This is a genomic window from Rhodobacteraceae bacterium Araon29 (assembly GCA_039640505.1).
Lineage (GTDB): Bacteria > Pseudomonadota > Alphaproteobacteria > Rhodobacterales > Rhodobacteraceae > CABZJG01.
Window position 1 is genome coordinate 1,763,528 of sequence record CP046865.1, and the last position, 57,671, is coordinate 1,821,198.

Genomic DNA, 57,671 nt, shown 5'->3' on the forward strand with positions numbered 1-57,671 from the left:
CTGCGGGTTTTTTGTTTGACGGTCAGCGCCACATGAATGCTATCGCCCGCGACTACGGGTTTTGCGAATTTCAGCCGATCCAATCCGGTATTGGCCAAAACCGGCCCTTCGTCTGGATCAACAAACAATCCCGCTGCAAACGATAATAGTAAATATCCATGAGCGACTTTACCGGGGAAAAACGGGTTTCGCTTGGCGGCCGCATCATCCATATGGGCATAAAATGTATCGCCCGTGAAATTGGCAAAATGTTCGATATCTTCAGCGCTGATCTGACGTCCCTCTGTGTGCAGCGTATCACCGGGGGTTAAATCATCGAACCGGCGCCGGAACGGATGCGGCGGCCTGCTATTTTGCGCTGTGCCTTTTATCCAATTACCTGTTATGGCGCTTAGCATATCAGGTGTGCCTTGTACGGCGGTCCTTTGCATATACTGCATCACGCCCCGTAACCCGCCCATTTCTTCACCGCCGCCGGCTCGGCCGGGACCGCCGTGAATTAGATGCGGAAGCGGCGCACCATGTCCGGTGGCCTCATGCGCGCTGTGCCGATTATTTATATAAATGCGGCCATGATAGGCGCCCACACCAAGAGCTATGTGTGCTGCATGATCAGGTTGGTTGGTAAAGAGTGAAACCACCAAGCTGCCGCCCCCGTGATTGGCCAGCGCAACTGCGTGATCCAGATCCTTGTAGGGTATAATAGTGGATACTGGACCAAAAGCCTCATGCTGATGCACCAACTTTGCGTCATCCGGCGCGCGTGCGCAGAGCAATTTGGGCCCAACAAAGGCGCCTTTGGCCAAATCCATGGGTGCCTGCATATCCAACAGGACATCACATTCGGTTTTAAACTGTTCATATTTAATCAAGACATCTTTTTTCTGCGGCTGAGAAATTAAAGCGCCCATCTGTGTGTTTTGATCGCGGGGGTCGCCAATTCGGATCGTTTCAAGTTTCTGCTTGAGCGCAGTGCCAACCTCTTCTGCCCGCGCTTGCGGCACCAGTATCCGGCGGATCGCTGTGCATTTTTGACCTGCCTTGACGGTCATTTCTTGACATACTTCTTTGATGAAAAGGTCAAATTCCAGACTGCCTTGATGCGCATCTGGGGCTAGAATGGATGCGTTTAAACTGTCTTGTTCGGCAATAAAGCGCACTGAGTTTTTGATCAGTGCGGGCGTTTTTCGCAGGGTATGCGCAGTTTGCTCTGACCCTGTGAAACTTAGCACATCCTGGCAGTCCAGATGATCAAGTAAGTTACCGATTGGCCCAGTGATAAGTTGAATACTGCCTGGCGGCAAAATATTGCTTGCCTCAATGATGCGCACTGCCGCCTCAGTGACATAGCAGCTGGCAGTTGCTGGTTTTACGATTACTGGCATGCCCGCCAATATTGCCGGCGCCAATTTTTCCAACATGCCCCAAACTGGAAAATTAAAAGCATTAATCTGAACCGCAACTCCGCGGCACGGTGCTGCTATATGTTGGCCAAGAAAAGAGCCCGAGCGCGACAATTGCTCAACCTTGCCGTCACAGTAAACTTGGCTGTCCGGCAATTCGCGGCGCCCAATCGAGGCGTAGCCAAAAACCGTTGCAATCCCGCCATCGATATCAACCAAGTGATCTTTCGCCGTTGCGCCTGTCAAAAAAGAAAGTTGATATAGCTCTTCTTTGTGCTCGTTTAGTTTCGTTGCCAGCGCTTTTAGAAGCTTTGCCCGATCATGAAACCCCATTTTCCTTAGCGCAGTCCCGCCTTTGCCTTTGGCAAATTCCAATAGGGCCGACGTATGGTTTTTGCTGCTTCCAGCCCGCGCAATAACTGATCCATCAATCGCCGAATAGATTTCATGCGCATTTTGATCCGCTGCGATCCATTGCCCTGCTACAAAACTTTCTACCTGTTGAATAACCATTTTGCTGTCCTTTAAATCCAATTAATAATTTATTGACCAACCGTTCGGTTTATGCAAGCTTTGACTTGAATATTTGTCAAACAATACCTTTGGAAAGGATGTGCTGTGACCCCCAAAGAACGCGCTGAAAAATCTGCTTATGCCATGTGGGCAAGCGATCGGGCTTCGCAGTGGGTTGGAATTGAGCTTCAAGATATTGATGAGGGGTTTGCTCGTTTGACCCTTTGTCTCAAAGCGCATCATTGCAATGGCCATGGGATTGGGCATGGCGGCATAACTTTTTTGCTGGCAGACAGTGCATTTGCTTTTGCCTGCAATAGCCGTAATCAAATTACTGTTGCCATGCATAATATGATCAGCTTTCTAAACCCTACGCATGAGGGCGATATTTTGATTGCCGAGGCCAGAGAGACCAGCCTAAACGGCAAAAACGGTATTTATGATGTGCGGGTCATGAACCAGCACAATAAGGTAGTGGCCGAGATGCGCGGCATGTCGCGGGCGATCAAAGGCCAAGTTTTTCAAGACTAAGAAAGGCAAGAGGATGAAAGACCTAACACCTGACAGGGCAGAGCTTGATCAAATTGAAATAGCGCCAATAGATGAAATCCGCGACTTGCAATTAAAGCGGCTTAAATGGTCATTGGCCCACGCCTATGCCAACGTTGGCTTTTATCGCGATAGTTTTGACCAACTTGGGGTGCATCCCGATGATTTAAAATCTCTAGATGATTTGGCAAAGTTTCCTTTTACAACAAAAGCCAACCTGCGTGACCATTACCCATTTGGGCTTTTCGCAGTTGATAAGTCGCAAATTGTCCGGGTGCATGCCTCATCGGGCACCACGGGCAAGCCGACCGTTGTTGGATATACTCAAAACGATATCTCAATCTGGGCAGATTTGGTGGCGCGCTCGCTGCGCGCATCGGGTGTGCGGGCAGGGGATATGGTCCACAATGCCTATGGTTATGGTCTTTTCACTGGCGGTTTGGGCGCGCATTACGGAATTGAAAAACTGGGTGCAATGGTGGTGCCAGTTTCGGGTGGCCAGACCGCACGTCAGGTCATGTTGATCGAGGATTTCAAACCCAAGGCCATCATGGTGACACCGTCCTATATGCTTAATATCTTAGAAGAGTACCACCGACAGGGCTTAGACCCGCGCCAAAGTTCGCTTGAAACAGCAATTTTTGGGGCAGAGCCGTGGACCAACGCAATGCGGGAAGAAATTGAACAGGCTTTTGATATGCATGCTGTTGATATTTATGGTTTATCAGAAATTATGGGCCCTGGCGTTGCCAATGAATGCGTTGAAACTAAAGATGGGCTTCATATTTGGGAAGATCATTTTTATCCAGAGATTATTGACCCGCAAACAGGTCAAGTCGTCAAAGACGGCACCAAAGGCGAGTTGGTTTTTACCACATTGACCAAAGAGGGCATGCCGCTCATCCGCTATCGTACGCGGGATTTAACGCAGCTGCTTCCTGGAACGGCCCGCAGCATGCGGCGGATGGAAAAAGTCACGGGCCGCAGTGATGATATGATTATCCTGCGCGGTGTGAATGTGTTTCCTACTCAGATCGAAGAGCAGGTGATCGCAACACAAAATCTGTCGCCATATTTTCAAATAGAACTAGTGCAAAAGGGGCGGATGGATGGCATGCGGGTGCATGTCGAGGTGTTGCCGGATGCAAACAGCCAAAACCAAAGAACTACCGCAACCCAAGAGCTTACCCAACGTATTAAAGATGTTGTTGGCGTGTCTTGCGAGGTTGAGGTCGCCGAACCCGGCAGTGTTCAACGCTCAGAGGGTAAAGCCAAACGCGTGGTGGATAACCGGCAAGGGAGCTAAGACCATGGCGCGGCCAATCGCTAAAGACTATGAGTTCAAACGGGATCATATTTTAAATTCAGCTGCCCGGCTTTTTGCAAAAGAAGGTTTCGCAGGAGCATCAATGTCGGCGCTTGCCCAAGAATGCAAGATTTCTAAAGCCAATATCTATCATTATTATTCAGGCAAGGACGCGTTATTATTTGATCTTTTAGATAGCTACCTTAAGACCCTTCACCAAAAGCTGACATCTTTAAAGTTAGAAGGGGCCCCGCCTAAGCAAAAATTCTTTCTTTTGGTTCGCGAAATTTTGCTCGCCTACCAAGGTATGGATTACCAGCATCAGGTGCAATTAAACGAAATGCAGCATTTGCCAAAAGCACAGCAAGATATTCTTCGCAGTTATCAACGCGATATGATTTCCATTTTGCGCAATGTAATTTCAGAAATAGCACCTGTTGTTGCAGCGCAGGATAAGTCCAAATTGCACGCGGTGACCATGTCGGTGTTCGCGATGCTGAACTGGTTTTATATGTGGAACCGCCAAGAGGGTACAGAGGCCCGTGAAAATTACGCAAAAGTCGTGACTGATCTCACTTTAGGCGGTATAATATCCGATCATTGATCGTATTGGATCACCAGATGATCCGAGACAGGATAGGACTGACACGACAAAGCATAGCCTTTGGTGATTTCATCATCTTCTAGCGCATGATTGGCAATCATCTCGATATCGCCTTCAATTACTTTGCAGCGACAGGTCGAACAAACCCCAGCCTGACAGGAAAATGGCGCATCAAGATTGTTTTCAAGGGCGGCCTCTAAAATACTTTGATCGCGGCGCATTTCGAACGAAGAAGATGCACCATCGATGGTGACAGTAACGGATGTTGTCGCTTGATTTTGATCATGGGCATTTGTCTTTGTTTTTAGCTCCAAGCGGCCTGGTTGATTGGATTTAAATAGCTCATACTTTATTTTTTCTTGGGGCAGCCCATGATGCGAAAGGCTCGCCGCAATTAATGTCATCATCGGTTCAGGGCCACAAATAAAGGCACAGGAGATCTGGGGTAGTGAAATCCAGCTTGCAAATACTGCATCTAATTTATCGGTGGTAATACGCCCGGAAAATAGGTCGATTTCCTGCGGGTCATCTTCCAAAATATGCAAAACACTCAAGCGGTTCATGTAGGTGTTTTTTAAATCTTCCAGCTCTTCACGAAACATAATCGAGCTTATACGGCGATTGGCGTAGAGCAGCGTAAAGCGGCTGTGCGGCTCACGTGCAAGCGTGGTTCTTATAATCGATAACAAAGGTGTAATGCCTGAGCCGCCGGCAAATCCGAGATAGTGGTTTTCTGCTTCGGCATCGAGCGGTGCGAAAAATCGACCTTGTGGTGGCATGGCGTGTAAAACATCACCCACAGCCAATTCACTGTTGGCCCAACTGGAAAAGGCCCCATTGGCAACATGTTTAATCCCCACTTGCAGTACCGTCTCATCAAGACCGCTGCATATCGAATAGGATCTACGGATTTCTTGTCCATCGAAGTCCTTTTTAAACGTTAGGTATTGGCCTTGGATAAAATCAAAATTTGTTTTGGGATCGGGGCTTAGGCTAACAACAACCGCATCGCGAATTGTCTTTTGAATATCAGTGACGGTCAGAGGGTAAAAACGGGCCATATCAGACTTTCTAAAGACACTTGAAGTAATCAAAAGGTTCAAGGCACTCTTGGCAGCGCCATTGCGCTTTACAGGGGGTAGAGCCGAATTGACTGATCCTTTCTACATCCACCGCGCCGCATTGTGGGCAACATTTCGGACCACCAGAGGGGTTTGGCGGTGCAATGCCATAGGACTGCAGTCTTTTTTTGCCGCGCTCTGAAATCCAATCAGTTGTCCACGCCGGATTAATCTGCTGCTTTATATCAATGTTCTCAATACCGTTCGAGTGCGCTGCTTTTTCAATTTCAAATCTAATGACTGTGGTGGCTGGGCATCCCGAATAGGTCGGGGTGATCGTGATCTGTAGGCGGTCATTTTGCCAAGCTACATCTCGAATAATGCCCAAGTCCACAATTGAAATTGCTGGTATTTCCGGGTCAGGAACTTGATCCAAAAAGCTCCAAATATGCTTTGTACAAGTTGCCATACTACCAACGCGCATCTGGATAGGCACGCTGCAAATATTGCATCTGTGCTAATAAATGGCCGAGATGTTCACTGTGCATCTTGCCGCTTTTACCGCCTTTCTGGGCAAAGCTGCCTTCCGGGGTGCTTAGCGTAGCCTGCCTAAGAACAGGCTCAATTGTTTGAAGGTAGTCATTTTTCAATTGGCTGGGCAACGGGCCAATATTGGCATCGGCTATGGCGTGATCGACCTCATCATCGCTCAACATCTCGCCAACAAATGGCCACAACCGCTCAAGAGCACTTTGCATGCGAAATCGGCTTTCCTCGGTGCCATCGCCTAAAGTGATAACTGTCTCGCCAGACCGTTCCAGATGGTAAGTCACTTCTTTTATCGCCTTGGTGGCAATGTCGCCAACACGTTGATCACCTGATGTTTGCAATGCCTTAAGGTGCAGAAAATGAAAGGCGTCAAACAGATATTGCCGCATCATGGTGTGGCCAAAATCTCTGTTCGGTTGTTCGACCAAAAGCAGGTTATGAAAGTCATAAACCTCGCGATGAAATGCCAATTCATCCGCCGTTTGTTTGCAACCTTCTAGCTGTCCGGCCAATCCCAGCCAAAGTTGCGTCTGACCGATTAGATCAAGTGCGATGTTGGCCAAGGCGATATCTTCTTCCAACGCTGGTGCATGTCCACACCATTCTGAAAGCCGTTGACCTAAGATCAAGGCATTGTCCCCCAGTCTTAAAGCGCAGTGTTTTAAGGGGCTTCCCATCACATCGCTCCGGCGTCGTCTGGAATATCATAAAAGCTGGGATGCCGGTATACTTTAGAGTTGCTTGGATCATAAAGTGGCCCCTTATTGGCAGGGCTGCTGGCACTGATATCCGCGGCTTTAACCACCCAGATGCTCACGCCTTCATTGCGCCGAGTATAAACATCTCGTGCGTTTCGAATGGCGGCTTCGGCGTCGGCAGCGTGCAGGCTACCCACATGGCGATGGCTTACCCCATGCTGACCGCGGATGAAAATTTCCCAAAGAGGCCATTCGTTTGACATTTGATCGCTCCTATTCTGCGGCCATTTTTGCAGTGGCTTTTTTACGGGCGTGGGCCAGCATTGCATCACGAACCCACGCGCCGTCATCCCAAGCCTTGCGGCGTGCTTCAAGGCGCTCTGTGTTGCATGGACCGTTGCCCTTGAGCACATTAAAAAACTCTTCCCAATCAGGTTGAGAGAAATCATAATGGCCGCGCTCTTCATTCCAAGACAGTTCTGTATCAGGGACTTTAAGTCCAAGAAGGTTGGCTTGCGGCACGGTTTGGTCGACGAATTTTTGCCGTAGTTCATCGTTTGAATTCATTTTAATCTTCCAAGCCATGGATTGCTCTGAATGGACGCTTTCTTTGTCAGAGGGGCCGAACATCATCAAAGAGGGAAACCAGAACCTGTTTAGAGCATCTTGTGCCATTCGCTTTTGCGCGGCAGTGCCTTCTGACATTTTCATCATAATGTCGTAGCCCTGACGCTGATGAAAGCTTTCTTCTTTGCAAATGCGCACCATAGCGCGTGCATATGGTCCAAATGATGTGCGCTGCAGGGGCACTTGGTTCATAATTGCAGCCCCATCAACGAGCCAACCGATCGCCCCCATATCTGCCCAGGTTAAGGTCGGGTAATTAAAGATCGAGCTGTATTTCATTTTGCCCGAAAGCAGATCTTTAGTCAGTTGATCACGGCTAATCCCCAAAGTTTCAGCCGCGCAGTAAAGATAAAGACCATGCCCTGCTTCATCCTGTACCTTGGCCAAAAGAATGGCTTTGCGCTCAAGGGTAGGGGCGCGTGTTATCCAGTTTCCTTCGGGCAATTGTCCAACAATTTCCGAATGCGCGTGTTGGCCAATTTGGCGGATGAGCGTTTTGCGATAACTCTCTGGCATCCAATCTTTGGGTTCAATCTTTTCACCTTGATCAATCCGCTCTTGAAAGTGGCGTTCTTCTAGGCTCATCTCAGAAAGTGGCTTTACATTTTTACCCGTGCTTTTGACCATTTGTGCATACATTAGAATTTCCCCGCTTAAATGCGCTCTATTATCATCGCAACGCCCTGACCCACGCCAACACACATTGTGCAAAGCGCATAGCGTCCTTTGGTGCGCTCAAGTTGATTGACAGCGCTGACAACCATACGCGCGCCCGACATCCCTAGTGGGTGGCCCATGGCAATGGCCCCACCATTTGGATTAACGAAATCTGCATCATCTGGAACACCCAAAGCCCGCAGTGTGGCCAGCGCCTGCGCGGCAAAGGCTTCGTTCAACTCAATCACATCCATATCCGTGATCTTCAGACCGGTTTTGGCAAGAACCTTTTGCGTTGCAGGAACAGGCCCAATTCCCATAATGCGCGGTGCAACGCCGGCAGATTGCATGGCGATAACCCGCCCCTTTGGCGATAGCCCTTGTTTTATGGCGGTGGCTTCTGAGGCCATTAATATTGCAGCTGCGCCATCGTTGACCCCCGAGGCATTGCCCGCGGTCACGGATAGGTCGGTCCCGTTTATGCCGCGCAACTTGGCCAGTTTTTCACGTGCGGTGCCCGGGCGAGGATGTTCATCACAGTCAACAATGATTGGATCGCCCTTACGCTGGGGCAAAGTGACTGGTGTGATTTCTGCAGAGAATAGGCCGCGTTCCTGCGCAGACGCCCAGCGCTCTTGCGAGCGTTCGGCAAAGGCATCTTGATCTTCGCGGCTGATCGAAAACTCTTCGGCCACATTATCTGCTGTTTGGGGCATGCTATCGGTGCCATACGACTGTTGCATTTTAGGGTTGATAAAACGCCAACCGATTGTGGTGTCATAAATCTCTGCCGCGCGGTCAAAGGCAGCTTTCGCCTTGGGCATGACAAAGGGTGCGCGGCTCATGCTTTCAACACCGCCAGCGATTGCAAGATCATACTCACCAAGCTTTATCGCCCGCGCGGCTTGGCCAACGGCTTCTAGCCCAGAGGCACAAAGTCTATTGACTGTTACGCCCGATACAGTCTCTGGCAAGCCCGCTAGCAGCGCCGCCATGCGGGCCACATTTCGGTTATCTTCGCCGGCTTGATTGACGCAGCCGTAAACCACATCATCCAAGTTCGACCAATCAACGGTTGGATTGCGCTCTATTAAAGCGGAAACTGGAAGGGCCGCGAGATCATCGCAACGCACGTTTGAAAGCGCGCCAGCAAATTTTCCAATCGGTGTGCGTTGGGCATCGCAAATATAGGCTGAAGTCATGTCTACCGCTCCCTGCATTCTAAACACCATATACAGGGAGCATTCTTATCCGTCAATAATTACGTTACAAAAAATTAATTTATTAGCAAAAATAAGTAACGGTTGGGGCTCATTCATTAACGAAGCCTTTGTTCCGTGTTTTTATCAAAGAACAATGCAGCGCCGTGGTCAAACTCGAGCCCAACATCCTGTCCAGTTGACAATTCGTTATCATCGTCAATTTCGACAATAATCCGCTCGCCTGTCAGGCTGTCAAGATAAGCATAACTGACGCCGCCTAAACGTTCGTGAATACCAATTTTCAAACCATTTTTTGACATATCCAAGCGCAAAGCCTTTGGTCTAACCCCAACAGTTACCTTGGTACCGTCAGCTGGCAATTGGATGGATGTTTCAATGGGGTGCTCATCGAGTGCAGGTACAATAATTTGGTTTGAACGCACAATACCGTCGAGAAAGTTCATTGCAGGCGAGCCAATAAACCCAGCCACAAATTTATTCTCGGGATTATGGTAAAGCTCCATTGGGGCTCCGACTTGCTCCACATGACCATCCCGCAATACGACAATTTTATCAGCCAAGGTCATCGCCTCAACTTGATCGTGGGTGACATAGATCATCGTGGCACCAATTTCTTTATGCAGCCGAGCGATTTCCACCCGCATGTCAACACGAAGCTCCGCATCAAGGTTTGACAGTGGCTCATCAAACAAAAATACTTCAGGGCCACGAACAATCGCGCGTCCAATTGCAACCCGTTGCCGTTGACCGCCAGACAAGGCTTTTGGTTTGCGGTCTAAGTAGTCTTCAAGTTTCAATATGCGGCTTGCTTCTGCAACTTTTGACTGAATTTCTGACTTTGGGTGTCCAGTCATCTTTAACCCAAATCCCATATTTTCAGCGACGGACATATGTGGATAAAGTGCATATGTCTGAAAGACCATCGCTACGCCGCGGTCAGCTGGATCTGCTGCAGTAACATCTCGACTACCGATTTGTATCATGCCTTCGGTGGTTTCTTCCAAGCCTGCGATCATACGAAGAAGTGTTGATTTCCCACATCCAGAAGGTCCAACAAAAACACAAAACTCACCATCTTTTATATCAAGGTCAACCCCGTGAATGACCTGTACCTCACCATATTTTTTGAATGTATTTCTGAGTTGTACGCCGGACATTGTTAGCCTCTTTAGGTTGGGAATTGCCAATTTTCTGCTGCTTGCGATATTTCAGATGCAGCTATTTGAAGTCTGGTGGCCTGCGCCTCTAAGCTATCCAAAGAATGTCTTTTGGTGCTAGAAGTGAGCGAGATCGCTCCAAGTGCATTGCGTTTTGAATTTAGGATTGGCACAGCGATACAAATGATCCCAGGCTCATGTTCCTCGCGGTCAAAGGCCATGCCGGTTTCTGCAATCTTATCCAATTCAGCACGCAGAGCATCTGCAGATGTTATGGTCGTCGATGTGTATCCATAATATGACTGTTCTGCCATGGCCCGCTCTTGTAACTTGGCAGGTAAAAAGGCCATGATTGCTTTTCCAACACCTGTGCAATAGCCGGGGCCGGATTTACCAGCCGAGCTGAACATTTCGATTGGTTGCGCAGCATTTCTTTTATCCACATACAGAACTTGGCCTTCGTCCATTTGGGCCAGATGGAGTGTTTCGCCCAGCTCTTTGGCCAGTCTGTCCAATATTGGGCGTGCCACAGGAGCCAATGCACTTTGCCGCCATGCAGCATGTGCAAGTCGGACCAAACGTATGCCCGGCTGGTAGGTTGCACGATCGCCATCAAAGCTGAGCATACCTTGGTTGGTTAGAGTTTGAACCAAACGATACAATGTTGCTTTGGGATGAGGGCTATCTGCCAAGATTTCTGAAAAACGAACAGGACGGTCAAAACTGGCAATTAAGTCCAGAATTTCCAGAGCTTTACCAACCGTACCATCCACAGTGGTCTGTTTGCTCATTTTCTTGCCTTTCCTAGGACCGTTTTTAGGTGGCACGAAGTTGTTGACAACCTCTGGGATTCGTCTCATTGTTTCAATAGTTGGAAAAAGGTTTCATTATTTGAGACTAATGTCAACTGGATAAATGGGAGGAACTCATGACAAACACACTTACGACCAAGCTGAGCACGATTGCAGCAACAACAGTTTTTGCTACATCTGCCTTTGCCGGAGATCTAGTTATCACATTTGATGACTTGAACCCCGGTCCAAAACAAGCGTTTGAAGAAGCGGTTGCGGCATTTGAGGCCGCCAACCCAGACATCAATGTAACAATCAACAACAATGACCGCGAAGCGCATAAATCTGCGATCCGTAACTTCCTGTCAGCAAACCCACCGGATGTAACATCTTGGTATCCGGGCAACCGCATGGGCCCTTTTGTTGATGCAGGGCTGTTTGAACCCATTGATGACCTATGGGCTGAAAACAACCTAAATGAGGATATGGCTGCGGTAAAACCAACCATGTCCCGCAACGGAAAAACCTGGGGCGTGCCGTATTCATACTACCAGTGGGGCGTTTATTACCGCAAAGACATCTATGACAAGCTGGGTTTGTCAGAGCCAAAAACATGGAGCGAGTTACTTTCAAACTGTGACGCTCTGAAAGGCGTAGGTGTTACACCCTTTACCATCGGAACCAAATACCTTTGGACAGCAGCGGGCGTGTTTGATTACTTGAACCTGCGGACCAACGGTTATGATGTTCACAACGCTCTGACAGACGGTAAGATCAAGTATACCGATGACCGGATCCGTGCAACATTTGCCAATTGGGAAGAAATGCTGGATCGTTGTTCATTCGTTGACAACCATGCATCTATGGATTGGCAAGGCGGTGTTGCTGCCTTCGCAAATGGTGACGCAGGGATGTATGTAATGGGTAACTTCGCAGTAGGTGCGATGCGAGATGCTGGTTTGACAAATGATCAAATCGATTACTTCCAGTTCCCTGAAATCACACCAGGTCTTCCAATGGCAGAAGAAGCGCCAGCGGATGCTTTCTTTATCCCATCGGGTGCTAAGAACAAAGAGGATGCTAAAAAATTCCTCGCATTTGTTGCGCAGGCTGACACGCAATCCAAGTGGAACGCAATCCTTGGTCAGTTGCCACCTAACTCAAAAGCAACCGTCGGGGATGACAAGTTCATCCAAGAAGGATTTGCTGTAGTGTCTGGTGCTGCTGGTCTTGCTCAGTTCTATGACCGCGATGCGCCGGCCGCTATGGCGTCTGAAGGCATGAAGGGTTTCCAAGAGTTCATGCTAGACCCAAGCAAACTGGATGCAATCCTAGAGCGTTTGGATCAAGTCCAAGCAGAGGTTTATAAGTAATACTAAACCAATTGGCGGGCGCGAGCTGTCGCGCCCGTTTCACCAACTTTGAGGGGCGCAATGCAAACCGGCATCTCACATACACAAGCAACTTGGATGTCGCGCCACAAGTTGGATATAGCGCCCTTTATTTTCTTAATCCCAGCATTATTTTTCTTTTTAATTTACGTTGTAATACCAATTTTCCAATCATTGCAGCTGTCGCTTTATGCATGGAATGGCCTTTATGATGGCAATGGCCAATCCACTGCGACTTTCATAGGTTTGGAAAATTACCGTAATCTTTGGGTTGACCCAAATTTCTGGATTTCAATTAAAAACAACCTTTTATGGCTGTTTCTTTACATGCTGGCTGTTCCAGTCGGATTGATGATCGCTATCTTTTTAAATCAAACTGTCACGGGTATTCGGATTTATAAGTCGCTTTTTTTCTTTCCGTTTGTGATCAGCCAAGTGGTCGTCGGTTTGATATTTGGTTGGTTTTACAATCCTGATTTTGGCATTGTCGCAAAAGTCTGGCAATTTTTCTTTTGTGAAGAAACCATCAATTTTATTGGTAATAAAACAGTCACATGCGCGCGCCCTGTGCCGGATATATTATCCAGTGCTGACTATGCCACTTACGGCATTATCTTTGCTGGTCTGTGGCCTCAGGTTGCCTATTGCGTCATCTTGTATCTTACAGGTCTTAATAATGTTGCCGCGGATCAAATAGAAGCCGGCCGGCTTGATGGCGCCAAAGGCTGGCGGATGTTGTGGTATGTAGTGCTTCCGCAATTGCGCCCAGCAACCTTTATTGCGGTTGCGGTTACGGTTATCGGGGCTTTGCGATCCTTTGATATGATCGCAATTATGACCCAAGGCGGCCCTTATGGAATGACCAATGTGCTTTCTCACTATATGTATGAGGTTGCGATCAGCGAATACGGCGAGCGCTATGGATACGGCTCATCTGTCGCAACCGTTTTGTTTGCCATAATGATGGTTTTCATCAGCTATTTTTTGTGGCGCATGTACCAAGACGAACGGCGAGGTGCCTAGATGTTTCCGCGTCCTATAGAACGGGCAAGTACAACAACTCGTGTTGCCTATCAGTCATTTCTTCCTTTAGCTATATTTTTATGGCTGTTGCCGCTTCTTGCGATTTTTCTTACGTCCATGCGCGGGTCTAAAGATATCAATACTGGGAATGTTTTTGGCTGGCCAACTGAGTTCAAGCTGATCGAAAACTATTACACTGTTTTTGCTCAGACAGAGGCCGTCAAATATTTGATCAACAGTTTTATGATAACCTTGCCCACGGTTGCTATTTCTGTATCTTTGGCGTGCTTGGCGGGTTACGCGCTTGCCGTTTATCGGTTTCGCTTGGCCCTGCCATTATTTTTCCTATTTGTTGCTGGTAATTTTGTACCGTTCCAAATCCTGATGGTACCGGTGCGAGATTTATCCGTTCAAACTGGCCTTTATGACACTATTGCCGGTCAGTTTCTGTTTCATGCAGCGTTTCAAACAGGGTTTTGCACGTTGTTTATGCGGAATTTTATAAAAGCCTTGCCGTTTGATTTAATCGAGAGTGCTCGCGTGGAAGGCGTCGCAGAGTGGCGTATATTTTGGTATATTATCGTGCCGCTTGTGCGGCCTGCAATTGCCGCGTTGGCGGTGTTGATTTTTACATTTGTCTGGAATGATTTCTTCTGGGCCAACGTTTTGACCCAAGGTGAACAGGTTAAACCGATCACGGCAGGTGTACGCGCCCTAAATGGCCAATTTATTAGCAATTGGCATCTGGTTTCAGCAGCCTCGCTACTTGCCGCTGTCCCTCCGGTTGTTATGTTTTTCCTGATGCAACGACATTTCATCGCCGGGCTTACGCTTGGTGCAGTAAAATAGTTGGAGTGCCCTTGGTGGAACAGAAAATTACATTTATTGGAGCTGGCTCTACCATATTTATGAAAAATATCCTCGGGGATGTTTTGCAGTACCCAGCGCTTCAAAACTCAAAAATTGCCTTGATGGATATAGATCAAACGCGGCTCAATGAAAGTGAACTCGTTGCGCATAAGTTGGTGGAAACACTAGGCGCAGACGCAAAGATTAAAACATATTCCCAACAACATGAGGCGCTTTCTGGCGCAGACTTTGTTGTCGTTTGCTTTCAAATCGGTGGTTATGATCCCTGTACAATCATCGATTTTGAAGTGCCGAAAAAATACGGATTACGCCAAACCATTGCCGATACTTTGGGTGTGGGCGGTATTATGCGCGGCCTTCGAACAGTTCCGCATTTGTGGTCTCTCTGCGAGGACATGCGTGCTGTATGTCCTAATGCGCTTATGCTGCAATATGTTAATCCGATGGCCATTAATACCTGGGCCATTGGGGCGCGTTACCCCGATATACGGCAGGTTGGTTTATGCCATTCTGTGCAAGGCACAGCCGAAGAGTTGGCGCGTGATTTAGCGATTGATGTGTCGGATATGCGCTACCGTGCTGGCGGCATTAATCATATGGCGTTTTATCTTGAATTAGAGGGCCGCGATACCTCGGGCAAATGGCGTGATCTTTATCCTTTGCTGCAACAAGGCTATGCACAAAAGCGGATACCTGTTGCGACAGGTGCAAACCCGAGATGTCCTAATTTAGTTCGCTATGAGGTGATGAAGCATTTCGGGCTTTTCGTCACCGAAAGCTCAGAGCATTTTGCCGAATACGTTCCGTGGTTCATCAAGTCCCATCGTCCCGATTTAATCGACCGTTTTAAAGTTCCTCTTGATGAATATCCAAAACGTTGCGAAGAGCAACTGGCCGATTGGAACGACCAAGTGGTACAGTTCCGCTCAGCCAAAGAAATAGACATTCACCAAAGCCATGAATATGCCGCCCAGATTATGAATGCGGTTGTGACAGGCTCTCCGGCTGTAATTTATGGCAATATTCCAAATCAGGGATACATTCCCCAATTGCCAGAAGGATGCGCTGTTGAGGTGCCCTGTTTGGTTGATGCCTCGGGCATTCAACCCACTTTTATAGGGGATATTCCGCCACAACTAATTGCGCTTATGCGTACCAATATTAATGTGCAAGAACTAACAGTTCAGGCCTTGCTGACGGAAAATCGGGATTTTATTTATCACGCGGCAATGTTGGACCCGCATACTGCGGCTGAATTAGACCTTGATCAAATCCGCAGTCTTGTAGATGAGCTGCTTATAGAACATTCAAATTGGTTGCCAAAATGGCTAGAGGACACGAGGGCGGCATGAGTGGATTTGCGACATTTCACGATCTAAAGGATGCATCGGTTTTCATCACGGGTGGCGGTGCCGGGATTGGCGCTGCATTAACCGAAGGGTTTCTTGCGCAAGGATGCCGGGTGGCTTTTGTCCAACGGTCCGATGCAAGCCAGTTTGCGGAAAAAATGGGTGAAAAATATGGCCATGCCCCTATATTTTTACCTTGTGATATTTCTGATGTTGCGGCTTTGCAAAAGGCGATGGAAATGGGGGCTGAGGCCAATGGTCCCTTTTCTGTTTTAGTAAACAATGCTGCAAATGATACTCGGCATGAGTTACATGGGTTTTCAGTTGAGGCTTTCGATCAATCTATGGCGGTTAATCTAAGGCCGCATTTTTTCACCGCGCAAGCAGCCGCACCGGCAATGAAACAAATGGGCGGTGGATCAATAATTAATTTTTCCTCTATTTCCTATATGATGGGCAATGCAGGCTATCCCGCCTATGCAGCTTCAAAATCAGCCATCACGGGTCTCACCCGCTCGTTGGCGCGTGAATTGGGACCTGACAATATTCGTGTCAATGCGCTAATGCCGGGCTGGGTAATGACACAGCGGCAAAAGGATCTTTGGGTGACAGAAGAGGGTCTTGAACAACATTTGTCCCGTCAGTGTTTGAAAAGCCTCTTGTCGCCCTCGGATATCGTGGATGCAACATTGTTTTTGGCATCAAAAGCCAGCCAGATGATGACCGGGCAGGCAATGGTTGTTGATGGCGGCGTTGTGGTGACAGGTTGATGAAGGATATGCGTGTATCTCAGCCAAACTGGCTTGCAGCCGATTGGGGAACATCCCGTCTTAGGATATGGGCTATGCGCGCCAATGGGGATGTGATCGGTCGGCAATTCAGTGACTGCGGCATGTCCCGACTTGGGAAAAGCGAGTTTGAGGCTGAATTTATTAAGCTTGCAGACCCATTTCTGTCCAATGATACAACTTTGGATGTCATTTGTTGTGGCATGGCTGGTTCGCGGCAGGGGTGGGCAGAAGCCTCTTATGTTGATGTTCCTTGCTATCCCCCCGGGATTGCGAATTCCGTGCAGGTTGAAACAGCTGACCCTCGGATAAACGTGTTTATTTTGCCTGGAATAAAGCAAAACTCACCAGCAGATGTGATGCGCGGCGAAGAAACCCAAATCAGAGGCTTCTTGGCCACAAACCCAGACTTTGATGGGGTGATATGCCTGCCAGGCACCCATACGAAATGGGTACATGTAAGCGCTGGCGAAATTGTGAGCTTTCAAACGTTTATGACTGGCGAGTTGTTTTCTTTACTCAGCAACGCCTCTGTTTTACGCCACACAGTTCAATCAGACGGTTGGGATAAACACGCGTTTCTGCAAGCTGTTGATAGGTCTTTTAGCCGCCCTAGCGCAGCTGCTGCACATCTCTTTACCCTGCGCGCCGAAGCCTTGCTGAATGACCCATATGAAAATGTGGCGCGCTCGCAGTTATCTGGCATTTTGATTGGAATTGAACTGGCCGCCGCCCGACCGTATTGGCTGGGTCAAAATCTAGCAGTTTTAGGATCGCATCAGATTGCAAATGCCTACCAACTGGCGCTTAAAGCTCAAGGGCTTGAGGTGATTATGGCGCAGCCAGAAGAAATGACGCTTGCAGGCTTGAAGCATGCGCATTTCGCACTTCGGAGTATGCCAAGCGATGCGTGAAATTATTGCAATTCTTCGCGGAATAACACCGCCTGAGTGTCTTGCCATAACCGAGGCGTTGATCGCAGCAGGCATTCATAAAATTGAAGTGCCTCTTAATTCACCTGATCCATTTCAAAGTATATTGCGGATGTCGAAAACATTTGGTGATGATGCGGTCATTGGGGCAGGGACTGTACTTTCAGCCGAGGATGTGACTAGGCTGGCTGATATTGGAGCCAAAATGGTGGTGTCTCCAGACTGCAATCCCGAGGTTATCTCGGCATCTAAATCAGCAGGCCTGCTGTCCTATCCGGGATGCTTCACTGCCACAGAATGTTTCACAGCTTTGCGCTTTGGCGCGGATGGTCTAAAGATTTTTCCTGCCTCTCTAATGGGACCGAAAGGCTTGTCAGCTCTGCGTGCCGTTTTGCCTCCAAAATCTGCTCTTTATGCTGTTGGTGGCGTCGGCCCAGATAATTTTGCCGACTGGCGCCGCGCAGGCGTTACGGGGTTTGGGCTTGGAACAAATCTTTACCGACCCGGAATTGATAGCCAAATTCTTAAACAGCGTGCTGAGATGATAGTGAAAGCCTATGATGAGGGTGAGCAAGAATGACCGTTTTTGATCCTACCCCCTGCCAGTTGGGTGAGGGGCCGTTGTGGCATCCAACTCTGAACAGGCTTTTTTGGTTTGATATTCTGTCTAAGCAATTGCGTATGGCGCATGAAGATGAAGTCACCGTTTGGGACTTTCCCGGACATGTTTCAGCGGCAGGCTGGATCGATCAAAACAGCCTACTGATAGCCAGTGAAACTGCGCTTGAAGTATTCGATATATCGACCGGGCGAACGGACCGTATTGTTGCGCTTGAAGCGGACAATCCCAAAACACGCTCTAACGATGGGCGAGCTGATCCCTGGGGCGGATTTTGGATCGGTACCATGGCGAAGGATCATGAAAAACACGCTGGTGCCATCTATCGCTATTTTCGCGGCGAGTTGCGCCAAATTCTGCCGAATATTTCGATTTCTAACGCCATTTGCTTTGCGCCAGATGGTAGTTTTGCCTATTTTGCAGATACCCGCTGTCAAGCCATCCAAAAATGGCAATTGAGCGAGGTGGATGGGTGGCCAGTGGGTGAACCAGAGCAATTTATTGATCTGAGGCAAGAGAACCTTAACCCAGATGGGGCCGTTGTAGATGCAGTCGGAAATATTTGGAATGCCCAGTGGGGTGCCCATCGGGTGGCGGTTTATGACCCAGAGGGAAACTTCCTTAACCAAATCACTTTTCCAGCCAGCCAAATATCCTGCCCGGCCTTTGGTGGTGCGGACTTATCAACATTATTTGTCACCTCTGCGGCCGTTGGTGTTCGTGAACCATTGGCAGGGCAGACATTTTTTCAAGCAACCAAAGCCTTAGGTCAGGCAGAACATCAGGTTATTTTATGAGTTTTTCATGCAGCGTAGTTTAGGGACCTGTTATTATCCGGAACATTGGCCAAAAGAGATTTGGGCGGATGATGCAAAGCGTATGGCCGACGCAGGGCTGACTTGGATCCGTATTGGCGAATTTGCATGGAAAAGGTTAGAGCCCAGCGAGGGTGAGTTTGAGTTTGAATGGCTTGATGAGGCCATCGATATATTGGGCAGAGCCGGTCTAAAGGTTGTTTTGGGCACGCCAACAGCCACGCCGCCAAAGTGGGTTTTGGATAAATATCCCGATATGCTGGCGGTAGATATCGAGGGCCGTCTAAGGCGATTTGGGTCCCGCCGGCATTATTGTTTTAGCCATCAAGGCTATATCGAGCAGTGCCGTGATATTGTTACTAGATTAGCTCAACGATATGGCGGTAATCCTTATGTGCAAGCATGGCAAATTGATAATGAATATGGCTGTCATAACACCTCGCTGTCATATTCCGACGCAGCGCGTAAGGGATTCCAAGAATGGTTGAGAGCAAAGTTTCCAAGTCAGAATAATAATGGCGATATTGAAGCGTTAAATAAGGCGTGGGGAAATGTTTTCTGGTCAATGGACTATGCCTATTTTGAAGATATTGATCTTCCTAATCTAACCGTGACCGAGCCAAATCCAGCGCATGTATTGGCGTTTCGGCACTATACCTCAGACCAAATTGTCCGCTTCAACCATGCCCAGCTTGAGATTATTAAACGCCATTCGCAGGCACCTGTAACCCATAACTACATGGGCCGCATTACTGATTTTGACCACTTTAAAGTTGGTTCTGAGATGGATTTTGCAAGTTGGGACAGCTACCCGCTTGGCTTTTTAGAGGACCGTGTTGGCGCCACTGTTGAAGATCAAAAACATTATGCACGCCAAGGCCACCCTGATTTTCAGGCTTTTCATCATGATCTTTACCGGGCTGTTGGCAAGGGCCGCTGGTGGGTGATGGAGCAACAGCCGGGCCCGGTAAACTGGGCGCCATACAACCCCGCACCGCTGGATGGCATGGTGCGGCTTTGGACATGGGAAGCTTTCGCCCATGGCGCAGAAGCGATTTGTTATTTTCGCTGGCGTCAGGCGCCCTTCGCACAGGAACAATTGCATTCAGGTTTACTGCGCCCCGACAGTGTCGCAGCCACTGGATTGAAAGAGGCACAAAAGGTCGCCCAAGAGTTGGCCTCGGCCCCAACGGTTGCGCCGTGTCAGGCTTCGGTTGCTATTGTCTTTGATTATGCCGCTGATGCCGCATGGGATATTCAGCCGCATGGTCAAGGGCTAAGTTACTTTGGACTGGTGTTTGATTGCTATTGTGCTTTGCGCAAGCTGGGTCTTTCGATTGATTTTCTTTCGGCAGAAACACTTGATTTTAGTGCCTATAAACTCGTGCTGGCACCGGGTATGATGCATATGCCAAATGACTTGAAGCAAGCGCTTGCTGAGAGCGAAAGCCAAGTTATTCTTGGGCCACGTAGCAGTGCACGTGATATACATATGACAATCCCTACACCGCTTCCTCCTGATTTTCCGGGTCTTGATGTCACAGTAACTGCGGTGCAAAGCTTACGGCCTGATTTACCCATGCCTCTTTCGACGGGTGGGGCAATCATTTGCTATCATGAGAATTTGGAAAGCAGTGCAGAGGTTGTGCTATCATCTACAGAAGGACACAAGGTTGCGGTTCAAAAAAATAACCTGCTTTATCTTGGAGCATGGCTGGATCAGGAGGGCTTTTTAAACTTCTTTGAACATTGCTGCATTACAGCAGGGATTACGACCATTAAAATGCCCAAAGGCGTGCGTCGCCGATTAACTGGCTGTGAAGAGTTTTGGTTTAACTATAACCCACAGGCTGTTGAAACTAATGTAGGAAATATAATGCCTGCAGATTTTATAAAGAAAGAAATTTCAGAAAAATCTTAGCTTTGTTACGCCGTTCTCTTTGGCCAAAAGATATACTTAAAAATACCCAAATAGCTGTTCGCTTGTGGTTAAATTGGATTCTTTCGCAGTAAGTAACTGTCCATGATCCAACCATGTTCGGTGCGGGCATTCGCCCTAAGCACCTTTATGTCTTCGCAACATTGATGCAAAGGGCCTGATGCTAAAATTTGCTCTGGCATGCCCAAAAATGCGCCCCACCAAATGGTATAATCTTTGCCGTCTAATTGATCAAAAGAGCAATCCCCATCCAGCATTACAACCGCTGTTTTCACCGTGTTTGGCCATCCGCCATCACGTAGGTTTCGGCCAGTCATAATCATAACGGGCTCTGCCAATGTGTTCAGCGGTATCTTATGTGCAGCCGTCAAAAGCTGCACCGAGGTCAGACCGGGCACCACATTGATACTCACTTTCTGCTCCTCGGCAATCAAACGGTTCGCAATTCTTAGACTGCTATCATAAAGGGATGGATCACCCCAAATCATCAATGCGACGCGCCCCCCGTTTGGGCAGTGTTTGAAAATCTCATCTCGCCATAGCAGGGCAATTTTCTCATGCCAGTCTGTTACCCGTTTTAAATAGGAACTTTCCTTAGGGTCACGAACCGGAAGCCTAAATCGTGCAATTTGTGGAATTGGAGAGAGCAATTTTTCGCAAATAACTGCTCTAAGATCAGCAAGATCAGATTTTTCATTTCCCTTTTCTGGGATGAGTATGAGATCGGCATTTTGCAACGCTTTTATCGCCTGACCGGTCAGGTGATCTGGGTTGCCCATACCAATGCCAACAAGAACAAGATCGATCATAAACAAGGGTCCTAAAAATTCGGCCTCTGAAGTCTGCAGGGGCCATGTTTTTACGTCAAGGAAAAGTTCAAGCCGAGTAGTAAACGCGTGCCTGCACAAATCCTGTTTTTTCCAAAGATCGTATTGTTTTTGTGCCTGCAAGTACGGCTAAATCAACTAGAGGCTCGATGATGATCACAAGCATATACGCAAGTCCAAAGCTGGTCACCGAGGCCAGTGTTTCTGCGCCAAACCCTTGGCCATAAAAGGCCCAGAAGGCGACCCAAGCCACAACACCGGCTTGGTATATGGTCGACAGCTTGAGCGCTTGCAGATAGTTCAAATCTGCATAGGCCGTATTTGGGGCGATCACGCGTTTTGCAAGCGCAGAAACAGCAAATAATGGCACTAATAGAGTGGTGGTATTTATGAAATACTGCGGTAGATCGGCAGGCGCAAAGAGCAGACCTTGCAAAAGCAAACCAGCCGCAAGGCCAAACGCGGCCGGAGCTGCGCCGAAGAGTAAAAACAGGGTTGATCCTAAGATGAAGTGAACTTCAGACACTCCAAAAGGAAAGTGGGGAAGTACCTGAAAAAATGTAAAGGTCGCAGCCATGGCCAACACACAGCGCGATGCAAAGGACGCAATTCCTGCCGAATTAAGTGACTGAAGTGTCAATTTAAAACTGTACCAACCGGCGCCAGCGGCGGTGGCGTAACTAAGTGTAATTTTTACACCATTTACAATTCCAGGTTCGATGTGCATTTTTTTCCTTCTGCTCACTACCCCGTGAGCTGTTCATAGGTTTCAATGCGGCCCATATCAGGCCGGTATTTTTGTTTTTGGCCGGTCTCCGGGCTTGCAAAGTGGATCGAGTTTCCCGCCTTCTCATGCTAAATGGCACAATGGCAATTGGGGTCTCTCTTTGCCTACCGTTGCGGGGGCAGCGCCGGACTTTGGCAGTAATTTGTGCCAGTACCGGTTTCCCGTTTCACTGCCAAGACCACTGTCTTAGCAGCACCATCAACGCGCTCAGTTAAGCAGGGCAAACCAAGGGGTCAAGATAAACCACGACACTTATGGCGAATCCCCGATACAATCGCCGTCTGCATCTGCCAAGGGGCCGATCAAAATCAAGCCTGGCGCTGGTCCTGGATCTTGTTTGAGATATTCTGCGAGTTCCGCAAGTGTGCTGTGATACAGGTTTTCATTCTCGGTCGAGACACTTTCCGCCAAGAGTGCGGGCGTTTGTGGTGAGAGACCATTCGCAACAAGCAATTCAGCAAGCTTAGGAAAGGTGCGTTTGGGCATATAGACAACTGTCGTACACTGTGGATCGGCTATTGCCGCTAGGTTTATATCCTCGGGTAGAGCTCCGGCGACATCATGCCCTGTAATGAACTGTACTCGCCGGGCTGAATGCCGGCGGGTAAGTGGTATCTTTGCCGCGGCAGCTGCTGCGCTTGCGGCGGTTATTCCAGGAATAATTTCAAAGTCGATATTTGCAGTTTGCAGCGCGACGAGCTCTTCTTCTAGGCGTCCAAATATTCCCGGATCACCAGATTTAAGCCGCACGACATGTGCGCCTTGGGATGCATAGTCAACCAGCAATCGGCTCACATGATGCTGCTTGGGGGAAGCGCGTCCCGCGCGTTTGCCAACCCCAATCAACTCGGCTTGAGACCCAGCATGATCTAGTATTGGTCCTGATGACAGGTCATCAAATAGAATCACTTCTGCCGCTTTTAAGCGCTGAATGGCTTTTACCGTTAGCAATTCCGGGTCACCCGGACCAGATCCGACAAAACTTACAAATCCCGTCATGATGAAGCCTTCGATATATAGTGGAAGAAAGTCCCCGTAGCGTGACCGCGCACAGAACCCGTTTCCGGCACTTTTTGACTATCTGCATCAACAACCTCGGCTAACGGCTCGTCAGGCTGATCTATAATTGTTGAATAATGAAACTCATGACCACGAAGTGCTGTGGCAGTGGCAAAGCCAGCCATGGGTGATTTTAACCGGGCGAGGCGGTATCCAAGATGAAACTTGCGCTTTTCATAACTGGTCACAAGACCGAGCAGGCCTGCCATTTGATGCGAGGTGCCCTCTTTATCAATCAATGCCGCACCCATTGCCATATACCCCCCGCATTCGCCGTGTACCGGTTTGCTTTTGGCGTGAAGGCGCAGGCTGTCCATGAACTGAGAAGCTGCAGCCAATCGGCCAGCATGCAACTCGGGATAGCCGCCAGGCAACCAAACTATGTCGGCATCTGGTGGAACTTCATCATCTTGAAGCGGGGAAAATGGTATCACCTCTGCTCCATGGTCGCGCCATCCCTTTAAAAGATGCGGATAGGTAAAGGAAAAGGCCGCATCGCGTGCAATAGCGATTTTTTGAGCAGGCGGTTTTGGCAGCGGCCCTGACCCTGCTGCACCAGCGCAGTGTGCTGCCTGAATTAGCGCCTGTAGATCAATGTTATCATTTAGAAATTTAGCATAGGTTGTGATTGCTTGTTCCAGATCCGGATGTTCAACTGCTTGGATAAGTCCCAAATGCCGTTCGGGAAGAGTTAAATCGCCACGTCTAGGCAATACACCCAAAACAGAAATCCCCGCTTTTTCAAACCCTAAGCGAGCCAACCGTTCATGTCGCGGACTGGCCACTCTATTTAGGATCACGCCAGCAAGTGGCAGCTCAGGCGCATAAGTCGCAAAACCAAGCGCAGTGGCGGCGGCAGATTGGGCCTGACCACTGACATCGACAACCAACACCACCGGCCATCCCATGAGCATTGCGGTTTCAGCGCTGCTGCCACAGCCACTTTCTCCTTTGCTTGCAACGCCGTCAAAAAGGCCCATGGATCCTTCTGCAATTGCGATATCAGCCCCAAGAGCTTGTGCCGAAATAGCTGCAAAGAGCGGCTGGTTCATTGACCAGCTATCAAGATTGAACGAGGGGCGGCGCGCGGCAGCGTGATGAAAGGCCGGATCAATATAATCGGGACCGCTTTTAAAGGGTTGTACGGTCAGACCAAGATCTGAAATCGCTCTTAGCAGACCAAGCATCACGGTGGTTTTACCGGTCCCTGAGCTCGGTGCAGAGATCATCAATCCTTTTGGAAGCATCATTTTGACCCCGAGCTAAAAGGTGATGCGGCCGATTGTGGGCGAAACCGCCGATCATAGTCGGTAGAATATAAACAGCTTTCAGTGAACCCCTCGGCTGAAAGTGCAGGTCCAACCAAAATCAGCGCAGTGCGTTCGATACCATCGGTCATTTTTTCTTGCAAGGTTGCCAAAGTTGCGCGGATGATTTTCTGATCTGGCCAGCTTGCGCGGTAAACAACCGCCACTGGACAATCACTGCCATAATCAGGGGTAAGCTCCGCTATGACCGTTTCAAGATTATGGATTGAAAGGTGGATCGCCAAAGTTGCCCCGGTGGCCGCAAAATTCTTTAGGGTTTCACCTGCGGGCATTTTTGAGGCGCGTCCTGGGGTGCGTGTTAATATTACCGATTGTGCCAAACCTGGTAGCGTAAGCTCGCTGCCCAAAGCCGCAGCAGCGGCAGAAAACGAAGGCACGCCAGGGGTCACAGAAACTGCAATCCCTTCAGCGCGCAGCCTGCGCAATTGCTCACCCATTGCAGACCAAACAGATAAATCACCTGAATGCAGCCGGGCAACGTCCAGTTCTGCGACATCTGCTTTTTTAATCTCTGCCACAATTTCATCCAAATCCATCGAAGCTGTATTGACGATATGTGCGCCGCGCGGACAATGGGCAAGCACTGCTTTGGGCACCAGCGAGCCAGCATAAAGGCACACAGGGCACGATGCGATTAAATCGCGGCCCCTTAAGGTTAAAAGATCAGGCGCCCCTGGCCCTGCACCAATGAAGTGGACGGTCATTATTTTTCTCCTTTTGCCAAAGCGCAGGTGGCAAGCCCATCTTTAGACACCATTCGATGCCCCAGAAGGTAACTGTTCTCGCCCGCTGCGGCCAAGGCCGCTGCCTCGGATAGGCTGCCCGTGTTATAGTGCTGTAATGAAAGCGCGGAATGGCTTTGTGTATTTTGCAAATCAATTTCACTCTGTGGAACAGCGATAATTGACAGATTAAGGTGCTTAGACAGGCTTTGCAGTGCTGGGTTTTGGGCTTTATCAACATGTGTCGCCACGCCAAAAAAATCCTGCAGTGCTAATCTGTGGTGATCGCAAAGTGATTGATAGACGTCCTGTAAACTTTCAAACTGAACGTTTTTTCGATAGCCAAACCCTGCAATAATCATAGCGTGACACTCCATTGCACCACAGGGTAGGCCGCCTTCCATCCATGTTTTTTACCCAATGCGCCAGCATGCGATAGCTCAATACGCAGCAATTCCCCGCCCAAAGTATGGCAGCTTTTTGCAAGTAAAGCCTCACTTTCCAAGGTGACAGCATTGCAGACAATACGTGTGCCTTTGGCAAGATTTTCAATTAAATACTGTAGCAACTTCTCGCTCAATCCCCCGCCGATGAAAACACAATCTGGTTTTTCAAGCCCTTCCAAACAGTCGGGCGCGCTACCTGTAATCACGCGAAGTCTTTCCACCCCAAACGCAGCGGAATTTTCATCAATTCTTTGCGCGCGCGCTTCACTTTTCTCTATTGAAATGGCTTGTGTTGTGGGATGGCACAGCAGCCATTCTATTGCGATTGATCCTGATCCGCCACCGATATCCCAAAGAAGCTCTCCGGCTTTAGGCGCTAGGGCGGATATAGTAAGCGCGCGCATTGGACGTTTGGTTATTTGGCCGTCATTGGCAAATAGCGCATCGTCCTTTCCAGCGCTCAGCGATAGTTGCGGCCCGCCTTGCGCCGTGATCCCTACAACAACCGGATGGTAAAGGTCTTGAAAGTCAAAGTCTTTGGCCAAAACCTTACGGCATCGGGCGCGCGGTCCCCCCAAAGCTTCAAGCACATGCAAAGTAGAGGCGCCAAACCCAATACCTGTTAAATAGGTTGCAAGTTCCCCGACCGTGGCGCCATCGCGCACTGTCACCAAAAGGTTTTGGCCGCACTGCAAACCCTGCCGAAGTCGCGAGAACGGCGCGGCATGTAGCCCGTAACATTCGGTAGTTTCCAAGGACCACCCGAGGGTTGAAGCGGCCAAAGAAAAGCACGATGGGCTCGGAATTGATATCCATTCATCTGGCTTTAAGTGCCGGCTTAGGACAGTGCCAGCGCCATACCAAAATGGATCACCAGAGGCTAAAACAACCACTGGTTGACCGCGCAGCTTTAAAATTTCATTAATACCATTCTTGAAAGGGACGGGCCAAACTCTGTACTTTTCAGAGCTGCCTTTTGAAAGTAGGCGAATATGCCGTTCTGCTCCCCAAATCGTTTGGGCGTCTGTTAGTGCGTTTTGACTTGCAGACGTCAGACCTTCTAGTCCATCTTCGCCCAATCCAACGATGGTTAACCAAGCGGCTTTAGACATGAGCGTAAACCTTTTGATACTTGCAGGTACGACTGAGGCCAGCCAGCTTGCCAAAGAGGTTAATGCCGCAAAAATAAAGGCGGTTCTGTCCTATGCCGGGCGTGTGGAAAGACCCAAACCACAACCCTTGCCCCGCCGCATAGGAGGATTTGGAGGGGTTGAGGGGCTGAAACAGTATCTGTGCGAAAATGCGATTACACATGTAATTGATGCCACACATCCATTTGCGGTTCAGATGAGCCAACATGCGGTTGATGCCTGCGCTGACCTCAATCTTCCACTGATGGCATTTAGCAGGCCTGAATGGAAACCGATTCCGGCGGATAATTGGACAGAGGTTGCTGATATCCTGGATGCTGTTTCGGCGTTGAAGGGGGCAAAAAGACGAATAATGCTTGCGTTGGGCAGAATGCATCTGAAGGCTTTTGAGGCGCAGCCTCAACACCGCTATTTGCTGCGCCTTGTGGACCCACTTACCAAACAGCTTGCGTTGCCAAACCGCGATATCGTGGTGTCCCGAGGGCCGTTTACCAAAGAGGGCGATCTGACCCTGATGCGTAACTATAATATTGAGCTTGTGGTCTGCAAAAATGCTGGGGGTGTTGCCTCGCGCGCTAAACTTGATGCCGCCCGCGAGCTGTCTTTGCCTGTTATCATGATTGCACGACCAAAGCTGAACCGCCCGAGGCTTGAAACCGCCAGTTTGAGCAAGGTGATGCAATGGCTGGGTCATTCGGAAACCGATCTAGGGGTGTAAACCCACGGGGCCTGTCCTGTGCGTTCGATCAAACGGGTGTGGGAAGACCCTACAATGACCATAGTGCGCATATCTGCCATCTCTGGTGTGGTGTTTGACAATTCAACGATATTAAGAGTTTCATCTTTTGTGCTGATGGCGCGTGCAAAAATAACAGGTCGGTCGTCTTTGCAGCACTCTTTTAAAACCTCAAGAACTCTTGCAAATCCATCTGGCCGTGCGTTGGAACGAGGATTGTAAAACGCCATGGCAAAGTCAGCTTCGGAGGCCAGCCGCAATCGTTTTTCAATCAAGTGCCAGGGCTTTAAATTATCACTCAGATTAATCGCACAAAAATCATGTCCCAATGGCGCGCCGGCGCGGGCAGACGCGGCTAGCATCGCCGTTATGCCCGGCAAGACTTCAATATCAAGGAGGCGCCAGTGATTTGGGCCTTGCTCGGTGGCTTCAAAAACTGCAGCAGCCATGGCAAACACGCCGGGATCACCAGATGAGACCACCGCTACCTTCTTCCCATCTGCGGTCAGAGATAACGCCAGTTTTGATCTGTCCAGCTCAACCCGATTATCTGATCCATGCAGAGTTAGGCCAGGCCGCTTTTGCACTCTTTCCACATAAGGGAAATAGCCAATAACGTCTGTTGCTTCAGACAGAATCTGCGATACTTCGGGCGTGATAAGAGCGTCACTACCGGGGCCCAATCCAACTACTTTCAGCCATCCACTCATGGCCTTCGACCTTCGCCATGCACAATAATTATTGAAAAATAAGGTGTCACTTTGCCCACCGCTTCACTCAGTTTTTGAACGTTTTGATGCGGCATTGTTGCATATTCAATGAGCCACGCCCTCTCAAATAATCCAGCGGACTGCAGGGCGGCGCAAACCTTATCAAAATTTCGCCCAATCTTCATCACAACCAATGCATCGGTATCTTGCATCCGTCTGGTCAACTCATGCTCACTTAGGGTGCCCAAAAGAACCGTCAGCACGTCGTCGCCCCATGTGACCGGCGCACCAGTTAAGGTCCAAGCGCCGGACATGCCGGTGATAGCTGGGATGACTTCAACGGGGCTGGCTTCTTTCACGCGCGTGTAAAGATGCATGAACGAGCCATAGAAAAAAGGATCGCCCTCACAGAGAACACAAACACTGTGACCCGCATCCGACAGCGCCCGAATATGCACCGCGCAATCGCGATAGAAAGCAGACAGCATTTGATTATACCTTGGGTCAGCAACAGGAATTTCTGTCGTCACTGGATATTCCATCGCAAATTCAATTGCATTTTTGGACAGCATGCCGTCAACAATACTGCGCGCTTGTCCTTTGCGGCCTGCTTTTCGAAAAAATGCAATATGGGTTGCGGATCGAATGATCCTATCCGCCTTAACACTCATAAGATCAGGATCGCCCGGTCCCAAGCCGACACCATAAATTGTGCCTTTATGAGGTAAAGCACCCTTCATTCTAAAGGGCTCGCGAGCGCGTTCACAGCGGCAACAGTAATGGCACTTCCGCCAAGACGCCCCTTGACAATGCAACACGGGGTCGGCTGTGCCTGCCAAAGGGCATCTTTACTCTCAACCGCACCGACAAACCCCACGGGGCACCCGATAATCGCTGCCGGCCTTGGGCAACTTTCATCTTCCAGCATATTTAATAGATGGAACAAAGCAGTCGGTGCATTGCCAATTGCAACAACAGCGCCTTCTAAGTGTGGACGCCATAACTCAAGTGCTGCGGCCGATCTTGTGTTTTTCATATCCTGCGCCAGTTCATGAATACCCTTTGCGTGAAGCGTGCAAATTATTTCATTATCTGCAGGCAAACGGGTGCGCGTGATGCCCTCTGACACCATACGCGCATCACATAAGATGGGGGCACCGTTGGCAAGCGCGGCTTTCGCCTTTTGAGCAAAGCCTTCAGAAAAGTGGATATATTCGGCCAAGCCAACCATTCCGGCAGCATGGATCATCCGCACTGCAACCTTTTCTTCATCCTGATTGAACCGTTCTAAATCACTTTCAGATCGGATGGTGCGAAAAGAGGCCTTGTAAATCGCAGCGCCATTGGTTTCGTAGGTGTAAGGCATTATAGGCTGTCCAATGTTTCAAGGATATGTGGGCCAGTAAGCCCAGTTTTCTGAGGAGTATCGCCAGATTGGCCACCTTGGATCAAGTTGAAAGCACCACTTTGGCCGACCAATGTGATATCAGCAACTTTCGGGTGTGCACAGCCTTTTGAGCAGCCTGATATATGCAGTGTCCCAGTTGTTTTTCCGGCCAATAGGCGTGCAAGCTGTCTGGTTTCAACCGTTGCACTTTGGCACATGGGTCTTCCGGGACAGGCATTTATCCGCAACAGCGGATCTGTAGGAGCGGTAATGAAGCGATCATCTGCGCCAATAGTTTTCGCATCAAGTAATACAATGCTGCGCCAAGGGGTTAGGCGAATAGACTTTGCCTGGCTCAAGCTCAAAAGATGAAGCAAATCTTTATAATGGCATTGCCCAAAGGGGATGCCGACGATTTGTCCTTGAGGTATTTTACCGATGCGCAAGGGTGCGTTTTGTGTATTACGTGGCGTTAGGCTCCACGCCTTAGGCAAAGCTTGATTTGCAATATGATCACGCATGCGTTTCGCCGAAGGGCTGCGGGTTGCTTCGAACCATCTGGCAATATCAATGATGCAATCGACTAAGTTGCTTTTGGTTGTCGTACGGCCAAAATCGCTTCCGTCTGGGTAGACTAGCAGAGTACTCTTTGAATCTTTTTCAACTCTTATATCTGCAGAAACGTTCTGTAATCTTGGGATTGCCCCTAAATCGACTGTAAGTCCAAACTTTGAAGGCAAATCTGGAAGCTCAGATAAGCGCAGATATAATTCTCTTGTAATTTGTTTACTTAGATCACCCTGAACCCAATCAGGTGTAATAATTACATTGCGGCGCGCTTCACTCGCAAGATCAGGGTCCAGCAAATCAAGTTGGTTTAGAATGTGCAAAAGTCGTTCATGATCGCTCTGATTTATGCCGCGCAATTGTAAATTTGCCCGGCTGGTAAATTCAATAATACCAGAGCCATATTTCTGAGAAAGACGGCAGATTTCTTTAATTTGAACGCTGGAAAACTCAGCAAATTTTGGCCGGATGCGAACGATCAGCCCATCCCCAGACACCATTGGTCGATAAGCCCCTGGGCACCACCCTTTGACAGAGGGTTCTATCATGCCGCCCCCTCCATCGCCGCAATTACGGAATTACGCCTAGAGTTCCACAAACCGGCTTGATGTAATATTTCAAACCTTGATTTCATCGCTTCATAAGCTTCGGGATTGTTTTCCTGCAAGAACAAACAAACCTCGGAATTATCCAAGGTGGCTTCGTAGTAAAGATCAAATAGATGTGTTGAAACAACATTTGCAAGTTGGGCAAAGCTTGCCATGTGATCAAGTGTGGCTGCGATTTCTGCTGCGCCTCTAAAGCCATGGCGCTGCATGCCTTTGATCCAATTTGGATTGCTGGCCCGTGATTGAACAACACGGGCAATTTCTTCTGGCAGAGTGCGCGCGCGCGGCGTTTCAGGCCGAGTGTTATCCATATGATATAGAGCCGCCGACCCACCGGTAACGCTTTGTGCCGCTGCAAAACCTGCTTCATGGGTTGCATAATCTGCCGCAAGTAAAAGATCGGTTTCACTTAGGTCCTGCAGGTGAACGAAACTATCGGCTTTGGCAACCCGGTCGGCAATTGCTTGGGGTTGATGGCTAACTTTTTCACCGTCAAAGGCATAGGCGCTTGCTGCGAGCCAAGCGTGACCAGCCGCTGCGCGGGCTTGATCGGTATATTGTTCTGCCAGATCGCTCATGCCCAATCCATAGCTTGCTGGGGCAGGGCCAAAGACACGACTATGATGCGATGATGCCACAAAGGGGTTCCAGTCGACAGCTTCGTCTCGTACAGCCAAAGTGCGAACCGCTTGAGAAAATAATGCGGATAGAGTTGGAAAAACATCGCGGAAAAGTCCTGAGATTCTTAGTGTGACATCAAGTCTTGGCCGCTCAAGTTCGGCGATGGGAATAATTTCAATACCGCTAACACGTTCAGATCCTTTATCCCACTTTGGTTTAACGCCCAGCAAATGCAAGGCCATGGCAAACTCTTCTCCAGCAGTGCGCATCGTGGCCGAACCCCATAGATCTACGATAAGCGTTTTGGGGTACTCGCCCTGATCCTGCAAATGCCGGCGCACCAGTTCTTCGGCCAGTTTAACGCCTTGCGCATAGGCTGATCGTGTGGGCACGGATCTTGGGTCCGTGGTGTAAAGATTGCGGCCTGTGGGCAGCACATCTGATCGTCCGCGATAAGGCGAACCAGAAGGTCCTGCTTCGACACGTTTGCCGGCAAGCGCGGCCAGAAGACCTGCGCGTTCGCTCTGCGCAGAGGCCGCTACATCAAAGGGTGATTTTACTGCGGATGTTCTTCCAAAAATATGAAGGCCATCGCCATACTGGCTCTCTTTTATATCGCAAACAAAGCGGTCTATGCGTGTGATCGCTTCCGCTGCTGAGGCCGCTTGGTCGAGCCCAAGATCGGTTTCAACACCGAGCGCTTGGGCTTCGCTGCGAATGTCTATTTGAAGACGGTTACGGCGCTTAGGGTCCAACCCGTCTGCATTGGAAAATTCATCCAGCAAGGCTTCTAGCTGTGACATTCTATCCGGCACGGCGCTTGGCTTCAAAGCCGGCGGTACATGCCCCAATGTGATGGCACCAATCCGCCGTTTTGCTTGTGCTGCTTCGCCTGGGTCATTGACGATAAAGGGATAAATAACCGGAAGGTCTCCGATTAAGGCCTCTGGCCAGCACTCGGCCGAAAGGGCAACTGATTTACCCGGCAACCATTCTAGCGTACCGTGGGCGCCAATATGAATAAGCGCATCTGCGGCGAATACGTTTCTAAGCCATAAATAAAATGCAACGTAGGAATGGCGCGGCGTGCGGGTTGTGTCGTGATAATCATTATCTCGATCATTTTTCCATCCCCTTTCGGGTTGCAGGGCGAGTAGGGCGTTTCCTTGCTTTAGGGCGGGGAATTCAAAGACCCCACCAGATACCAGAGGATCATCATGTGGATTTCCCCAAACTTCTGTTAGCGATTTTTGAAGCTCTTCTGGAAGGAGTCTTAAAGCCTTTTCATACGCGTTTACCGACCACTCTAGTGTGGCTTGCCCCAGCTCTGTTGGCAAATCACAACTGGGCTCAATGTGGTATCCTTCGGTTGCCAGATCTTTAAGGATACTCTGGGCCGAGGCCATCGCATCAAGTCCAACGGCATGGGCCATTTGCCAGGGCTTTCCGGGATAGGTGGACAGAATTAAAGCCGGTTTTTTTTCTTTGACCGGTTTGACTTGCAAATCGATATGCGCCTTCACACGGCGCGCCATTGCTTTAATGCGTTCCTGATAGGGTTGATGCGCAAACCTTGAAAATTCTAATTTGGAGTCTTTGACACCAGCTTGTTTAAAGGAAGCAACGCCTGAAAAAATACGTCCGTCAACTTCTGGTAAAACCACATGCATCGCAAGATCGGCGGGCGATAGCCCGCGCTCGCCTTCGCGCCACGCTGACCGGGTAGATGTTGCGAGGGCCATTTGGAAAACAGGAACATTTGCGGCGTCGAGCGGAGAGGCTCCAGTTGATCCTTTGCCCGAAAATGCGGTGGCATTAATTATGGCTGCCGGTTTTAGATATTTTAACTGCCGTGTAAGCCAAGCAGCAGCTTGCGGCTCTTTAAGCGAGGGAGCATAGAGCCCAAGAGTAGTGTACCCATGCTGTTCTAACTCGCGGCTTATAGCCTCAATTGGCGCTAGGTCGGCTGCCCTTAGATATGATAGATAAAAACTCAAAATTACCAGAGGTTTATCCCTATTCCCAAGGTTAAAAGCGGTTGGGCAAACAATGCCTGACTGGTGTGTCCAAGCGCCAACTTGGGGAAGCGATTTGCTAACCAAATCGGGGCGAGCGTATAGGCCTGAGGCGAGGGCAAGCTGTGAAAGAGCCGCGCGCGCAGCTGGTGCGCCGCCGGTTTCACAAAGCACGGATAAGCGCCTTAATGTCGATATTGGCAGTGTGGATATTTCATCCAATTGTGGATCTGCACGGCCATCCGCTGGCAAAACTGCAAGTGCTATGCCTTTTTCAATAGCTAAGGCGCGAACCTGTTGCAGGCCATAGGACCAATAGGGCATGCCACCAATGAGACGGATCAAAATGCCGCGCGCACCAATTAGAGTTTGCTCAATGTAAGTGTCTACGGAAAGCGGGTGCTTTAGGGCTGTAAGATTGGCCAGCCTTAAGGATGGTAAATGAGCTTTGTCTTGATGCCATCCCGCAGCAAAAGCGCCCAGATCACTGTCTGAAAACGACAAAACCACAAGATTAGCAGGGCTTTGCCCCAAATCCTGAGGTGTGTCGGTTTCCTCCAACCCATGGCTTTCGCGAAAGATCACATGCATTGACTGCATTTACTCCATAAGAGTGGTTTCAATAGCGGTTCGGTTGATGTTGTCATGTTCGCCGATAACAACCAGACGGCCTGCTCGTGGTTCTTGGGGCAACCAAGGGCGGTCAAATTGAGTCCGAACCCGTGCTCCTACGGCCTGCACCAAAAGCCGCATGGGTTTATCTTGCACTGCAGCATACCCTTTCACGCGCAAAATATTTTGCTCTTTTGCCAGTTGTTCAATGCGGCGTGCCAAAGCTTCTGGATTTTGTACTTCGTTCAACTCGACAACTATGCTGTCAAAATCCTCATGGTCGTGATCATGCGGCGCATCGTGATGCGATGGTCTTGCATCCATATCATCCTCTGCTGCCGCCTCTAATCCCAGAATAATCCGAGGATCAACCACACCTTCGGCCACCTCAACTACAGGCAAGGAGCGGGGAGATTCCGCCTTTATGATCTCTTTGGCCTTTTCTATCCCGTCAGCACCGGCCAAATCAGGTTTTGTCAAAAGAATAAGATCAGCGCAAGCTATCTGATCTTCAAACACCTCTGACAAGGGTGTTTCATGGTCCAGGCTATCATCGGCTGCACGCTGCGCCTCAACGGCATCAATATTTGACGCAAACCGACCAGCAGCAACCGCTTCGGCGTCGGCCAGCGCGATCACGCCATCCACGGTGATGCGCGAGCGAATATCCGGCCAGTCAAATGCTTTCAGTAAAGGTTTCGGAAGCGCCAACCCAGAAGTTTCGATCAAAATATGCTCTGGACGCGGTGAAAGCGCCATTAAAGCTTCTATGGTTGGAATGAAGTCATCTGCGACAGTGCAACAGATACAGCCATTTGCAAGCTCTAGAATATTTTCTGCGGGACACTCTGGAATGGCACAAGATTTGAGGATGTCCCCATCAACGCCAACATCGCCGAATTCGTTGACGATAATCGCCAATCGCTTACCACCTGGGTTCTGCATCAGGTGGCGGATCAATGTGGTTTTACCGGACCCTAAAAAACCTGTAATCACCGTAACAGGAAGTTTGGTTAGATCAGTCATTTTCTACCTCGATTGGGGGAATGCGGGCGACACAGTTCTTACGAAAATGATCCGATCTTTCGCGCCAAGGTACTTTGCCATCTGCGGCATTCAGATACTTCTTCGCGCCATCAATGATGACATCAACGTGCTCTGCTGGGTTAAGATTTCCGTAAACATAGCTCCACCGTTCGGAGCTTCTTAAAACAATCGAGCATCCGTTCGAACAGTTTGCGAGACACGAAACTGATTTAATGGTGATTTCCGGTGGAAGATTGGTCTCTTGTAAAGCCTCTAGCAGACGTGTTCCCGGGCGGGTTTCGTCTTCGGTATTTGTAACACCATGGCGACAGGACTTGCAGACCAAGAGCTCAATTGGTTTAGGACGGTTTTCCTGCATCGTGTTCCTCGGGTCATCCTTGGGCAACGTCTGGTAGGGCAAAGCAGGGCACGTGAAATTTCACGTGGACCGCCCCGGCACACCCCGTCCGGACTGGGTTATAATTCATGTTGGCAGGTCTCCCGGCTTGCAGATTCAGAGGCTAGTACCTCAACGCGCAACGCACCTTCCCGGTTTTGCCAGTGGATGGCGTGCGCTTTCTGGTCACGGTCGCGGGGGCGGCTGCGTTTCGGCTTAGACATCTTGGGCGTCGTAAAACCGTTCGCATTCCCTCTTCGCCTGTTCTAAGAACAGGAACCAACGTTGAATTGCAATGCGCCATGGGCATAGGCGAGTCAAGCAAAAGGAATAATAATGGTGGACGAAAATCAACGGCACAAAGCAAAAATGCAGAAAATCAAGGCTGCTCGTGATAAAATAATGCAATCAAAGACCAAAGAAAAAGGTCTTATTATGGTGCATACCGGTGCAGGCAAAGGGAAATCATCCTCTGGGTTTGGTATGATTATGCGCTGCATTGCGCATCAAATGCCCTGTGCAGTGGTTCAATTCATCAAAGGGACATGGGTCACTGGCGAAAGAAAGCTGCTGACAGAAAAATTTCAAGAAGAGTGCACATTTGTGGTGTCTGGAGAAGGCTTTACTTGGGAAACCCAAGACCGCGAGCGTGATATAGCAGCCGCACAAGCCGGTTGGCAGCGCGCAAAGGAATTTATTAAGGACGAAAAATATCAATTTGTCCTACTTGACGAAATCAACATCGCGTTGCGGTATGATTATATTGATATTGATGAAGTGGTGGACTTTTTGCTGGCTGAAAAGCCGCCAATGACCCATGTTTGCCTTACAGGGCGCAATGCCAAGCCGGAATTGATTGAAGCAGCGGATTTGGTAACTGAAATGACGTTGGTCAAACACCCGTTTAAAGATGGCGTTATGGCGCAATTGGGAGTGGAGTTCTAACGATGCCCGCCTTTATGGTGCAGGGAACTGGATCAAACGTGGGAAAATCCCTCCTTGTGGCCGGGCTGTGTCGTGCGCTTTATCAACGCGGGATTAAAGTTGCTCCCTTTAAGCCGCAGAATATGTCAAATAATGCGGCTGTGACCTCAGACGGCGGAGAAATTGGCCGTGCTCAGGCGTTGCAGGCCCAAGCCTGTGGCCTTTCGCCAATATGTGATATGAACCCGGTTTTATTGAAACCTGAAAGTGAAACAGGGTCGCAAGTAATCGTACAAGGCAAACGCTTTGCCACCAGTAAAGCCCGTGAATACGCAGCCCTTAAGCCAAAATTATTGCCTTATGTTTTGGATAGTTTTGAACGTCTAAAATCAAATCATGATTTAGTGATTGTTGAAGGTGCGGGCAGTCCTGCAGAAATTAATTTGCGGGCTGGTGATATTGCAAATATGGGCTTTTCATGCGCTGCCAATGTACCTGTGTTACTGGTAGGGGATATCGACAGAGGCGGGGTAATTGCCCAATTAGTAGGCACCAAAGCAGTTCTTGATTCGGAAGATGAAAAGCAAATTATCGGATTTTTAGTGAATAAATTTCGCGGTGATCCGCAATTGTTTGATGATGGCTACGACATGATCGAACATAAAACAGGCTGGCCAGGCTTTGGGGTCGTTCCCTATTTTGCAGATGCATGGAAACTACCGGCAGAAGATGCTTTGGATATTTCAACACCTCACAGATCTGGGAAGCCGCATATCGTGTGTCTTTGCTTGTCGCGCATTGCCAATTTTGATGATCTCGATCCTCTTTCGAACGATCCAGACTTAAGAGTGACCATTTTAAAAGCGGGCCAAACAATTCCAGTTGATGCAAGTTTGGTAATAGTCCCGGGAAGTAAATCAACCACTGGTGATTTGGACTATTTGCGCTTGCAGGGATGGGATATCGATCTTTTAGCCCATCACCGCCGTGGAGGATATGTATTGGGCATTTGTGGTGGTTATCAGATGCTTGGTGCATTGATTGATGATCCAGAGGGTATAGAGGGCGCAAAAGGCGTTACAGAGGGCTTGGGCTTGTTAAATACAAAAACCGTCATGAAACCAAAAAAAGCGCTTACTGAAGTTGTAGCGCGGCATCAGGATACGGGCTTGAATTTCTCGGGATATGAGATTCATATCGGACAGACGAGCGGCCCTGATTGCGCGCGCCCCTTTGCAAGTATTGGTGATGTCAATGAGGGTGCGATCAGTGAAGATGGCCGCATTTTTGGTAGCTATCTGCATGGAATGTTCTCGGATGATGATTTTCGTCGATCTTTTCTAGGGCAAATGGGTATAGCGGCAAGCCAGTTGTCCTATGCAGAAAGTGTTGAGAGGACATTGGATGATTTGGCACAACATATTGAGCTTTATGTCGACTTAGATCGTTTGGTAGATTGTGCTCGGTAACCCTAAGATTGTTTCAACTCTTCATAAACTGCATTTTGCAGATCTTCTATGAGCGGAACGCCGCTTCCAATAAATTGGGTCATAATTACGCCGGTCAGTTGCTCTTTAGGATCAACCCAGAAAAAAGTGCTGGCTGCACCAGCCCAGCCAAATTCATCAAGATTTGTAGCTGCAATTGCAGTACTCGGATCTAGCATAACGCGGCCAATTAAATTCCAGCCATAGCCAGCCAGCGGCCAATATGAGATACGTAAAGGTAACTCGTTTTGTGGCACCCTGTTCGGATGCATCAGTTCTAAAGTCTTGGGCGATAAAACTACTTCGCCTGACGGTGCTTTACCATTCAATAGCATTCTCACAAAAGCGGCATAATCATTCGTGGTAGAAAACAAGCCATAGCCACCACGGCAGAACTTCTGGGATCCTGTGGGATGTTTGTCACTCACATCCATTGACCTTAATATGTGCTTCGGGGGGGTGATCGGCGGAAGGTTCTGCAGATCGCTGGTTCCGTACATACTCATTAAACGTGGTAGATATTTGGGTGAAAGATGATACTTGGTATCATGCATTTTAAGCGGTTTAAAAATCATTTTTTCTAAAAGCGCTTGGATGGATTCGCCGGTCGCTCGTTGAATAATATGCGCTAGCACGTCAGTAGAAACGCTATAGCGCCAAGCGGACCCGGGATGAAAGGCAAGGGGTAGGAAACATAACGCGTCCATCATCTCATCCAGGTCACGCTCTGCATCACCCATAATTTCTGCCTCCCGATAATAGGGGGAAACATGACATCCCATGATGAATTCATAGGTGAAGCCGGCGCGGTGGGTTAGCAAATGTTCAATAGTGATTAATGTATTGGCCGGCTCAATTTCGCCGTTTGCATGCAGTACCGTCATTAAGGAGAACCGATCGTCATGCTCTGCAATTGGATCAGTTAAACCAAACGAGCCTTGTTCTATCAATTGTAGTGCAAGCACTGATATAATTGGTTTGGTCATCGAGTAAATACGATAGATTGCATTATCTGGAATTGGCGTTTTCTTTTCAAAATCCGCATACCCTGCCTGACCTTGGAAAACACAAGACTGGTTTTTTTCTACACGCCATTCGATGCCCGAGAACTTTTCCCTAGATACGTATTGGTCTGCAATTTTCTGTAAGGCATCGGACACGCTGTATCTCCTTCTACATACGGATTAGTTCTGGCAGAATTTGTATTGAACTTGATACTTTTTGATTTAGCAACAAAAAATGGTTTCCATAGAAATACCATTACCGCTCATGCTTAAAGATGAGATTTTTCTGTTCTTTTGGTTAAATTGAATCTAGCTAAATTGAGTACACTGGAATGGAAAAAGATGCAGTTTTTTACGTTCTTAAAAAATAACCTTGCTTGGCTTGGGGCAGGCGCGTTGCTGGCTTTTTTATCCAGCTTTGGGCAAACCTTTTTTATATCAATCTTTTCTGGTCATATCCGAGCGGAATTTGGACTTTCACATGCTGCTTGGGGCGGCATTTATTCATTGGGAACAGGGGCCTCTGCCATTGTGATGATTTGGGCCGGTATTTCAAGCGATTATATTCGAACCCGAACTCTTGGAACCGTTGTCATTATTGCCTTGGCCTTTTCGTCTATCGCGATGGCTAATCTGTATGTGGTGGCTCTATTGCCCGTGATTATTTTTTCCCTTCGCTTGTTGGGGCAGGGGATGTGTTCTCACTTGGCGGTTGTTGCAATGTCACGGTGGTTTGTTGCCAGTCGCGGTAGAGCCTTGTCCATTGCGGGAATGGGCTATTCTGTGGCGGAGGCCAGCTTGCCCCTATTATTTGTGTTTTTGATGGGCTTTATGCATTGGCGCAGTTTATGGTGGGTTGCTGCCTTTGTTCTCATTTTGGCGATCCCAATTTTGCGCCATCTACTTAGCAAAGAACGTGCGCCTCAATCTGTGGCACGAGATGCAATGTCTTTGGGTATGAAAAACCGTCATTGGACACGTTCTGAGACCCTGAGGCATCCCCTGTTTTGGTGCATGGTTCCCGCACTTCTAGGGCCAAGCGCATTTTCAACGGCGTTCTTTTTTCAACAAGTTCATTTTTCCGAAGTTAAAGAGTGGGAGCATATCACGCTGGTGAGTTTTTTCCCATTTTTCACTGGATCATCAGTTTTGATGATGGTGCTTTCTGGATGGGCACTTGATCGCTTTGGGACAGCTCGGCTTATCGGCTTTTATCAATTGCCAATGATTTGCGCATTTTTATGTTTTGCACTTGGCAACGGACTCGCTGTGTTTGTGTTTGGGCTGTTTTTCCTATCGATGACTTCCGGGTCAAATGCAACTTTGCCCAATGCATTTTGGGCAGAGTTTTACGGAACCAAGCATCTTGGGGCGCTTAAGTCTATGGCCGCGGCTATCATGGTTTTGGGATCAGCTATTGGACCCGGTATCACAGGGGTGCTCATTGACTTGGATATAGGATTAGAAACGCAATATATATGGGTGAGTGGGTTCTTTGTTTTTGCAACGATCTTTATGCTCATAGGTATGGTACTTTACGGTAAAGATGTAAAATCTAACACTCTTCAAGAAAGCTAACGCAGCCGTTAAGCGCTGCAAAATCATCATCCACGATGTGAACCGCGAACTCAGAGTTAAATTCACTGAATCTACCTTTATCGCAAAAACTAGAGATAAAGTTTTGTTCATTTAAAAAGGGAAAGACAGCACGTGCAACGCCGCCAATGATGTATATTCCACCAAATGGCAGCGTAATTAGGGCCAAGTCCCCCAAAATTGATCCCATGAAGGCTCCGAATACACCAATAACCTCTTGCGCTTCGCAGGATCCTTCTGTGGCATCCTGAATAACTTTTTGGGCGCTACGCGGAGTCTGAGGGCAGAAATACTCATTTAATTCAACCAAGCCATTCCCTGATAAAATATTTTCTACAGAAGCAAACCCGTACTTCGCTTCAATCATATTAACGATTTCTTTTTGTTGTTGATTGGCAGCGGGCAGTCGATAATGCCCCGCTTCAGCCGGGGGCACGACAATTCCATGTGAGGAGGAAATAACTGTACAGGCATTAAAGCCCGTGCCGATACCGCAAACCAGTTTTGTTTCTTTCGAACCTGAGTGTCTTTTGCCAGTCACAGGCAGCAACTGATCCTCAGACAAATGATCCAGTGCATATCCCTGAGCCTGTAAATCATTTAATAGGCCAACTGTTTTTGCGCCTGTAGCGCGTGCCAAACTGTCTTTTGTAATTTCCCACGACAAGTTTGTCATTTGAGCAGTATCGTTTCGCACCGGACCTGCAATTGCCACACAGACGTCGGATACTGTGTCCAATTTTTGCTCGTTCAGATAGTGTACTAGTATATTTTCAAGTGATTTAACGTTGGCATTGGGAAATTTCTGTATGCTTTGACGCAATAACTGAGAGTTTTGAGACAGTCCAACACGGGTGTTGGTTCCACCAATATCAGCTACCAATTTAAGTTTTTCACCCATTTTACATTCTTATGCTATTGCGTTTTGATCGGCGTAATAAGATGGTTTTTCTCTGTGCTCAAGCGCAGAATAATCACCAGCGATGAGCTGAAAGCGTTTGCCAAGCTGACCTATACACATGGGCCCTTCTATTATAGGCCAAAATTATGGCCCCAAAGTCAAACCTATTTGGAAAGTTACTAGGCTTGAGTAAAAGAGCCTTCAATATGTTTTACATTTTGGCTTTCATTTTTGTGTTACTCCACTCACAACTTTCGATAGAGGCTCTGTGTAAAAACTTTGGTGACTTTTCTCTTTTGTGACCACCCTTCAGATAGAGACTAGACTATTTTGCACCTAGGAGTGTTTTGATCCGCTTCTTTGGCCCAAGTTGGATAGCTTGTTCCTGATATGTTCTCATTTTTTTATTGGAGACTCTTAACAAAAGGTTTATCTCTTCTTTAAGCAATGAGGGTATTTGATGGCCGACTTAAAGTTTATTGAGGTTCGCGGAGCGCGCGAACATAATTTAAAGTCTATTGATGTGGATATTCCGAGAGATCAACTTGTTGTTATTACAGGTTTATCTGGGTCGGGAAAATCATCTTTGGCATTTGATACGATCTATGCGGAAGGCCAACGGCGCTATGTCGAATCGCTGAGCGCTTATGCCCGCCAATTTTTGGATATGATGGAAAAGCCTGATGTGGACCACATATCCGGTTTAAGCCCTGCAATCTCTATCGAGCAGAAAACAACAAGCAAAAACCCCCGCTCTACCGTTGGTACGGTCACCGAAATCTATGATTATATGCGCTTACTATTTGCCCGGGCAGGGACACCTTATAGCCCAACGACGGGTCTTCCAATCGAAGCTCAGCAGGTGCAAGATATGGTGGACCGAGTTATGGCAATGCCAGAAGGCACGCGCGCCTATCTTCTGGCCCCAATTGTGCGCGATCGCAAAGGCGAATATCGCAAAGAATTTTTGGAATTGCGTAAACAGGGTTTCCAGCGTGTAAAGGTTGATAATCAATTTTATGATTTAGAAGACCCACCTGTTTTGGACAAGAATTTCCGCCACTTTATTGACGTGGTTGTGGACCGGATCGTGGTTCGAGAGGGCATTGAAGCCCGGCTTGCCGACAGTTTTCGCACTGCGCTTGATTTAGCCGATGGAATTGCAGTTTTGGAAACCGCCCCAACAGATGAAGAAGCAGAGCGTCACACATTCAGTGAAAATTTTGCCTGTCCAGAAAGTGGTTTTACGATTTCTGAAATTGAGCCGCGCCTGTTTTCGTTTAATGCGCCTTTTGGGGCTTGCCCGGACTGTGACGGACTTGGTGTAGAATTGTTTTTTGATGAACGGTTGGTGGTGCCGGATCAAACTTTGAAAATCCGAGACGGAGCACTTGCGCCCTGGCGCAAAGGCAAAAGCCCCTATTTTCTGCAAACCATCGAAGCTCTTGCAAATCATTATGGGTTTGCCGCGGATGCAAGATGGAAAGATCTGACCCAAAAGGTGCAACAGGTTTTCCTTTATGGATCCGGTGAAGAAGAAATTAATTTTCGCTATGATGAAGGTGGTCGGGTTTATCAAGTTAAACGCGTGTTTGAGGGAATTATCCCAAACATGGAGCGTAGGTACCGCGAAACTGATAGTAACTGGGTGCGTGAAGAGTTTGAAAATTATCAAAATAATCGCCCGTGTGGAAGCTGTGGGGGATATCGGTTGCGACCCGAAGCCTTGGCTGTAAAATTGGCGAAGTTACATGTCGGTGAAGTCGTGAACATGTCGATAAAAGAGGCCTTTGGGTGGTGTGCCGAATTACCAAACCACTTAAGCGCCCAGAAAAATGAAATTGCGGCAACTATTTTAAAGGAAATTCGCGAACGGCTGGGATTTCTGAATAACGTTGGCCTTGAGTATTTAACCCTAAGCCGCAATGCAGGCACTTTGTCGGGCGGGGAAAGCCAACGTATTCGGCTTGCCAGTCAAATAGGTAGTGGGCTCACAGGCGTGCTTTATGTTTTAGACGAGCCATCCATAGGGCTGCATCAGCGTGATAATGGACGGTTGCTCACCACTCTTAAAAACCTTCGAGATCAAGGCAATACTGTTATTGTTGTTGAGCACGACGAAGAAGCTATCCGTGATGCGGACTATGTTTTTGATATAGGGCCGGGCGCTGGCGTTTACGGCGGTGAAGTGGTCAGCCATGGCTCGCCCGATCATATTTCAGCTGATAAAAATTCAATTACTGGTCAATACCTTAGTGGTCAAAGATCCATAGCTGTTCCCAATGAGCGCCGAGAAGGCAATAAAAAGTCGATAAAAGTGGTTAATGCTACTGGTAACAATCTGCAATCGCTTACGGTTGATTTTCCCTTGGGCAAATTTGTCTGCGTTACCGGCGTGTCAGGTGGGGGGAAATCCACTCTTACAATAGAAACACTGTTTAAAACCGCGTCGATGCGTTTAAATGGGGCAAAGCAAACCCCAGCACCGTGTGAAACCATAAAAGGGTTGGAATATCTCGATAAGGTTATTGATATTGATCAACGCCCAATCGGCCGGACACCGCGATCAAATCCAGCCACCTATACAGGGGCCTTTACGCCGATACGCGAATGGTTTTCGGGAATGCCCGAGGCAAAAACCCGAGGCTATAAGCCGGGGCGATTTAGCTTTAATGTAAAAGGTGGCCGCTGCGAGGCCTGTCAGGGTGATGGTGTTATCAAAATTGAAATGCACTTTTTGCCCGATGTCTATGTGACCTGCGAGACCTGCCACGGTGCGCGTTATAATCGCGAAACACTTGAGATTAAATTCAAGGGCAAGAGCATTGCGGACGTTCTTGATATGACGGTGGAAGAGGCGCAGAGCTTTTTCCAAGCTGTGCCGTCCATTCGCGAAAAAATGGATGCTCTTTTACGGGTCGGACTGGGCTACATAAAAGTGGGTCAGCAAGCCACCACATTGTCTGGGGGCGAGGCACAGCGGGTAAAGTTATCGAAAGAGCTGTCAAAAAGAGCCACCGGACGGACGCTTTATATTCTTGATGAACCAACGACCGGTTTACACTTTGAAGATGTTCGTAAGCTTCTAGAGGTGCTGCATGAATTAGTTGATGCAGGCAATTCAGTGGTTGTGATTGAACATAATTTAGATGTGGTGAAAACCGCTGATTGGATTATTGATATTGGTCCCGAGGGCGGTGATGGCGGCGGCCAATTGGTCGGCATGGGAACGCCAGAAACGCTTGCAGAAAACGAAAAAAGCTATACGGGCTATTATCTTAAAGACATTCTTAGTCCGAAAAAAGTAGCTGCCGAATAGCGCTGGTTGGTAAGCGTGTGGTGAACCCGCTCTAACGGTGTTTTAGAGTGTCTGATAGTGTCCACCATCGTTAGTGGACATCTTGAGGTACTCTATGGCGGGAAAGAAGGGTCAAAAGAAGCGGTTTTGGTCGGATGATGAGAAGCGTTCGGTTTGTGGGCAGGCGCGGGTGTCGGGGGTGTCTGTGGCGCAGGTAGCACGCCGGTATTCGATGAATGCCAATTTGATCCACAAGTGACTTCGCGACCCTCGGTTTGCCACTGATTTTTCGGATGATGTTCTGGAGATTGATGAAGTGCCGGCCTTTCTGCCTGTTGAGATAGAGGGTGTCGTTTCATCCCCGGCCACACGATTGCCGATGTCGCCGTCGGTGTCGGATGCCCGACTGTCGGCGCATCGGGTTGATATCACTTTGTCGGATGGTCGGCGTATATTGGTGGAAGGTGCGACGGCATTGCCTGCTGTTTTGGCTTTGGTCGAAGGATTGATGGTTTGATCCCGGTTCCGGCACAAACGAAGATATGGCTGGCGGCTGGGGTGACGGACATGCGCAAGCAGTTTAATGGCTTGTCAGCCTTGGCAGAAGCTGTGTTGAAGCAGGACCCGTATTCGGGTCATCTGTTTGTGTTTCGAGGCCGGCGGGGCGACTTGATCAAGATTATATGGTGGGACGGCCAGGGGGCGTGCATGTTTTCCAAGCGTTTGGAGAAGGGCAAATTCGTTTGGCCCAGTGCTAAGGACGGTAAGATCAGCGCGACACCTGCGCAACTGTCGATGCTGTTGGAGGGGATTGACTGGCGTATGCCAAAGCGAACATGGCAGCCCGTGTGGACACCCCAGACTGTTGGGTTATTTGACATTTTTGGCACCTTTCGCGCGGGGTTTTTTGGGCTTTGCTTTCGCTTTTGCGGCGGCTTTGGCCTCGGCCTTGGCGCGCTCTTGGTTGAGCTGAAACAGGCGGGACAGGATTTCATCCTCTGTCAGTTTTCCACCCCGCCAATCATCGCCCCAGCCGTAGGCCTCTGCCACGGCTTCGTCCAAGGCCTTGTGCGCGTGGTCGAGCCATGCGGGGCGGGCGTTGTAGAGGTTGGTGAGGGTGCGTTTTTTCAGCTCTTTGGCGGCGGCGGCATCTTTTGGCAGGATGCGTTCGGGATAGCCTGCGACAACTTCGGGAACGCGGTCGATAAGGTCGGCGGGGTTGAGCCAGTTTTCGCGCAATTCGTTCAGACGTGCTGAGGCGGTGGCGATTTTTATGGCGCGCGGGTCGGCAGCATAGTCGGCGGCGGGGATGTTGGGGGTGAGACCTTCGGGGAAGGGGAAGGTTTCGAAGGTCGTTGAAGGGGTGTAGCGGGGGCGGTCCTCTAGAGAGGAACCCATGCGTAGGGACCAGAGTTCGTGGAAGGTGGAATGCAGGATGCCGAAGGTGGTGTCATCATCGCGGGCGATTGCGATAATCGCGGAATCAGCCAATGTTGTAGCGTCTACCCAAGTAAAAAGGCGATATTTTGAAACCCTTGGACTAAGAATATACCTCCCAAGCCCATTGAGACCTTTGCGCATTTCTGGTCGTGGCCGTTGATGAAGCCACCAACCGTCGAGCGCCCGCAATTCTCGGCCCCGCAGCAGGGGTTTGCCTGCTTCGGCACGTTTCGCATTTTCCTCATTAAGAGCCTCTCGCAAATGCGAAAATGGCGCTTCGTATAGGGCTGCATCGATTTCGTGCATGTCTGTGCCAAAATCCACGATCCATTGCCCCGACGGACGCCGCGTTACGTCCATTCCGTTTGACCAAGGCCGTAATACATCACCGTTGCGTTTGCCGTTGGGGTTGATAGGCAATTTGAGCCAATCTCGTGCGAGGCCTCCGTCGATCTCAAACGGCCCCGTTTTGATGGTGCCTTGAAAGGCGACGAAGGCATTTTCGTCCAGTGGCGTTGACTTGGTTAGGTCCATACCAAGCGTATTTGCGGTCAGATCGGAAAGAATTTCGGCCACATGCTTGCCGTCTAATTTCCCATGCGCTGACTTGCCTGAACTGAAAGAAATCAATGAAACGCGCACCGCAGCACCGTCCACTGTCTATTCTTCGTCGCTCCAAGCTTCAAAGATGCTGCCGACATTGACAACTGGCTTGAGCACTTCACGGTTTGCGCCACCGCGTATTGAGTTGGTCGAGACTAGGCCTGCCGTCACCAACTGCGCCGACTGCATCTGCGCCCATGCCTTCACAAACCAATAGGCCACCAGATCAACACCACCCGGCGTATCTTTGTAGGCATTGCGTAGAGCGAGGGTATAATCCTCGCCTAGTTCGGCGATCATCTTTTTATTGCCCAAAAACGGCGGATTCCCGATAACTACGTCCGCTTTGGGCCACCTCGATTGCGCCCCATCTGGGGCAAGGACCGCATCCCTGTTTTCAATCGTGTCTACTCCATCGGCAGATTTGAGAGTTCGCAAAACCGGGTTCTTGGCCGCTTCAAAGCCATTCCTTCGCATCCACTGGATTTCGCCAATCCAGACAGACACCCGCGCCAGTTCCGCCGCGTAGGAGGACAGCTCAATCCCCAGCACCACCTCTGGCCCCAGTTGGGGAAAGCCGCGTGGAAGGCCCAGCGCCTCGGCCTCTAGGTTCACGCGGTGTTCGATGTTTTTCAGTTCCAGCAACGCGATATAGAGGAAGTTGCCAGATCCGCAGGCAGGATCGAGCGCGCGAAACGCTTTGAGCCGTTCGATAAATTTCAGGTGCAGCTTTTCCGCCTTATCCAGCGCGCGCGTCACGGCGGATTTCTCTTTGGTGCTGAGGAGCTTTTCCTTGGTGGCCTTAGGGGCCTTGTCCAGTTGCGCCTCAATTTGTGCTTTCACTTCTGCCCATTCCGCCAAAAGCGGTTCGACAATCACCGGATTGACGATTTGCATGATTTTGTCGCGGTCGGTGTAATGCGCGCCGAGCTGGCTGCGCTTGGCAGGGTCCAATCCACGCTCTAACAAAGTGCCAAGGATAGAGGGGTCAATATCGGACCAATCCAGCGTAGCCGCACGAATAAGGTCGTCCAAGTCCTGCCACTCCAGCTGCAACACATCGTCACTGTCAAACAAGCCGCCGTTGAACCACTCTACTGTTTCAAAGCCGACCAAGCCACCTGTTTTCATCGCACCAAACAGCGCCTTGGCATGGGTGGCGAAAGTCTCAGGCTTGGGGCGGGCGGTTTTAATCATCCGCTCAAACATTTTATTAGGCAGAAGTTCTACGTCTTCCGCGAACATACAAAACACCAGGCGATTGATGAAATGCGCGACCTCTTGCGGGTCGTGACCGCGTTCGCGTAGGCGCTGGGCCATGTTGGCAAAGTTCTGGGCGGCTTGTTCGGTGACCAGTTGGCGGGTCTTGGTCGGTTTGAGCTTTTCAGGATCAAGGAAGGCATTGCGCAACAAGTCACGGTTTGCGGCGTCTGTCAGGTCGTCCAGTGGGATGGTGTGGACTCTCTGGACGGTGTTGGTCCAGTTGGTGTGGATGCGAATGACGTCCATATCGGACACAATGAGAAGCGGCGGGTTTTGCAGCGCGATTGCATATTGCAGGAGTTGGTCGAACGCCTTGTCGAGATTGGCGCGCTTGCCCTTATACTCCCAAGCAAAGCAATCCTTGCGCCAAACGTCCGCCCAACCATCACCACCTCTGGTCTTTGACGCGCCTTTCTCGAAAGTGAACCATTCTCCCTTACTATCCGCAGTAGTTGGGTCTTCAATGTCCAACAATTTACAAAGGTCGTTGAAATGGGACTGAGAGGCAGACCGCTCTTTGAGTTCGTTATTGTGCCACTTTTTAATAAATGCTTGGGGCGTCATAATAATTCCTAGGCGTACTAGTTTCCAGCAATAGAGGCGATTGATTGGGTAAGGTCAACTGTCGGTCGTGTTAGTGGTCCTGATTCAATTATTCACGGAAATTTATTTCGCGTTCTCCTAAGCTGAGGAGATGGGCATATTTTGCTGTGAAAAGTTGGTTTGCTTGGTTCTCGCACCACTCTATTTCGAACCGTTTGCGCTGGTAAGTGCGTTGCCACATGCCTTTAGGTTTGGGCGCTATCCAATAGGCTGTACCCCGTTTGCCGCCCAGCGCCATGCGCAGTTTGTTGGCGCGGCGCAACATGCGGTCGTAGCGGGGTTCTGACTGGCTGGTATATGCGATGTTGTAGCAATATCGACAGAGGAAGTAGCGCCTGCCATAGAACAGCTTGCCAACCCGTCGCCTGCAGTGGCAACCGTTCACGATGCCCAGACACATAAAATATGGGCGTGTATTGCCGTAATGGCAATCTGTGTGGGTTATTACGACAGGTTGGTTGATTGGCTCCCAGTCACTGGTCTTCTGGCGCATGTGTTGGTCAATAAGTACGCAGATCACCTTCCGCTTTATCGCCAATCGCAGATATTTGGCCGCGAGGGAATTGATCTGGACCGGTCCACACTGGCGGGTTGGGTTGGTCAGTCCTCAAAGCTACTGGAACCTCTGGCCGATGCCATCGGGCGGCATGTTCGTCAGGGACAAGCTATTTTCGCGGACGATACGCCGATCAAAATGCAGGCCAAAAAGAAATGCGCAACCGCACGCATCTGGACTTATGTGCGTGACGGGCGGCCTTGGGCCAGCGGTGATCCCCCGGCGGCTTGATATAAGTTCAGCACGGACAGGCAAGGCAAGCATCCCACCGATCACCTTAGCCAGTACAAGGGATGGATCCATGCAGATGGCTACGCGGGCTTCAACGACTTGTTCGCCAAGGATGAGGTTCATGAGATGGCCTGCATGGCCCATGTCAGGCGCAAATTTGTCGATATCTTCCAGTCGCAGCAATCACAGATCGCCGAAGAAGCCATCAAACGCATCGCGCTTCTCTACAAGGTTGAGAAGGCTGCCCGTGGTAAGCCGCCCGAAGAACGGGTCGCCCTGCGCCAACGCGACGCCAAACCGGTCTTTGATGAATTGGAAACCTGGCTGGATGCCCAGCTGAACCGCATCTCGGGCAAGTCAGAACTGGCCAAAGCCATCCGCTATGCCCTGGACCGAATGACGAAAATGCGCGGATATTTGGAAAATGGCTTCCTGGAATTGGATAACAATTCTGCGGAAAGATCAATGCGCTGTGTGGCTTTGGGCCGGAAAAATTACCTCTTCGTCGGCTCACAGAGCGGCGGAAAGACTGCGGCCATCGCCTATACCCTCATTGAGACCGCCAAACTCAACAGCGTTGACCCACAGGCGTGGCTCACATGGGTCCTTGCCCAAATCGCAGACCATAAAATCACACGTCTGAACGAGCTGATGCCCTGGCGTTACGCTGCAATAGCAGCGTAACTGAACCCAAAAATCCGCGCCAGAGCCCCCAGACCAAACGGGTACAGTTTACTCAAGTACTGCGTTGATGTCTTTTTTCCCGTCAGTGCTCCAATGACCAAACCTGCTGGCCCTAAAAGAACTGCATCAGCAGCCCCTTTTGCCGCTTGCGAAGACAAAGATGAAACCTGTACCGAAGCTTCGTTATCTCGACTTCCGCGTTTTCCACCTGTTCGTAGTCGTATATAAAAGGGGTTCCTCTCCCTACACTAATTGCAAGCTTTTTCCTATTCTTATCAATAGCAACACCAGTGATACCAGACCGTTTTGTTATGAAAGTTTGTTTGAATGTTGGGGAAAAGTCTTCAATATTCGCGAACGTTTTTTTTCCATTTTTTTATAATCTTGCCCAACCCCCAACCAACAATTAGACAAGCAAACCCTAAGACAAAAATTGTTATTAAATCCATTAAAGTATCCTCTTTTTTTCAAATACGAAGGTCGGGAGTACCCTATGATACGATTCCGCCCCCTACCAAAAGCGACCCCTAATACGTCCTAAACGGTTACTGCACAGACAAGTATGTCCATCTTAACTTAGCGCAGATAACCCATGACTTGCCCACCGTTCCTGAGGGGCCTTCTTATATGAAGTTGGGATGAGCAATCCGGTCATTATCCTTTCCTATTACCTCAATTATTGATTGCTGTGTAATTTCAATCAGGGTTTTCCCATCGGATTTCCCACTTCATGGCCTGACTGGCCCGAACGTGCAAAAGTGGCCAAAATTCAGAACAATGTAAGAACATACGAAAGCAGTTGCCGTTCGCTGCGCCACGCATGAACTGGAAAGATGCGGGACAATAATGCCCTTTGGCTAGAATTTTCAAATGACTGCTTCCACTCGTTTGCCGCCTGGGATTGTCGTTACCGAAGATGATGTCAAACGGTGAACTGCAGCTTTCCAAAAGCAGCCATTCATTTGACATTCTTCGGTCTCGTTCGGTTTGATCCCACAGAATGATGTCACCGTTGACGTCTGGTGCATTCCAATTCTTGGGTTGTTAATTGTTCCAGGATACAACTTTTAGTTGACTTAAAGGGGATGCATATTTAAGGTTTATGCTATGGATCTTTTACAAACTTATGAAGTTGTCATTTCGGATCATCTCTTTGAGAAGGATTATTAACGCATGACAACAAGCGACCTGCGTTCGAAATATGATGTTCAGTGGATCACTGATACGATGCAATCCGCGGTAGCGCTCGAACAGGCGACGTTACCGTTATACCTGTCTGCGATGTTCTCGCTCGAGGTGCAGAACTATACCACTTACAATCTGATCCGGTCGGTGGTGATGGAAGAAATGGTCCATATGGCCATCGCCTGCAATATTCTGTCGGCGATGGGCGTTAAGCCATCCATCAAGACATTAAACCCAGGCGGGCCATCTAAAGGGTTGCCCGGTGGCGCCGAGCCTGACTCGCAGGTCATATTTGCGAAACTGTCAAAGCCACAGCTTAAGAACTTCCTGCGCCTGGAGGCGCCCACTTTCCTGTTGCCGGAGAAATACGGTCGGGAAGATTACCCTTCAATCGGTGCGCTCTATGGTCAGATCAAAGCGGCGATGCGGGACAATGCGGATGAAATCAACACCACAGCCCGCAAGGTTTTAGCGGCCCCAGCGGACACATATCCCAATCAGGTAGGCGACAATATCGGGTTCACCACATTCACGCTGGATGATCCGCGCATGCCGGTTGAGCAGTTTCTGGATGGTATTGATGAGATCATTGAGCAGGGCGAAGGATCAGATGCAGAGGATCTTTATGCCGAAGACTACGAAGGCGAAGAAAGCCATTATGCCCGGTTTGCCGAGATTTATTTTGGTGCAAAAATGCAAGTCCCGGCGTCGAAACCCAAACTGACCCCCGAAACCGAAGCTGAGTTTTTCAAAGGTCACCCGGTGCCCTGGCCAGTGGTCACGAATGTGCTGGCCGTGCCTTCCGACGGTTATGATGCGTTGCTGAACGCCGATCCAAACGGCGCCGAGGTGCGCAAGACGATCGAGAATTTCGATAATACCTATGTCAGCATCATGGATGATCTGGATGCGATGTGGAACGGGCCTGCGGCCCAGTCCTGGTCTAGTTTTGGAAAGGCTGTGGCATCGATGACGGATATGCGGGTGCTGTCATGCTTTTACATCATGCGCCATCAGATCCCTGCCGAGCTGATTGCAAAGCTTCCAAGATTTTATGGCAGTGAAGAGGCCGCGACACTGGCCGAATACACCGACCTGAGCCAACCCGTTTTCTACGGGCCGCGTTTTTACAACTCCAACGCAAGCTAGGAATTGATATGACACTTACCCGCCTTTCTGACGCCCTTACTCCTTCCTGCGCCAGTCCCGGAAACCTGCCCCCTTTGCCAGTGATTGATTGGTCAAAGATAGGCGCAACAACACCGAAGCATATTGATCTGGGCAAGCCCGGGAAAGATACGCCGCTGCCCAAGGCAGACATTGTTGTGATGACCTGGACCGCCACCGAGTGGAACGCGCTGGACCATGTATTTGTCTCGTCCGACAGCGAGGCGCATGTCACGTCGCACAGCTTCAGATCAGGGTGGTATTGGCGATCCAACGACAAATACATCAAAGGCGCCTATTATCTGTGGGGTTTCTACCGGATGGTCGAGATCACTAATGCCGCAGGTGAGGCCTTGCGGGTATTGCTGTGGAAATCCGACGCGCATCTGGCCCACCCGCCCTGGGCCGGGGGCCTCATGCAGATGGTTCGGGAGGTTATCAACGAGGCCGACCCGCAACGCGTTTACACCATCGGCACCGCAGGGGGTGCGACCGTAAACGAAAAGCTGGGCGATACTGCGATTACCAATGCCGGTACGATCCGTATCAAGAAACCTGAAAACAAGGACGCCGATCTGAACGATAAATCCGTAGCCTGCACCAGTTGGTTCCCTGCGATGGATCTGAATGACAAGTTGCAGGATAATCTGTTGTTCAAGCTGAGCAACGTCGTAACGGATGAGTATCTGGAATACCTGCTGTGCAAGGCCATTCATGACCCTAAAGATGGCAATACAGACTGGGCGGGGCATTACACGGTTGCCGATTTCAAGAACGCTGCCATTGAAGGGCTGAATGCGCCCAAGGGGCTGAACAAAAAAGACGTGCCCCTGCTGACCACGGATTACTATTTTATCTCGGACGGGACTGACACTGATCAGTATTCCGCGCTGGAAATGGATGATTCGGTGATTGGTTATGTCGCCGGGGAAATGGGCCGCGATTATGTGTTTGTCCGCAATATCTCGGACCCGATTGTTCCTACGAAAACGCAATCGGGCGGGGACATTCCAACTGCACTGCGCGAAGCGTGGTCCGGGCAGATTTACCAGCATTACGGCTTTTACAGCTCGATGAACGGTGCGCTGCTGACCTGGGGGACCATTGCCGCAGACAAAGATCTGAAGGCCCGCTCATGACCCGCGCCTATGATCCGCCCCGGCAGCTTACGCCGCGCCCCGCCAAGGACCCGATGGAAATTGAGCTGGTCTATAACGTGCGCCCCTGCGGGACCTGCAACTTTTTCTGGCCAAAGGATCCGTCCAAACAAATTTATGGTCCCTACCCAATTTATGATTTCCTGACGGATTACCCCAAAACCAAAACACCCGATGGCACGCCGGAAATCTTTGACTGGGTCAAAGGGGTGACCCGGGAGGAAGGGTATCCCAATGGTGAGGTCATGGATGGGTGCCGCAAGGCGCCGATCATGACGATGGGGATCAATCCCAACATGACAGCGTTCAGCCCGGGCACGAAAGGCACGTCATGGGTTTATCCGGGGTTTACCGATGATGACAACACCGATGGCTTTGCCAAATATGCCTATTACTATCGTTACCGGAATGTGTATCAGGAGCGATTTGCTTTTGATGAGGTTAAGAAGTTCCTGATCGGCGGAACCTCGATAACCCCCACGGCCAACGTAACCGTGACGGAAGATCAGGTGATTGCGGCTGAGGATGGCAAGATCATCGAAGCGAAGCGTACGGATGCCGGGCCGACATTTGAAGTGGGCATCGAATATACATCGGGTGAAAAGATACAGCTGACACTGGAACGCGACACTGGAACGCCGCGCTATGTTCTGCTGTTCGATCATGAAAAGCCGGATAACGCCTTTAAGAAGGGCGATGCTATTATTTCAAAGATGTCGATCCCGGCAGACGAAGGCGTGGATATCTATCAGGAACTGCAAACCTACTATGAACAGTTCGTTCCGACCCTGAACGCGTTTTCTCATTATCTTGATGACAACGGACACACGGCCGATCTGCAGATTGGCGAGGACGTCTGCCAGCTGGATATGGTGGCCTGCGCGTCGCCACATTGGAACCCCGGTTTCTTAGGCGGATCCAAAGCCAGCGAAAACAAAATCATCTTAAATTGTGTCACCCAGAATGGCTGGGCGCTTAAACAGCTGATCATGACAAAACCGGCGGTGCTGTTTCTCGTTGGTGAAAGCTCGTACACCATGTTCCGGCATGCGTTTGGGGCACATATCAAGCGCGATCCGCCCCTACCGGTGCATCCCTATGATAATGCTTTCACTTTGTTCCGGGAAACGGCGGATAATGACAAGCCCACGATGTTTTCCTATTCGACAAATGTAGATGGTCAGGCGTTTGAGATTGACACGCTGATCATCGTAACGCCGCATTTTTCTTATGATGCGAATTTCCTGCCGCAGTTCCGGTTGAGCCATAAGTGGCTGGCGGATCTGAAGGAAAATTCGCCGGAATGCGTCAAATTCCTGGAAACGGACAAACGCATCACGTTTGACAAAGCGGAATTCGGATATGACGCGTTTCAGTTTTCGGAAACGGATGCACCTGCGATTTTGGCGAAGATCAAATCAGACTGGCCCAGGGCATGGTCGGATCTGAAGGCCAGCTACTATAACGCCCATGAAACCATGGCGGATGTGCTGGGCCATCTTTATGACACCGGCGCGCTGTCTTGGGATGATGCGGGGAATTACTTGTCGCGCGGCGCTGGCCCCTGCAAATTCTGTGTAAACACCCATTGGCAATTCCCCGAAGGATGCCCCTATGGCAAGCCGGATGAGACGCCTTTGCCCATTGGCTTTCTTGACAAGGTTGCCGCCGAAATTTCAGCCACAGGGAAAGGTTAAATGAGCTTTCAAATCCCCCCCGATGCCGTGCGCGTCTGGCGCGGTTTTCGCCAAAGCACCCTAAGCCAGGATGATTTCTTTCAACGGCTGGGCCAGACCTTTATTCCGTCAACAGTTCAAATGCAGATCAAGAACGGGTTGGATACCTATATTCCAACCATTCCCTGCGGCATGACCGATAAGCCTGACATTGTGCCGGATGAAACCGCCGTCCTGTTCTGGAATTCACAGCAGACCTATCATGATGGCTTTAACACGCTGGCTGGACGCACCTATACGTTAACCCATGGCGGTTGTTACACGCCGGAAAGCCGGGCGGATTTTCCTGTTTTATATGAAAATAAGATAGCGCTTAATCAATGCTATTACCTGATTGATGCGCCTGCCGACTGGATGCATGGCGGGGTTCGCCATTTGGTTGGCGGGCTTGCCCCCGGTGATACGGCGCAGCAATTTTCAGAGCTACAAACCATTATTTCCGATATTCAGGCGCGCTGGAGCATTGCCGGTGCCGTCGTCTGCATTGGTGCGCAATACATCGTTTACTGGGAATTAGGGGATGGCACAGATCCTGGATTTGACGCGCTGCAGCAGGCCTGTAGCTGGTCACACGCTTTTACCCCCAAAGCGACGACACTACCCCCCGAAGCAGCCCTATGGAGCGACTGGCACGGTATGACGGTCGTACCCGGTGACAGCTACAACATGCAATTCAAGCGGGCGTTTGAGGCATGAGCAAAATCCAAAAAGTTCCCCCCAATTCTGTTCATGTCTGGCGCGGCTTTCGCAGTCCACAGAAAACCCAGGCGCAATTTGAGGCCTTTTTGGGCGAGGTGTTTGTGCCGGGTTGCACGCTGTTGCAACCCAATGCTGGCTTACACGCCTATGTCCCGTCCCTGCCAGATCAGGCCAACAAACCGGCGGGTGTTCCGGACCAGTCGGCCCTGATGTTCTGGACCGATCAGGAAACCTATCACGACGCGTTCAAATGCGTGGCGGTGCGTTGTTACACTAACCTGCATGGCGATCTATACGACACGACGCGCAGCAAGGCGGAATTTCCGGTGTTGTTCGCTGGCGAGGTTAAAGAAGAGACCCCCTATTATCTGATAGATGCGCCTGCCGATTGGATGATCGAAGAAGTTGATCATTTCATCGGCGCCCGGAACGGGGATGTGACATCTGACGACTTTCAGTCTGAGGTGGCGACTTGGGCCAAAGGCCTGCAATCGCGGGCGGGTCTGGACGGCGGATTGTTTTGCATTGGGGCCGATTACATCGTTGCCTGGGTGCTTTGGGGTGCTGGAGCTGACAAGACTGGAGCGTTTGACGGTCTTAGTGGCGTCGCTGACGCGTGTCTGAACCGATCCGCCGAGAGTTATACGCCGCCTGCAGGGCTGTGGACCGAATGGCCGGGCATTCCGATGCAGGCGCCCAATTGCCTGAATATCCAGCTGGTACGCCCCGGCACATCATGACCCAGGCGATACATAATTATGAAAACCCGGATCTGGCACGGTTGAAAGCAGCGGCGGCCCATGTGGTGGCCACAACCACGGATCATGACCCGCGCGCTGGCGTGCCCATTGATCACCCATTGCTGCGCGGCGTGGATGATTATGCGGCACATGCCCTGAAAGGCAAGACGATCCCCCGCCCGGCAACCACCGATGCCAGTGATCCTGAAGCTGCCGCTTATCTGGCCTATCTGATGCATCACAAAGCCCACGCGGGATTTACCCTGAATAAGAAGATAGAATCCGACCTGCAGGCGCAGCTTGACCGCTTCACCTTTGGCAATCCGGACTGGCAGCGGATGTTTGACCAATATGTCGCCTATTTCTGGGCCTATCCGGGGCATACCGGCGGGGTTCTGGATTATCGATCATGGCGCGATCCGAAATACGGGAATGGTGACCTGAATTTCGGTACGATCGAGTGGTGCTTGCCATCGAATGCAACCGTGGCGCTGATTGGTGATATCGGGACCGGAGTGGATATTGCAGCGAGGG

The 57,671-nt window shown here is 49.6% G+C and carries 50 protein-coding genes, 4 pseudogenes and 2 riboswitches (2 of these 56 running past the window's edge); of the genes and pseudogenes, 27 read left to right on the forward strand and 27 right to left on the reverse strand.

Annotated elements, in window-relative coordinates; translation table 11 throughout:
- Window positions 1-1,916, reverse strand: partial view of a phenylacetic acid degradation bifunctional protein PaaZ gene (gene paaZ / locus GN278_08570; GenBank protein ID XAT60784.1) — the 5' portion only. 115 nt of this gene lie to the left of the window's left edge; the window shows 1,916 of its 2,031 coding nt (coding positions 1-1,916); the start codon lies at window positions 1,914-1,916; its stop codon lies beyond the left edge, outside the window.
- A gap of 105 nt (window positions 1,917-2,021) precedes the next feature.
- Here paaZ and paaI point away from each other — a divergent pair, with 105 nt between their 5' ends.
- Genes paaI through GN278_08585 form a run of 3 tightly spaced genes read left to right on the forward strand, consistent with a single transcriptional unit; the run spans window position 2,022 to window position 4,375 of the window.
- On the forward strand, window positions 2,022-2,447 hold the full coding sequence (paaI, locus tag GN278_08575; protein ID XAT60785.1) for a hydroxyphenylacetyl-CoA thioesterase PaaI: 426 nt from the start codon (window positions 2,022-2,024) through the stop codon (window positions 2,445-2,447).
- Window positions 2,448-2,460: 13 nt separating this feature from the next.
- The gene (paaF, locus tag GN278_08580; GenBank protein XAT60786.1) at window positions 2,461-3,771 is read left to right on the forward strand and encodes a phenylacetate--CoA ligase; all 1,311 of its coding nucleotides are present in this window, start codon (window positions 2,461-2,463) and stop codon (window positions 3,769-3,771) included.
- 4 nt (window positions 3,772-3,775) lie between these two features.
- Window positions 3,776-4,375, forward strand: coding sequence for a TetR family transcriptional regulator (locus GN278_08585; protein XAT60787.1), 600 nt, complete (start codon window positions 3,776-3,778; stop codon window positions 4,373-4,375).
- Here the strand turns inward: GN278_08585 and GN278_08590 are convergent.
- The 8 genes from GN278_08590 to GN278_08625 form a co-directional block, all read right to left on the reverse strand.
- Window positions 4,369-5,436 carry a 2Fe-2S iron-sulfur cluster binding domain-containing protein gene (locus tag GN278_08590; protein XAT60788.1) on the reverse strand — a complete coding sequence of 356 codons (1,068 nt, stop codon included), beginning with the start codon at window positions 5,434-5,436 and terminating at the stop codon, window positions 4,369-4,371. The genes GN278_08585 and GN278_08590 overlap by 7 nt on opposite strands.
- A gap of 10 nt (window positions 5,437-5,446) precedes the next feature.
- Window positions 5,447-5,920: a phenylacetate-CoA oxygenase subunit PaaJ gene (paaJ, locus tag GN278_08595; protein ID XAT60789.1), complete on the reverse strand. Its 474-nt coding sequence runs from the start codon at window positions 5,918-5,920 to the stop codon at window positions 5,447-5,449.
- Complete coding sequence (gene paaC, locus GN278_08600) at window positions 5,907-6,662, reverse strand: phenylacetate-CoA oxygenase subunit PaaC (GenBank protein XAT60790.1); 756 nt, start codon at window positions 6,660-6,662, stop codon at window positions 5,907-5,909. The genes paaJ and paaC overlap by 14 nt, the downstream gene beginning before the upstream one ends.
- The gene (locus GN278_08605) at window positions 6,662-6,946 is read right to left on the reverse strand and encodes a 1,2-phenylacetyl-CoA epoxidase subunit B (protein XAT60791.1); all 285 of its coding nucleotides are present in this window, start codon (window positions 6,944-6,946) and stop codon (window positions 6,662-6,664) included. The genes paaC and GN278_08605 overlap by 1 nt, the downstream gene beginning before the upstream one ends.
- 10 nt (window positions 6,947-6,956) lie before the next feature.
- The gene (paaA, locus tag GN278_08610; GenBank protein XAT60792.1) at window positions 6,957-7,949 is read right to left on the reverse strand and encodes a 1,2-phenylacetyl-CoA epoxidase subunit A; all 993 of its coding nucleotides are present in this window, start codon (window positions 7,947-7,949) and stop codon (window positions 6,957-6,959) included.
- A gap of 14 nt (window positions 7,950-7,963) precedes the next feature.
- On the reverse strand, window positions 7,964-9,169 hold the full coding sequence (gene pcaF / locus GN278_08615) for a 3-oxoadipyl-CoA thiolase (protein ID XAT60793.1): 1,206 nt from the start codon (window positions 9,167-9,169) through the stop codon (window positions 7,964-7,966).
- Window positions 9,170-9,285: 116 nt separating this feature from the next.
- Window positions 9,286-10,347, reverse strand: coding sequence for a sn-glycerol-3-phosphate ABC transporter ATP-binding protein UgpC (gene ugpC, locus GN278_08620; GenBank protein ID XAT60794.1), 1,062 nt, complete (start codon window positions 10,345-10,347; stop codon window positions 9,286-9,288).
- A gap of 11 nt (window positions 10,348-10,358) precedes the next feature.
- Window positions 10,359-11,138 carry a helix-turn-helix domain-containing protein gene (locus GN278_08625; protein XAT60795.1) on the reverse strand — a complete coding sequence of 260 codons (780 nt, stop codon included), beginning with the start codon at window positions 11,136-11,138 and terminating at the stop codon, window positions 10,359-10,361.
- Between the two features lie 137 nt (window positions 11,139-11,275).
- Between GN278_08625 and GN278_08630 the strand changes: the two genes are divergently transcribed.
- The 9 genes from GN278_08630 (at window position 11,276) to GN278_08670 (ending at window position 20,846) form a co-directional block, all read left to right on the forward strand.
- Window positions 11,276-12,511, forward strand: coding sequence for an extracellular solute-binding protein (locus GN278_08630; protein ID XAT60796.1), 1,236 nt, complete (start codon window positions 11,276-11,278; stop codon window positions 12,509-12,511).
- 96 nt (window positions 12,512-12,607) lie between these two features.
- Window positions 12,608-13,552 carry an ABC transporter permease subunit gene (locus GN278_08635; GenBank protein ID XAT62603.1) on the forward strand — a complete coding sequence of 315 codons (945 nt, stop codon included), beginning with the start codon at window positions 12,608-12,610 and terminating at the stop codon, window positions 13,550-13,552.
- Window positions 13,553-14,401, forward strand: coding sequence for an ABC transporter permease subunit (locus GN278_08640; protein ID XAT60797.1), 849 nt, complete (start codon window positions 13,553-13,555; stop codon window positions 14,399-14,401).
- Window positions 14,402-14,412: 11 nt separating this feature from the next.
- Window positions 14,413-15,774 (forward strand): alpha-galactosidase, encoded by a 1,362-nt coding sequence (melA, locus tag GN278_08645; GenBank protein ID XAT60798.1) that lies wholly within the window; start codon window positions 14,413-14,415, stop codon window positions 15,772-15,774.
- Window positions 15,771-16,541: an SDR family oxidoreductase gene (locus GN278_08650; protein XAT62604.1), complete on the forward strand. Its 771-nt coding sequence runs from the start codon at window positions 15,771-15,773 to the stop codon at window positions 16,539-16,541. Before melA ends, GN278_08650 begins: the two co-directional genes overlap by 4 nt.
- On the forward strand, window positions 16,541-17,473 hold the full coding sequence (locus GN278_08655; GenBank protein XAT60799.1) for a 2-keto-3-deoxy-galactonokinase: 933 nt from the start codon (window positions 16,541-16,543) through the stop codon (window positions 17,471-17,473). The genes GN278_08650 and GN278_08655 overlap by 1 nt, the downstream gene beginning before the upstream one ends.
- Window positions 17,466-18,071, forward strand: a complete 606-nt coding sequence (locus GN278_08660) for a 2-dehydro-3-deoxy-6-phosphogalactonate aldolase (protein XAT62605.1) — start codon at window positions 17,466-17,468, stop codon at window positions 18,069-18,071. Before GN278_08655 ends, GN278_08660 begins: the two co-directional genes overlap by 8 nt.
- The gene (locus tag GN278_08665) at window positions 18,068-18,907 is read left to right on the forward strand and encodes an SMP-30/gluconolactonase/LRE family protein (GenBank protein XAT60800.1); all 840 of its coding nucleotides are present in this window, start codon (window positions 18,068-18,070) and stop codon (window positions 18,905-18,907) included. Before GN278_08660 ends, GN278_08665 begins: the two co-directional genes overlap by 4 nt.
- 7 nt (window positions 18,908-18,914) lie before the next feature.
- Window positions 18,915-20,846, forward strand: coding sequence for a beta-galactosidase (locus tag GN278_08670; protein XAT60801.1), 1,932 nt, complete (start codon window positions 18,915-18,917; stop codon window positions 20,844-20,846).
- Window positions 20,847-20,914: 68 nt separating this feature from the next.
- On the opposite strand, the gene GN278_08675 is transcribed toward GN278_08670, so the two are convergent.
- From GN278_08675 to cbiE, 7 genes are all read right to left on the reverse strand, one after another.
- Window positions 20,915-21,673, reverse strand: a complete 759-nt coding sequence (locus tag GN278_08675) for a precorrin-6A synthase (deacetylating) (GenBank protein XAT60802.1) — start codon at window positions 21,671-21,673, stop codon at window positions 20,915-20,917.
- 67 nt (window positions 21,674-21,740) lie between these two features.
- A complete protein-coding gene (locus GN278_08680; protein XAT60803.1) occupies window positions 21,741-22,418 on the reverse strand; it encodes a cobalt transporter in 678 nt (225 codons plus the stop codon).
- A gap of 61 nt (window positions 22,419-22,479) precedes the next feature.
- A riboswitch (cobalamin riboswitch) is annotated at window positions 22,480-22,693 on the reverse strand.
- Window positions 22,694-22,730: 37 nt separating this feature from the next.
- Window positions 22,731-23,477, reverse strand: a complete 747-nt coding sequence (gene cobA, locus GN278_08685; protein XAT60804.1) for a uroporphyrinogen-III C-methyltransferase — start codon at window positions 23,475-23,477, stop codon at window positions 22,731-22,733.
- Complete coding sequence (locus tag GN278_08690; protein XAT62606.1) at window positions 23,474-24,784, reverse strand: cobyrinate a,c-diamide synthase; 1,311 nt, start codon at window positions 24,782-24,784, stop codon at window positions 23,474-23,476. Before GN278_08690 ends, cobA begins: the two co-directional genes overlap by 4 nt.
- Window positions 24,784-25,569: a precorrin-4 C(11)-methyltransferase gene (gene cobM / locus GN278_08695; protein ID XAT60805.1), complete on the reverse strand. Its 786-nt coding sequence runs from the start codon at window positions 25,567-25,569 to the stop codon at window positions 24,784-24,786. The genes GN278_08690 and cobM overlap by 1 nt, the downstream gene beginning before the upstream one ends.
- Window positions 25,569-25,991: a precorrin methylase gene (locus tag GN278_08700; GenBank protein XAT60806.1), complete on the reverse strand. Its 423-nt coding sequence runs from the start codon at window positions 25,989-25,991 to the stop codon at window positions 25,569-25,571. The genes cobM and GN278_08700 overlap by 1 nt, the downstream gene beginning before the upstream one ends.
- Window positions 25,946-27,145 carry a precorrin-6y C5,15-methyltransferase (decarboxylating) subunit CbiE gene (gene cbiE, locus GN278_08705; protein ID XAT60807.1) on the reverse strand — a complete coding sequence of 400 codons (1,200 nt, stop codon included), beginning with the start codon at window positions 27,143-27,145 and terminating at the stop codon, window positions 25,946-25,948. Before cbiE ends, GN278_08700 begins: the two co-directional genes overlap by 46 nt.
- Here cbiE and GN278_08710 point away from each other — a divergent pair.
- Entirely contained in the window at window positions 27,144-27,902 is a 759-nt protein-coding gene (locus tag GN278_08710) for a cobalt-precorrin-6A reductase (GenBank protein XAT60808.1), read from the forward strand. The genes cbiE and GN278_08710 overlap by 2 nt on opposite strands.
- Here GN278_08710 and cobJ read toward each other — a convergent pair.
- From cobJ to GN278_08745, 7 genes are read right to left on the reverse strand one after another with little or no spacing between them, the layout of a single operon-like run.
- Window positions 27,875-28,630, reverse strand: a complete 756-nt coding sequence (gene cobJ, locus GN278_08715) for a precorrin-3B C(17)-methyltransferase (protein XAT60809.1) — start codon at window positions 28,628-28,630, stop codon at window positions 27,875-27,877. The two genes, GN278_08710 and cobJ, sit on opposite strands and share 28 nt — an antisense overlap.
- Window positions 28,627-29,370 (reverse strand): precorrin-2 C(20)-methyltransferase, encoded by a 744-nt coding sequence (locus GN278_08720; GenBank protein ID XAT60810.1) that lies wholly within the window; start codon window positions 29,368-29,370, stop codon window positions 28,627-28,629. Before GN278_08720 ends, cobJ begins: the two co-directional genes overlap by 4 nt.
- On the reverse strand, window positions 29,367-29,996 hold the full coding sequence (locus tag GN278_08725; protein XAT60811.1) for a precorrin-8X methylmutase: 630 nt from the start codon (window positions 29,994-29,996) through the stop codon (window positions 29,367-29,369). Before GN278_08725 ends, GN278_08720 begins: the two co-directional genes overlap by 4 nt.
- Window positions 29,996-31,132 carry a cobalamin biosynthesis protein CobG gene (locus GN278_08730; protein ID XAT60812.1) on the reverse strand — a complete coding sequence of 379 codons (1,137 nt, stop codon included), beginning with the start codon at window positions 31,130-31,132 and terminating at the stop codon, window positions 29,996-29,998. The genes GN278_08725 and GN278_08730 overlap by 1 nt, the downstream gene beginning before the upstream one ends.
- Window positions 31,129-34,419, reverse strand: coding sequence for a cobaltochelatase subunit CobN (cobN, locus tag GN278_08735; protein ID XAT62607.1), 3,291 nt, complete (start codon window positions 34,417-34,419; stop codon window positions 31,129-31,131). Before cobN ends, GN278_08730 begins: the two co-directional genes overlap by 4 nt.
- A 9-nt stretch (window positions 34,420-34,428) precedes the next feature.
- Complete coding sequence (cobW, locus tag GN278_08740; GenBank protein ID XAT60813.1) at window positions 34,429-35,466, reverse strand: cobalamin biosynthesis protein CobW; 1,038 nt, start codon at window positions 35,464-35,466, stop codon at window positions 34,429-34,431.
- A complete protein-coding gene (locus tag GN278_08745) occupies window positions 35,459-35,845 on the reverse strand; it encodes a DUF1636 domain-containing protein (protein ID XAT60814.1) in 387 nt (128 codons plus the stop codon). The genes cobW and GN278_08745 overlap by 8 nt, the downstream gene beginning before the upstream one ends.
- A 94-nt stretch (window positions 35,846-35,939) precedes the next feature.
- Window positions 35,940-36,162, reverse strand: a riboswitch (cobalamin riboswitch).
- 37 nt (window positions 36,163-36,199) lie between these two features.
- Between GN278_08745 and cobO the strand changes: the two genes are divergently transcribed.
- Together cobO and GN278_08755 are read left to right on the forward strand one after the other, a co-directional pair.
- Entirely contained in the window at window positions 36,200-36,808 is a 609-nt protein-coding gene (gene cobO / locus GN278_08750; protein ID XAT60815.1) for a cob(I)yrinic acid a,c-diamide adenosyltransferase, read from the forward strand.
- A gap of 2 nt (window positions 36,809-36,810) precedes the next feature.
- Complete coding sequence (locus tag GN278_08755) at window positions 36,811-38,256, forward strand: cobyric acid synthase (protein XAT60816.1); 1,446 nt, start codon at window positions 36,811-36,813, stop codon at window positions 38,254-38,256.
- Between the two features lie 2 nt (window positions 38,257-38,258).
- Here the strand turns inward: GN278_08755 and GN278_08760 are convergent, their stop codons facing one another.
- Window positions 38,259-39,434 (reverse strand): serine hydrolase, encoded by a 1,176-nt coding sequence (locus GN278_08760; GenBank protein ID XAT60817.1) that lies wholly within the window; start codon window positions 39,432-39,434, stop codon window positions 38,259-38,261.
- Between the two features lie 186 nt (window positions 39,435-39,620).
- Here GN278_08760 and GN278_08765 point away from each other — a divergent pair, with 186 nt between their 5' ends.
- Complete coding sequence (locus GN278_08765) at window positions 39,621-40,856, forward strand: MFS transporter (GenBank protein ID XAT60818.1); 1,236 nt, start codon at window positions 39,621-39,623, stop codon at window positions 40,854-40,856.
- On the opposite strand, the gene GN278_08770 is transcribed toward GN278_08765, so the two are convergent.
- Window positions 40,834-41,775 (reverse strand): ROK family protein, encoded by a 942-nt coding sequence (locus tag GN278_08770; GenBank protein ID XAT60819.1) that lies wholly within the window; start codon window positions 41,773-41,775, stop codon window positions 40,834-40,836. The genes GN278_08765 and GN278_08770 overlap by 23 nt on opposite strands.
- Window positions 41,776-42,235: 460 nt before the next feature.
- Here GN278_08770 and uvrA point away from each other — a divergent pair, with 460 nt between their 5' ends.
- The 4 genes and pseudogenes from uvrA (at window position 42,236) to tnpB (ending at window position 45,922) form a co-directional block, all read left to right on the forward strand.
- The gene (gene uvrA, locus GN278_08775) at window positions 42,236-45,094 is read left to right on the forward strand and encodes an excinuclease ABC subunit UvrA (protein XAT60820.1); all 2,859 of its coding nucleotides are present in this window, start codon (window positions 42,236-42,238) and stop codon (window positions 45,092-45,094) included.
- Between the two features lie 94 nt (window positions 45,095-45,188).
- A complete protein-coding gene (locus GN278_08780) occupies window positions 45,189-45,332 on the forward strand; it encodes a hypothetical protein (GenBank protein ID XAT60821.1) in 144 nt (47 codons plus the stop codon).
- 120 nt (window positions 45,333-45,452) lie between these two features.
- Complete coding sequence (locus tag GN278_08785) at window positions 45,453-45,590, forward strand: oxidoreductase (GenBank protein XAT62608.1); 138 nt, start codon at window positions 45,453-45,455, stop codon at window positions 45,588-45,590.
- Window positions 45,587-45,922 (forward strand): annotated as a pseudogene (gene tnpB / locus GN278_08790) (IS66 family insertion sequence element accessory protein TnpB). The gene GN278_08785 and the pseudogene tnpB overlap by 4 nt, the downstream one beginning before the upstream one ends.
- Before the next feature lie 87 nt (window positions 45,923-46,009).
- Here the strand turns inward: tnpB and GN278_08795 are convergent.
- Window positions 46,010-48,943, reverse strand: a pseudogene (locus GN278_08795) (class I SAM-dependent DNA methyltransferase).
- Window positions 48,944-49,031: 88 nt separating this feature from the next.
- Window positions 49,032-49,457, reverse strand: a pseudogene (locus tag GN278_08800) (hypothetical protein).
- Window positions 49,458-49,460: 3 nt separating this feature from the next.
- Between GN278_08800 and GN278_08805 the strand changes: the two are divergent.
- From GN278_08805 to GN278_08835, 7 genes and pseudogenes are all read left to right on the forward strand, one after another.
- Window positions 49,461-50,453, forward strand: a pseudogene (locus tag GN278_08805) (IS66 family transposase).
- Between the two features lie 1,173 nt (window positions 50,454-51,626).
- Window positions 51,627-52,787 carry a ferritin-like family protein gene (locus tag GN278_08810; GenBank protein XAT60822.1) on the forward strand — a complete coding sequence of 387 codons (1,161 nt, stop codon included), beginning with the start codon at window positions 51,627-51,629 and terminating at the stop codon, window positions 52,785-52,787.
- An 8-nt stretch (window positions 52,788-52,795) separates the two neighbouring features.
- Entirely contained in the window at window positions 52,796-53,944 is a 1,149-nt protein-coding gene (locus GN278_08815) for a hypothetical protein (protein ID XAT60823.1), read from the forward strand.
- On the forward strand, window positions 53,941-55,659 hold the full coding sequence (locus GN278_08820) for a hypothetical protein (protein XAT60824.1): 1,719 nt from the start codon (window positions 53,941-53,943) through the stop codon (window positions 55,657-55,659). Before GN278_08815 ends, GN278_08820 begins: the two co-directional genes overlap by 4 nt.
- Window positions 55,660-56,394, forward strand: a complete 735-nt coding sequence (locus tag GN278_08825; GenBank protein ID XAT60825.1) for a hypothetical protein — start codon at window positions 55,660-55,662, stop codon at window positions 56,392-56,394.
- A complete protein-coding gene (locus GN278_08830; GenBank protein XAT60826.1) occupies window positions 56,391-57,137 on the forward strand; it encodes a hypothetical protein in 747 nt (248 codons plus the stop codon). Before GN278_08825 ends, GN278_08830 begins: the two co-directional genes overlap by 4 nt.
- On the forward strand, window positions 57,068-57,671 hold the start of the coding sequence (locus tag GN278_08835) for a phosphoesterase (protein ID XAT60827.1). 974 nt of this gene lie beyond the right edge of the window; the window shows 604 of its 1,578 coding nt (coding positions 1-604); its start codon is at window positions 57,068-57,070; its stop codon lies beyond the right edge, outside the window. Before GN278_08830 ends, GN278_08835 begins: the two co-directional genes overlap by 70 nt.

Bases quoted from the DNA above. Each gene is read 5' to 3' on its own strand.
- GN278_08825 (XAT60825.1), top strand. From the start codon at position 55,660: ATGAGCTTTCAAATCCCCCCCGATGCCGTGCGCGTCTGGCGCGGTTTT.
- GN278_08640 (XAT60797.1), top strand. From the start codon at position 13,553: ATGTTTCCGCGTCCTATAGAACGGGCAAGTACAACAACTCGTGTTGCC.
- GN278_08810 (XAT60822.1), top strand. From the start codon at position 51,627: ATGACAACAAGCGACCTGCGTTCGAAATATGATGTTCAGTGGATCACT.
- GN278_08815 (XAT60823.1), top strand. From the start codon at position 52,796: ATGACACTTACCCGCCTTTCTGACGCCCTTACTCCTTCCTGCGCCAGT.
- GN278_08630 (XAT60796.1), top strand. From the start codon at position 11,276: ATGACAAACACACTTACGACCAAGCTGAGCACGATTGCAGCAACAACA.
- cobW (XAT60813.1), bottom strand. From the start codon at position 35,466: ATGACTGATCTAACCAAACTTCCTGTTACGGTGATTACAGGTTTTTTA.
- GN278_08725 (XAT60811.1), bottom strand. From the start codon at position 29,996: ATGCCTTACACCTACGAAACCAATGGCGCTGCGATTTACAAGGCCTCT.
- paaC (XAT60790.1), bottom strand. From the start codon at position 6,662: ATGGGAAGCCCCTTAAAACACTGCGCTTTAAGACTGGGGGACAATGCC.
- cobA (XAT60804.1), bottom strand. From the start codon at position 23,477: ATGACGGGATTTGTAAGTTTTGTCGGATCTGGTCCGGGTGACCCGGAA.
- GN278_08830 (XAT60826.1), top strand. From the start codon at position 56,391: ATGAGCAAAATCCAAAAAGTTCCCCCCAATTCTGTTCATGTCTGGCGC.
- GN278_08660 (XAT62605.1), top strand. From the start codon at position 17,466: ATGCGTGAAATTATTGCAATTCTTCGCGGAATAACACCGCCTGAGTGT.
- GN278_08625 (XAT60795.1), bottom strand. From the start codon at position 11,138: ATGAGCAAACAGACCACTGTGGATGGTACGGTTGGTAAAGCTCTGGAA.
- GN278_08680 (XAT60803.1), bottom strand. From the start codon at position 22,418: ATGCACATCGAACCTGGAATTGTAAATGGTGTAAAAATTACACTTAGT.
- GN278_08710 (XAT60808.1), top strand. From the start codon at position 27,144: ATGAGCGTAAACCTTTTGATACTTGCAGGTACGACTGAGGCCAGCCAG.
- GN278_08765 (XAT60818.1), top strand. From the start codon at position 39,621: ATGCAGTTTTTTACGTTCTTAAAAAATAACCTTGCTTGGCTTGGGGCA.
- ugpC (XAT60794.1), bottom strand. From the start codon at position 10,347: ATGTCCGGCGTACAACTCAGAAATACATTCAAAAAATATGGTGAGGTA.
- GN278_08605 (XAT60791.1), bottom strand. From the start codon at position 6,946: ATGTCAAACGAATGGCCTCTTTGGGAAATTTTCATCCGCGGTCAGCAT.
- GN278_08700 (XAT60806.1), bottom strand. From the start codon at position 25,991: ATGGAAGGCGGCCTACCCTGTGGTGCAATGGAGTGTCACGCTATGATT.
- GN278_08820 (XAT60824.1), top strand. From the start codon at position 53,941: ATGACCCGCGCCTATGATCCGCCCCGGCAGCTTACGCCGCGCCCCGCC.
- GN278_08755 (XAT60816.1), top strand. From the start codon at position 36,811: ATGCCCGCCTTTATGGTGCAGGGAACTGGATCAAACGTGGGAAAATCC.
- GN278_08655 (XAT60799.1), top strand. From the start codon at position 16,541: ATGAAGGATATGCGTGTATCTCAGCCAAACTGGCTTGCAGCCGATTGG.
- GN278_08720 (XAT60810.1), bottom strand. From the start codon at position 29,370: ATGAAGGGTGCTTTACCTCATAAAGGCACAATTTATGGTGTCGGCTTG.
- pcaF (XAT60793.1), bottom strand. From the start codon at position 9,169: ATGACTTCAGCCTATATTTGCGATGCCCAACGCACACCGATTGGAAAA.
- GN278_08590 (XAT60788.1), bottom strand. From the start codon at position 5,436: ATGGCCCGTTTTTACCCTCTGACCGTCACTGATATTCAAAAGACAATT.
- GN278_08785 (XAT62608.1), top strand. From the start codon at position 45,453: ATGTCGCCGTCGGTGTCGGATGCCCGACTGTCGGCGCATCGGGTTGAT.
- GN278_08585 (XAT60787.1), top strand. From the start codon at position 3,776: ATGGCGCGGCCAATCGCTAAAGACTATGAGTTCAAACGGGATCATATT.
- GN278_08745 (XAT60814.1), bottom strand. From the start codon at position 35,845: ATGCAGGAAAACCGTCCTAAACCAATTGAGCTCTTGGTCTGCAAGTCC.
- cbiE (XAT60807.1), bottom strand. From the start codon at position 27,145: ATGTCTAAAGCCGCTTGGTTAACCATCGTTGGATTGGGCGAAGATGGA.
- cobN (XAT62607.1), bottom strand. From the start codon at position 34,419: ATGCATGTGATCTTTCGCGAAAGCCATGGGTTGGAGGAAACCGACACA.
- GN278_08635 (XAT62603.1), top strand. From the start codon at position 12,608: ATGTCGCGCCACAAGTTGGATATAGCGCCCTTTATTTTCTTAATCCCA.
- paaA (XAT60792.1), bottom strand. From the start codon at position 7,949: ATGTATGCACAAATGGTCAAAAGCACGGGTAAAAATGTAAAGCCACTT.
- cobJ (XAT60809.1), bottom strand. From the start codon at position 28,630: ATGAGTGGATGGCTGAAAGTAGTTGGATTGGGCCCCGGTAGTGACGCT.
- GN278_08730 (XAT60812.1), bottom strand. From the start codon at position 31,132: ATGATAGAACCCTCTGTCAAAGGGTGGTGCCCAGGGGCTTATCGACCA.
- paaJ (XAT60789.1), bottom strand. From the start codon at position 5,920: ATGCGCGTTGGTAGTATGGCAACTTGTACAAAGCATATTTGGAGCTTT.
- GN278_08670 (XAT60801.1), top strand. From the start codon at position 18,915: ATGCAGCGTAGTTTAGGGACCTGTTATTATCCGGAACATTGGCCAAAA.
- paaF (XAT60786.1), top strand. From the start codon at position 2,461: ATGAAAGACCTAACACCTGACAGGGCAGAGCTTGATCAAATTGAAATA.
- GN278_08650 (XAT62604.1), top strand. From the start codon at position 15,771: ATGAGTGGATTTGCGACATTTCACGATCTAAAGGATGCATCGGTTTTC.
- cobM (XAT60805.1), bottom strand. From the start codon at position 25,569: ATGACCGTCCACTTCATTGGTGCAGGGCCAGGGGCGCCTGATCTTTTA.
- cobO (XAT60815.1), top strand. From the start codon at position 36,200: ATGGTGGACGAAAATCAACGGCACAAAGCAAAAATGCAGAAAATCAAG.
- GN278_08675 (XAT60802.1), bottom strand. From the start codon at position 21,673: ATGATCGATCTTGTTCTTGTTGGCATTGGTATGGGCAACCCAGATCAC.
- uvrA (XAT60820.1), top strand. From the start codon at position 42,236: ATGGCCGACTTAAAGTTTATTGAGGTTCGCGGAGCGCGCGAACATAAT.
- GN278_08690 (XAT62606.1), bottom strand. From the start codon at position 24,784: ATGCTTCCAAAAGGATTGATGATCTCTGCACCGAGCTCAGGGACCGGT.
- GN278_08770 (XAT60819.1), bottom strand. From the start codon at position 41,775: ATGGGTGAAAAACTTAAATTGGTAGCTGATATTGGTGGAACCAACACC.
- GN278_08665 (XAT60800.1), top strand. From the start codon at position 18,068: ATGACCGTTTTTGATCCTACCCCCTGCCAGTTGGGTGAGGGGCCGTTG.
- GN278_08780 (XAT60821.1), top strand. From the start codon at position 45,189: ATGGCGGGAAAGAAGGGTCAAAAGAAGCGGTTTTGGTCGGATGATGAG.